Genomic DNA, 46,781 nt, shown 5'->3' with positions numbered 1-46,781 from the left:
CGGCCGAGGCTGAGGCGCGCTACTATACCCAACTGGAGCCGGCCGCCCTGGCGGCATGACCCAAACAAAACAGCCTCCGGCGAACCCGGGGCGGTTCAGCTGAAACTGCGAGCATGTGTACAGCGCGCCTCCTCCCCGCGCAGCAGCTAGCCACTCGCTTGCCCTCCCTCAGCCGCGCACCGCCAGGTCCGAATTGGATGGCTATGGTGCAGCGCGATGTCCCGTGTCGGAGACCGCGGTTCCCGGGGTGAGGGGGGTCGCCGCGGGCGTGGTGCGCGGCAGTGGCTGGAAGCGTCCCTGGCGCTCGGCGGGGACGGGGCCGCGGGCACGCATGCGCCACAAGCCGAATGCGAAGCCGGCCGCGCCGACGCACACCGCGAAGGCGAACAGCCCCGCAGCGTCGAGGAACGACATCGCCGCCGATCCCGCGAGCGGCCCCGCGGTGGCTCCCAACGAATACGCGAGCACAAGCCCGCCGCTGGCCGCGATGCGCTCCTCGCGCGCCAGGTGATCGTTCGTATGTGCCACGCAGAGCGGGTACAGCGCGAAGGCGAAACCGCCGAACAGGGCGACGGCCGCCAGCATCGTCGCCTCGCCCTGGCGCGCCGCGAGCGGCACGGCCAGGCCGGTCGCCGTCAGGGCGCCCAGCGTGCCAACGATCACGCGCCGGCGGTCGAAGGCGTCAGAGAGGCGCCCGAGCGGCCATTGCAGCGATACGCCGCCCAGGATCAGCACGCTCATGAACAGCGCAGCGCCGCCGGCATCGAGGCCCGCCGCCTGGCGCGCGAAAACCGGCCCGAGCGCGTAGACGGAGCCGAGAACCAGTCCGCTCGCCACCGTGCCGACCACGCCCAGCGGCGAGATCGTGTAGAGCGCGCGGCCCCAGAGCGCCACCACGTCCGGCACCGGCGGCGGCGTCATGCGCGTGAGCGCCACCGGCAGCACGGCCAGCGACAGCAGGACCGACACGAGGATGAAGACCCGGCTGCCGCCGCCCCCCTCGTCGAGGCCGAGGAGGAACTGGCCCGCCGCCTGGCCGAGATAGAGGCACATCATGTAGGCAGCGAGGATCTTGCCTCGCGTCGCCAGGTCCGCGCGGTCGTTCAGCCAACTCTCCACGCAGATGAAGACGCCGGCCATGCAGAAGCCCTCGGCAAGACGCAGCGTGGCCCAGGGCAGCGGGTGCGCGACGAGGGGGTAGAGCAGCGCCGAGGCCGACAGCACCGATGCGAAGGCGGCGAAGGCCCGGATGTGCCCGACCCGCAGGACCACCCGATAGGCGAGGAGCGAGCCAAGCGTAAGACCCGCGAAATTGGCCGCCATGACCACGCCGATCGCGAGCTGCGAGACCCCGGCCGACTCCAGGCGCAGGCTGATGAGCGTGGTCAGGGGGCCGCTCCCCGCCATCGCAAGGAACATGCCCGCCATGAGCGCGGCGACCGGCCGCAGAATGCTGCCCGCCACGCCCGCATCGGCTCCGCTTCCGCCGCTCAATCCGCGGTCCGCTCGGCGGCGTGAAGGAAGTTGAGGTGCCGCTCGTACTGGGCCAGCACGTCGGCGATGAGCTCCTCGCGGGTGAAGCCCATCACGTCATAGTCCTGACCGCCCTCGCGCAGGAACACCTCTGCCCGATAGTAGCGGTCCCGAGACTCATCGGCCCGCGGCCTGTGCTCGGAATAAGCGAAGCTCGGGAGGGTGAAGCCGCGCGTGCGGATCCCGTAGCGGAACTCCTCCCGCGTGCCGGGCATCGCGACGAGGCGGATGCGATCCTCGTCGCGCAGCAGCGTGGCGTCCACGCCGCGGGAGCCGAGCTCACGGCATACGGCGTCCAGGGCGGGTTCCGCGACATCGGCCAGGAAGGCCAGGATCTCGGCCCGGCAAGGGTGATGCAGGATGGTGTGGAGCTGCCTCTGCCAGGATCCGCCCGCGCCGCCCGCGACGGCCGGCGTCGCCTGCAGGAGGGTCGCACGCAGCGCCTCGAGGCGGAGCGCCTTCAGCAGTCCGTAGCACATCGCCAGCATGACGATCGTGAAGGGCAGAGCGCTGGCGATGGTGGCGGTCTGCAGGCTCTTCAGCCCACCGGCAAAGAGAAGGACCGCCGCCACCGCACCGGTGAGCAGGGCCCAGAAGACGCGGCGCCAGGCCGGCGTCTCCTCCGCGCCTCCCGAGGTGATCGTATCGACCACGAGCGCCGCGGAATCCGCGGAGGTCACGAAGAAGGTCACGACCAGCAGCGTGGCGAGAGCCGAGGTGACGAAGGCGAGCGGAAACTGCTCGAGAAAGGCGAACAGCGCGAGCGGCACGCTGTTCGCCACCGTGTCGGAGACGGCGGTGGTGAGGCCGGAGAGCTGCAGCCATGTCGCCGTGTTCCCGAAGATCGTCATCCACACCAGCGTGAAACCGGTCGGCACGAAGAGCACGCTGAGGACGAACTCGCGGATCGTGCGACCGCGCGAGATGCGCGCGATGAACATCCCGACAAAGGGCGACCAGGAGATCCACCAGGCCCAGTAGAACAGCGTCCAGCCTGCGATCCAGTCGTTCGGCTCGTAGGCGTAGAGCAGGAAGGTGCGGTAGATGAAGTCGTCTATGTATCCGCCCGTGTTCTGCACCAGCGCCTTCAGCAGGAACACCGTCGGCCCCGCCACGGCCACGAAGAGCAGCAGCCCGGCCGCGAGGATCATGTTGAGCACGCTGAGCCGCCGGATGCCGGCGTCAAGGCCGAGCACGACCGAGACCGTCGCCATCCCGGTGATCACCGCAATCAGGACCACCTGCGCGCCGAGCCCTTCCGGCACGCCGGCGAGGTAGGCGAGGCCGGCGTTGATCTGCAGCACGCCGAGGCCGAGAGAGGTGGCGACGCCGAACACCGTGCCGAGCACCGCGAAGACGTCGATGGCCTGCCCGATCGGCCCGTGGATCCGCGCGCCGATCAGTGGATAGAAGGCAGATCGGACGGTCAGCGGCAGGCCATGGCGGAAGCCGAAATAGGCCAGCGCCAGCCCGACCACGGCGTAGATCGCCCAGGCATGGACACCCCAATGGAAGAAGGTGATGCGCATGGCGGCGCGCGCTGCCTCCACCGTGCCGCCCTCGCCGACGGGCGGCGTGGTGAAGTGCATGACGGGCTCGGCCACCCCGAAGAACACCAGCCCGATGCCCATTCCCGCGCTGAAGAGCATCGCGAACCAGGATCCGTAGCTGAAGTCGGGCTCGGAGTGGTTCGGACCGAGCTTCACCGATCCGTGGCGGCTGAGCGCCAGATAGAGCACGAAGAAGAGGAAGACGGCGACCGAGAGCAGGTAGAACCAGCCAAGCCGATCCATGATCAAGGCCTGCAAGCTGGTGAAGACTTCGCCGACCGTCTCCGGCGCTACCACACCGCAGACGACGATGGCGGCGATCAGGAGGGCCGAGGCCAGGAAGACCGGTCCCAGCTTTTTCGCCGTGACCGCCACTCGCGCGGCCTGCGTCGTTTCGAGCATGCGCCTCACCTCATTGCGGGCCGGATCCGCCGCGCCCCGTCAGTCGAAGGCGGGCACGCCCTGAGCGCCCGGTCAGGAACGCTCAGCAAGGGCTCCGGTTAGAGGCAGTGGTGGTCGCCAGGGCTCGGGCCCGCATCATCAGCCCGGAACGTGTCGCGGTATGGAGGAAACCGTGCCAGAGAGGATCACTGGCTTCGCGCGAGAGGCCGAGGCGGCACTCGAGGCGCTGCGGACGCACTATTTCTGGATCCACCTTGGCGCCCAGTCCATCTGCTCGTTGCTCTTCGTCACCGGCAGCGCCCTCATGCTGTTCGAGGCGACCAAGCCCACCGCGCCCTGGGTCTTCCTCGCGGGGAGCGTGACGTTTGCGACACTCCCGGCGATCCGCCTGCTACACGAAAAAGGCCATCGCGCCATTCGCGGGCGGCGCGAGACTGCATCCGAGGAGTGAGCACCCCCGGACGCCCCAACGCGCTGGAGCCACCCTGAAGCCGGCGAGGCGTGGGGCTGCGAAGTGACAGTTCTCCCGGGCCATGAGGGAACCGGCATGGCACGGCGGAGGGACTGCTACCGTCTCCGCCCTCTGCTGCGGCACGCCAGACGGCGAACTCGGCAGGCGTCGCTGCGCCTGGAAGGCAGACGACCTCAAATCGCCGAAGCACGCGGCGGCACAGCTCATCCGCGCACAGGTCTCATGACCTGCGCCGCGGCCCGGAGGCCCCCTCAGCGCAGTGCGCCCGGCGCGTCAATGCGGTCCTCGAGCGACGCGGCCATCTCAGCGATCGCATCATCCAGCGACATCGCCTGGCCTTCCGACCAGGCAGCCTCGAAGGCCGCATCGCCGAGCGAGGCGCGTGCCGCCGCCATCTCGGCATCGCGCCGCGCCCGTATCGCCGGCCAGAACGCAAGCCGGCTCGCCGTCTGCACCGTCTCCGCGGCCGCCGAGAGCCGTACCGAAGCCTCCACCGCCCCGGCCTGCCGTGCCAGGGAAGCAAGGTCCTGCAGGCATTCGGCGACGCGGTCCTGCGCACCGAGGTCGCGGAAGAGCAGCAGGCCTTCCTTCAGGCGCATGGTCGCCGCCGGATGGTCGCCTCGCGCCAGCGCGGCCCCGCCGAGGCCCGACAGCGCGAGCGCAACGCCCCACCTGTCCGCCACCTGGCTGCTCATCTTCAGCGCCCGCGCGCAGAGGCTCTCGGCACGCGCGTGGCCGCCGGCGCGAAGGACCACCTTGGCGAGGTAGCCGAGGACACGCGCGCTGCCCCAGACATCGCCGACGCGCCGCTGCACCTCCAGCGTCTCGTGATAGAGCTTCGCAGCCCGCGCGTCGTTGCCCCGGAAATCCTCGGCGATGGCAAGGTGGAACAGCGACCGCGCGATCCCCCGCTCCTCCCCGCGGCGACGCCGGAGCGCCACGCTCTCCTCGAGCATCTCCACGCCGGCATCGAGCTGCCCGAGCCACTGCTTCACAAGGCCGAGATGGCTCAACGCCCAGCCGATCCCCTCCGCATCGTCCAGCTCGCGCCAAATGGCGGTCGCCTCCTCCAGCAGCGTCTCCGCCCGCTCGAAGTCGCCGAGCATGCGGGCGAAGGAGCCTTGGGCGGTCAGCAGCGTCGCGCGCAGCCCGGCCGGTGCGGAATCGACCAGCGCGGCGCAGGCGTGCTGCATCCAACGGCTTCCCTCTCGCAGATAGGCGCGCCGGAACCAGAACACCCACAGCGCGCAGGCGAGCCGCGGCCCGAGCTGCCGGTCCGCGCAGGCATCCGAGAAGCTCCAGGCCAAGGCCGCGCGGAAATTCGGATGCTCCTCGTCAAGCCGCGCGAGCCACCCCGCCTGCTGCGCCCCGCCCAGCTCCAGCGCGCCCCGGTCGGCGAGAACCAGGCAATGTCGCGCATGCGCCTCGGACGCGGCGGCGAGCTCGCCATGCGCTGTCAGGCATCCCAGCCCGTATTCGCGGATCGTCTCCAGCATGGAGAAGCGCGCCTCCGCATCCGCCCGCTCTACTCGATGCAGCAGGCTGTTGCCGATCAGCGTCGCCATCCGATCGAGCAGCGCAAAACGCTGCGCCCGCGCCGCGGCGTCCGACGCGGCGGCAGCATGCCCGTCCTCCATCCGCCCGACGATTTCAGCGGCGGCGTTCAGGTCGAAGCCGCCGACGAAGACGGCAAGGCGGCGGAACAGCAGCTGGTCCTCCGACGAGAGCAGGCCGATGCTCCAGCCGATCGCTGCGCGGAGCGTCCGGTGCCTGCCGGGGGCATCGCGCGCCCCGCCGGTCAGCAGGTCAAGCGACCCGTGCTGCGCAGCATCGCCGAGCAGCGCCACCATCTCCGCCGGCGCGAGAAGCGCCGCTCGCGCCGCCGCAAGCTCGATGGCGAGGGGCAGGCCGTCGAGCCTGGCGCAGAGTGTCACCACGGCCGCCGCGTTCCGCGGCGTGATGGCGAAGCGCACCGCCGCAGCGGAGGCGCGCTCGGCGAACAGCGCGATCGCGGGATACTGCAGGAGGTTGTCGTTGGCCGGCAGCGGGCCGGCCGCGGGCAGCGCCAGGGGCGGGACCGCGTATTCGCGCTCGCCATAGACATGCAGGGCAGCGCGACTGGTGGCGAGTATCTTCAGCTGCGGGCAGGCGCCGAGCATCGTAGCCACCGCGGGGGCCGCGCCCAGCAGATGCTCGAAATTGTCGAGCACCAGCAGCATCTCCTTGTCGCGCAGGTGCTGGAGCAGGATCTCCTCCGGCGTGGTCGGACCCGCCTCCTGCAGCCCCAGGCTTCGCACGACGACAGAGATCACCAGCTCCGGATCGGCGAGCGGCGCAAGCTCGACGAAGCACACCCCGTGGCGGAACAGCCCGGCAGCGCGCGACGCCGCCGCGATGGCCAGCCGTGTCTTGCCCGTGCCGGCAACGCCCGTCAGCGTGACGAGCCCCGTCTCCGGCCGCCGCAGCAATTCGACCAGCTCGGCGATCTCCGCCTGCCGCCCGAGCAACGAGGTGCGCGGCACCGGCAGGTTCGAGGGGCGCGGGTTCGGCACCCGCAGTGGCGGGAACTCGGCCGCAAGATCGGGCGCCATCAGTTGGAACACTTGCTCCGCCTGAGCGAAATCCCGCAGCCGATGCTCGCCCAGCGCGCGCAGCCCGATCTCCGGCGGCAGGTGATTGGCGGTGAGCCTCTGCGTCGCCTCGGATACCAGGATCTGCCCGCCATGCCCGGCTTCGCAGAGCCGTGCCGCGCGGTGCACGTCGAGGCCGACATAAGCCGGGCCGCTGCCGGACGCGGCGCGCCTGACCAAGCCGGTATTGATGGCGATCCGGATGCGCAACTCGCTGTCTGCCGGCCAGGCTGCGGCGGCCACCAGGCGCTGGCATTGCACCGCTGCCGCCACGGCATCCATCGGGCTGCGCGGGAAGGCGACGAAGAAGCCGTCGCCCTGGCTGTCCACTTCCTCGCCCGCATGCGCGCGAAATGCCGCCCGCAGCATCGCCGAGAGCGTCGAGAGCATGTCGCCATAGGCGGCATCCCCGAGCGCCTGCAGGAGTCGCGTGGACCCCTGGACGTCCGTGAAGAGCAGCGTGACCGGTCGGGATTCGTCGGTGCCCATTCGCGCTCACACCGCTGCGGAAGCACTTAGATTGCGCGTGACACCTATCACGGACTGCGCCAGAATTCAGCTCTGGAATACCGTTGCGCAGGCGCTCCGGTCTCCACTTGGCGCTTGCACCGCGGCCCAGCAAGTCAAGGAGGCCGACCATGGGTGGCTGCGGCGCACTCGACGAGCCCTGCGAAACCCCCGAGCCCGACGACCCGGGCCCCGACGAGCAGGCGAACTGCCGCGTGGTCCGACGCTTCGTCGATGGCGTCTGGAACTACTCCTGGAGCGCCGAGGACGACAAGCGCTTCCTCGCCGAGCGCGCAGCCGGGAACCGGGCGCACGTTCCACAGCCGATCGGCGCGGTGCTCATGAATCTCCGCTCGGACACCACCGTGCGACACCGCCGCAGCAGTTCGGGGAAGCGCGTGCGCTCCTCCGGTCCCGACGACTACGCCATCTGCATCGGCAGCGTGCACGAGGTCGCCCCAGACCTGCGCATCGAGATCCTGGACCTCGTCCCGGAGGGAGAACGCGTTGTCGCGCATCTGGTGGTGACGGGAACCGACCGGCGGCTCGACGGGCGCGACGACCAGCCCGGTGCCTTCGGCGCGGCACGGCCGACGGGCCGGCGTTTCCGCTACGATGCGGCGATGCTCTACCTCGTGCGCGAGGGCAGGATCCAGGCGGACTGGCTGCTGCGGCGCGCGAAGGTGTCCTTCGAACCGGCGCCATCGGCGGCCTGAGCAGCCGCGCAGGGAGGGGAGGGGGCGCCGATGGCAGGTTCCCCTAAAGGCGGAAGGCGAGGCTCTGTTCGGCAGTCCCGCGGCGCTGCCCCGCTGGCGGCGCGTCCCGCGCGCGGCAAGCTCGACCCGCGCCTTGCCCTGCTGGCTTCGCTGCCGTTGCGCGACCTGCGGAAGCTCGCCTCGGCCGAGCGGCAGGCGGTCGCCGTCGCGGCGGCGCGCCTTGCAACACTGCCTCCGCCAGCCGAGGACGGGGAGGATGACCAGGCCGCGGCGGAGCGGCGCCGCGCGCTCTCTGCCCTTCCCCTCGCGCCGCTGACCGCCGGCGTCATCCTGCCGGACGGCCGTCCGCGGCGCCGCCGGCCGCGCGGCCTGGACGGGAACCCCGACGAGCCGGTCTTCTCGGTCTTCATCCTCGGCGACGCCAGCGCCCGGGATCTCGCGCGGATGGGCGTGGCGACGCGCTCCGAGGCGACGCGGGTCCGCACCGCGATCGTGCCGCGCTCGTGCCTGCGCACGCTCGAGAAGTCGCCGGCGATCCGCTTCATCGAGCTTGCGCGCCCCTGGTCGCACGACCTCGCCGGCGCCATCCCTTTCGCACAGATCGACACGCTGCACTCCGGCGTTCCGGGCATCGATGGCAGCAACGTGATCGTCGGCGTGATCGACAGCTGCATCGACATCCATCACCGCGCCTTTCGCGACGCCGCCGGCACCACGCGGCTGCTCTGGCTGTGGGACCAGAACCTCACGCCGGCGGCGGGCGAGTCCGGCCCGCCCTCGGGCCTGACGATGCCGGGCTTCCCGCCGGGCAGCCTGAGCTACGGCGTCGAATACAACGGCGCCGCGATCGACGCAGAACTGGCCGCGTTCGCGGTGCCCGGGACGCCGGCCTATGGCACGGTCCGCCACGCGCCGCCGGCCCCGGTGCCGGGCAGCACCCCGATCTTCAACCACCATGGCAGCCTCGTCACCGGCTGCGCGGCGGGGAACGGCGGCGACGGCGGCAGCCCCGGCGCAGCGCCGGGCAGCCGCATCATCTTCGTCAGCCCGAAGCCCTACGAGAGTGGCATCCTGGCGAATGCCGATTCCGCCGCCATCCTCGACGGCTGCGCCTACATCTTCGCGCGTGCCGAGCAGGCCGGCCTGCCCTGCGTGGTCAACATCAGCATGGGCGACAACCAGGGCCCGCATGACGGCACGACGCTCGGCGAGCAGATGCTCGACGAGCTGCTCGCCACGCCGGGCCGCGCGCTGGTCGTCTCCGCCGGCAACTACACCGGACGGGCGGCGCATGCCACGGGCAGCGTGACGCAGGGCGCCACCGCCGCGCTGAAGCTGCGTTACGCCGCCAGCTCGCCGCACAGCGACGCCGCCGAGATCTGGTACGACGGTCATGACCGCTTCACTGTCACGCTGACCACTCCGGCTCCGGCGGGCACGGTGATCGGTCCGGTCGCGTCCGGCTTCGCCGCCGGCCCGGTGCAGCTCGGCGGCGGCGTCGAGGTGAGCCTCGACTCGCGTCTCAACGACCCGCGCAATGGCGACAACTGCATCAGCATCATCATCGTGGTGCCGCCCGGCGGCAGCGTTCCCGCCGGCGATTGGACAATCGCGCTCACCGGCACGAGCGTCGTCAACGGCGCCTTCCACGCCTGGGTGGACCGCAACAACATCGGCAACGCGGCCTGGCAGCCGCCCTTCGCGGCGGAGGGCGCGATGACCCTCGGCGTGCCGGCCACCGCGCGCCTGCCGATTACCGTCGGCAACCACGACCGCAGCGCCTCGCCGCAGATTGCGAACACAAGCGGGCGCGGCCCGACGCGCGACGGACGGATCAAGCCGGAGATCGCGGCGACCGGCCAGTTCGTCAGCGCGCCGGCCGCCGTGCACCGCAACTCCCCCGCGCAGCAGCCCGCGCATCGCAGCGCCAGCGGCACGAGCTTCTCGGCACCGATCGTCGCCGGCGCCTGCGCGCTGCTGTTCCAGTGCCGCGGCGCCGCCGCCACCATCGGCGACCTGAAGCAGATCCTCCTCGAGACCGCCGCCGCGCCCGCCCTCCCGCTGCCGGACAACGGCTTCGGGTTCGGCTTCCTGCAGATGGCCGCCGCCTGCGCGGCGCCGCAGCCGGACGTGGATGTCTGGCTGCGCGACGATCCCGCCGACACCGGCCTCGAGCCCTTCACCGGCCCGGTGTTCTGGGCCTGCCCCGACATCGAGGTCCTCGATGCCAACGGTCAGCCGGTCGCCAACCCGGTGCATGTGCCGGGCGCGCGCTTCAGCACGATCATCCGCGTCACCGCACGCAACCGCGGCAGCCAGGCGGCGCGGAACGTCAGCGTGTTCCTCTACTGGGCCGACCCGGCGACGAGCATCCCCTTCCCCGATGCGTGGCGCTCCACCGGCATCTACGCCGGTGCCGGCTTCACCCGGCAGTCGAACCACGTCGTCATTCCGCAGCTCGCCCCCGGCGCGGCGCAGCCCGTGGAGTTCGGCTGGGCGCCGCCGGCGCCCGGGAGCGGCCTCGCCGGCGACAGCCATTTCTGCCTGCTGGCGCGCCTGGAGCAGGATGCCGATCCGTCCAACCTTGCGGCCGGCGGCTTCGCCGTCGTCACCGCCAGCAACAACATCGGCCTGCGCAACGTGCTGGTGCTGCCATGAGGATCGCCGGGCGTGAGCCGGGAATGAGCTTCCACCTGCGCGGCGGCGAGGAGCCCAACGCCTTGATCGTGGAGCCGGAGAGGCTTGGCGCCACCATGGTGCTCCGCCTGCCGGTGGAGGCGCTGCCCTGGCGCGACGCCGAACTCGCCGGCGCGCGGCGCGGCCGCGCGGCGGAGATGCCGGCGCATCCCCTCGCCGCGCTGCGCCTCTCCCTGGCCGCCTCGCAGCTCGCCGACCGCACGGGCATCCGCGGCGCCGAACGGCTGTGGCTCGCGGACGGCATGGCGACGCTGGCCATCGCCGATGGCGGCCGGCTGGTGGTCCCGAGGCTCCGCATCGGCAGGGCCGCGACGCTGCCCGCCTCGGTGCAGCTGAGGGGCGCGCGCGCGGCGCAGGCGCGCGGCAGCATCCATGTCGTCCAGCTCTCGGCGGGCCGCAGGGTCGGCGGCCTCACGCTGGTGGTCTCGCGCGGGCGCGACGACGGTCCCACGCCGACCGAGGCAAACGGCGCACAGCGGCGCAAGCTGCATCCCGCGCTGCAACGTTTCCTCCTGCCCCCAACCGCGGAGAAGGGGCGGGAGCTTTCGCTGCTCCTGCTGCTGCGCGGCCCGGCGGAGGATCTCGAGCAGCTCGGCCTGCGGCTCGGCGGGCGGCACACCGGCGTCGTGGCGGTGCGCGTGGCTGCCGGCCTGCTTCCGGCAATCGCGGCGAGCCCGTCGGTCCTGTTCGTCGAGCCCTCGCGGCCGCTTGGCCCCGACCAGCCGGATGCGCCGGATGCATCCGGACTGTGAGGCCGGTCACAGAAGCGGCCTGCCCGCCGGACCTAGGCTCCTGTTACGGCCGGGGCATTGGGCCCCGAGCCGAACGGGAGGACCCCGAAGCCATGCGTGCCATCCTCAACACGATCGCTGCCGCCGCACTCGTCGGGCCGCTCTTCGTCCAGCCGGCCGCCGCCGGCGACCCGAACGAGTACCCGCGCCTCGTGGGCAGCGGCGAGAACCTCTCGGTGGACTACGGGCCGAAGCCGCGCGGAAACATCGTCGGCGGCGGCCATGTCGTGGCAACCGGATCCGGCGAGAACGTCGACCTGCACTATGCCGACTCCACCTATGTGCAGCGACCGCCGATCGGCATGGTCCCCACGCTGCAAGGCACCGGCGAGAACCTGGAGATCGTCTGGGTGCCCGCCCCGGAGGCCTGGGTGGTTCAGTCCGCGGGGAATGCAGCCGCTGCGGGCCGTTGATGCGATGCTGGCCGAAGTGCCCGGTCGCCGCTGCGCGGCGCACCGGGCACCTCGGTGCCGACGAATGCCGCATGCCGCCTCGGCGGGAGCTGCGGCAGGGGAGGTGACATGAGCGGCGCACTTCAGGCGCCAGCCGATCCGCAGCAGAGGGTCGAGGCGCTCCGGCGGCAACCCCTCCTGGCCGGCCTTCCGGAGCCGGCCCTGTGCCGGGTGGCCGAGCAGGCACGTTGGCGGGCCCTGGCGCCGGGCGAGCTGGTGGTGGACACCGGTGATGCCTCGGCCGAGGTGTATTTCGTGACCGCGGGTGCGGTGCGCGTCGTGCTGCGCAGCGCCGGCGGTCAGGAGTTGATCCTCAACGATCTGGGCGCCGGTGCCTTGTTCGGCGAACTTGCTGCTATCGATGGCATCTCCCGCTCAGCCAGCGTCACCGCGCTGTCGCGCGCGCAGCTGTGCAGTGTGCGGGGACCGGTCTTCCTCGATCTCGTCCTGCACAATCCGACGGCCGGGCTCCATCTGCTGCGCCTTCTCGCTGCCCGCGTGCGCGCGAAGGACCAGCTCAGGCTCGAGGCCGCCGCCTTCTCCGCCCGGCAGCGCATCGTGGCGGAGCTGCTGCGGCTCTCCGCCGCGCGTCCGGGCGGGGAGGCGCGCATCAGTCCCCCGCCACCACAGCATGAGCTCGCCGCCCGCCTCAGCCTGCGGCGGGAGACCGTCTCGCGCGAGGTCGCAAAGCTGGCGAGGGAGGGCCTCCTCACCGTGCAGCGCGGCGCGCTCGTACTGCACCGGCCGGAGGCGCTGCGTGCCGAGCTCGAGCAGGCGACCCGCGGCGGCGCCTGATCACGCCACGCAGAGATCCCGGACTCCAGCCGGCGCAACCCGGCGGGCCACCCCCATCCCCCGCTGCGCGGCTGCCCCCCTGCGCGACGGCCGCCCGGCGGCCTCGCTCGCGCCGAACATGTTGCGCACCACCAGTAGCACCTTCTGAACCGCCCCGGCTTTGCCGGAGGCCTGTTGGCTTGAATGACGAACACGACGGCCTCCATGGTGCGCCACGGCCTGCGGCGTCGGATCACCTCGGTCTTGAAGAAGCCGATGACGGTCTCGGCGAGCGCGTTGTCGTAGGAATCGCCGACGCTGCCGGCGGAGGGCTCGATCGCGGCTTTCAGGAGCCGTTCCGCGTGTCGAATGGACACGTACTACGGCCCCTTGTCGCTGTAGTGGGCCAGGCCGCCCTTCGCCGGACGGCGGTCATGCAGCGCCTGCTCGAGAGCATCGAGGGCGAACCCGGCATGCGCCGTCCGCGACACCCGCCAGCCGACGATACGGCGGGCGAAGACGTCGATGATGAAGGCGGCGTAGACGACCAGATGTGGGGCGACGCTGGCCGTGACGTATTCACCTGCGCGGCGACAGGCTGGGGCGTGGACTGGATCTATAACTTCGAGGATCGCACTGACCGGATCGAGTTCACCGTGCGACCTGGAGGCTCCGGAATCCAGGGCATGAACGCCCTCCTGGTCTCCACGGCCTGGCGCCGCCGGAACCGAGACCGTCATCCGACTTGCGGCCGGCGGTCCGGACGAAGTCGGCCGACCTGAGCCGGCCACTCCGGTGGTGCTGTTGGCGGGCGACATCGTCGGACGCCGAGTGGAAGGACGCAGGGCTAGAGCCGCGACGCGCGTCGCACGACGTCCAATGGGCTTTCGGCGAACCGGCGGCGAAACGCAGCGACGAAGCGGGATGCGTTGGTGAAGCCGTAGCGGCGCGCGACCACACCGATCGGGGCACCGCTCGCGCCGCTGCTCAGCTCGGCATGAACCTGCTCCAGCCGGAACGCATGCAGCGCTGCCAGCGGGGTCCGGCCGCGGAAGCGCTGGAACACGGAGCCCAGGGTCCGGACGCTGCATCCCGCTGCGGCGGCAACATCGGATAGACGGATCGGGGACGCGCAGTGCACGCGCATGAACTCCTCCGCGCGCTGGACATAGGCCGGCACGGCGGGGCTTGGTCCGAGCTCCAGTTGATCGGCGTAGTTGTGGGGCGCACCGCGCAGGATCAGTGCCATCAGCAGGTCGGTCATCGAGGCGAGTGCGACGGCGTTGCCGGCGATGCCGTCCGGTCGCTCGAATTCACGTATCACGAAGTCGAGCTGGAACTTCAGGCTGGCCGCCAGCCCGCAGCTCCAATCCAGGGAAGGTCGGAACTCGAGCGGCTTGTGGAGGCGCTTGTCGAGCATGTGCTCGAGCGCCTCCTGGACCGCCGTGACCTTGAGGAAGACGTTGGTGCGCACGCTGTCATCGCTGGTCACCAGGCGCGTATCGCGGCCGAGACGGTAGGCGAGGCCGCGGGACGAGGTCGCAGTTGTCGGATTGCCGCGCTGGATCAATGTCATGTCGCCCCGCAGCGGCGTGGTGAAGCCGAAGACGTCGCTTTCGTCGCCTTCCATCGACACTTCCGTCGCGAAGCGGCTCTCGCCGTGACTCGCCAGGATGGGACCGGCGCTGCGGATCGCGACGCTGAAGATCGGGCTGTCGAAGCGCATGCGCCAGAGCGCGCGGTCCCGCAGATGGTACCGGTAATTGCGGCTCGATCCCGGAAGGCGATCGCTCACGCGCGACCGGCTATCGAGCTCCGCCGGGTCGCTTGCATGGACGACGTTGAACATCATGAGCCGGGCAGCATCGGGTGGAAGCGCAGGGACTGACATGGCAGCACCCCTCCTTGGGCGCGGCGACACAATGGCGGCAGGCGGCACAGTAGACGAATTCCGCAGGGCTGGGACAGATCCGGCAGGAAAGCTTCTTTGGTCGGTCCCTCATGTCTCCTCGGTGCGTCCAGGCGTGCGAGGTTGGACCGACATCAGAGGACGTTACCTGTGCGAGCAATCGCCCGAGACACCGTATCGCGCCCGAACGCGAACCCATCCCCCGACCGCACGGTTACGCTGCTGACCGCCGAGGCCGCCTCGCCCGGCTGCGGCACCGGCTGGGCCTGAGATGAGCCGCGCCCGTGGCGCACGTCTGGCCCGCCGCCTCGCGAAACCGGTGACCACGCTCGTCCAGCCCCTGGTGTCGCCGGTGCCGCGCGCGGTGCCGTTCCGCGGTTGGCTGGTCGTCGCCGGTGCCTTCCTGGTGCTGATGGTCGGCTACGGCGCGATCTACTCCTATGCTGCCTTTGCCGACGAGATCGGCGAGACCTTCGGGGCGGAGCGCGCCTCGGTCTCCGTCGTCTACGCGCTCAGCGGTGGGACCTGCTTCTTCGTCAGCGCGTTGAGCGGGCCGCTCGCGGACCGCATCGGTGCGCGGGTGCTGGCGGCGATGGGGATGCTGCTGGTCGGGCTCGGGCTGATGGTCGCGGCCTCGGCGCAGAGCCTGATCGAGGTCTATGTCGGATACGGCCTGCTCGTCGGCCTCGGCGTCGGCTTCGCCTATGTCCCCGCCCTGGCGGCAGTGCAGCGCAGCTTCGACGTGCATCGCGGCTTGGCTTCCGGTACCGCCGTCAGCGGTATCGGCATCGGCACTGCGTTGGTGCCGCCGGCGGCCGAGATGCTGGCGGCCGTCGGCGACTGGCGCGTCGCCTTCGTGGTCTGCGGCGCAGCGTGCGCCGTGGTGGGGCTGGCAGGCGCGCTCCTGCTGCCGCCCGCGTCGGGCTTCCAACGGGAAGGCGCGTCGCCGGAGGGCGCGCGGCCGGCGCCGCCGCGGCTCGTCCTCGGGCGCACCTTCGCCCTGGCCTATGCGGGCACGCTGCTCGTCTCGCTGCCCGCGGTGCTGCCGCACGCGGTGCTGGTCGGCACGGCGCGCGACATCGGGCTCGGCCGGCATGACGCGCTGGCGCTGCTCGGCCTGATCGGGCTCGGCACCATCGCGGGGCGCTTCCTGCTCGCGGCGCTGGCGGATGTGCTGGGCAGGCGGAGGGTGTTCCTCGCTTGCTGCTCGGGGATGGCGGCGTCGATGCTGCTCTGGGCCTTCGCGACGACGGAGCCGGAACTGCAGGCCTTCGCGCTGGCCTTCGGCGCGCTGCAGGGGGGATTCGTCGCACTGCTGCCGGCCTTCACGGCTGACAGCTTCGGCGTGCGCTCGGTCGGTGGGGTGCTCGGCGTGCTCTACACCAGCCGCGGCATCGCGCTGCTCGCCGCGCCGCCGCTGCTGACCTTCGGCATCGCAGCCATGGCGGGACATATGAGCGCGGTGCTCGGGGTGGCGGTGGCGGGCGCGGTGGGTAGCGCACTGCTCGCCGGGGTCGGGCGCGTCTCGCGGGCTCCGCAGTCATCGGCCCGGGCGTCGGGCGCGCTGGATGCGTGTCACACGAACCATGAAGCGGCCGCCGGCGGACTGTCCGGGAAGGTCGATGGCCCGGGAAGACGGCGGCAAACGCTGCCGGCCGATCATAGGAGGACTTCGATGATGCCGTCCCATATTGCCGCGGCGTTACTCGCCACGAGCCTTCTGGTGCCTCCCGCTCTCGCCGACGAGTACACGACCTACCAGAATCTTGAGGTCACCTCAGGCGTCTTGCAGCCGTGCCGCGCCGGCATGCTGCTCAGCCTGCCGTCATCCTGGCGGGCGGGCGACGGCGCCGTGGTCCTGATGACGGTCGGACAGACACACGACGCCGTGCGCGACGTACTGATCTCGGCACTGCTGTCCGAGCACGCGGCGGTGCTCGAGCTCGTGCCGGTGCGCTGCGACACCACGCCAGCCGCGCAGGACGGCATCATCGCCGGTGCGATCGGCGCCCTCGATGCCATGACGCGTACGATGGGCGGGGGCATGGTGGTGGCCATCGGCTACGGACCGGGCGGCAAGGCGATGCTGGACGTGGTCCGCGAGCCGGCGGCAGACCTGCTCGGTGCGAACGGGCCGCGCTACGCCGCGGCGGTCGCGATCGCCGACGGAGAGCCCGCCTTCGCCCTCGGGGAGCCGCTTCCGGTGCAGGAGGATGCGCCCTCGCGCCTCGCGGCGCTGTGCCGGGCCCTTGCCGCGGTGGTGGGCGGCATGGGCGCGACGGCGGAACGCGCAGCGCCGGCCTCCGCGTCCGAAGCCTGCATAGCGACCATGGCCGGCGAGACTTCGCCCGCCGCGACACCGGTCCGCGCGACAGTTCGCCGGTGAGCCTTCGCGTTGGATCAGCGTATCAGGCGTTCCGCCGCACGTTCCAGAAATACGGTGCCGTGCCAGGCATCACGCCCCCAAGCGTGCGACGGAAGGCGGTGCGCATGAAGAAGCGCCCGAGCGGGATGGTTGCCACCTCGCTGTTTGCCACGCGCCCAATCTCGGTCGCGATCACCTGCCGCGCCTCGGTGTCCGGCGCGTCGAGCCATTCGTCCGTCAGCCTTTCCACTTCGGTGCTGGCATACCAGCCGAACCAGCCCTGGGCGCCCTGGCCGCGTGTCAGCAGATTCGCGGCCGGGTTGAGGAAGTTCCCGGCCTGCCCGAAGGAGTGGAACACGCTCCAGCCGCCGCGCTCCGGCGGCTGCCGGCTCGCGCGGCGCTGCACGACGGTGCCCCAGTCGCTGCTGGCGAGTTCCGCGTTCAGGCCCAGGCGGCGCAGCACGTCGGCGGTGATCTCGCTCATCGAGCGGATGATCGCGAAATCGGTCGGATTGATCACCACGGCACGCGCGCCGGCCAGCCCCGCCTCGGCTATCAAGGCTCGAGCGCGGTCGAGGTCCCGCGGTCCTTGCAGGTGCTCAGCGCCGGCAGCGGTCGCGTACTCGGTGCCGCAGGGGAAGAGCGAGAAGCACGTCTCCCACAACGACCGGTCCGGGCCGTTGATCGCCTGCATGTAATCCTCCTGGCTCACTGCGGCAGCCACCGCCTGCCGTGCGCGCAGGTCGCTGAAGGGCGCATGGAGATGATTGAAGCGAAGGAATGCCGTGAGGCCGATGGGATCCGCGATCAACGTCTCGATGCCACGGTGACGGGCCAGCGTGGGCACCAGGTCCGGAAGCGGCTGTTCCCACCAGTCCACCTCGCCCGCCTGCAAGGCTGCACTCGCGGTCGCGGGATCGGGGATGACGTGCCATTCGATTCGCTGGAAATGCGCCACCTTGCCGCCCGTGCCCCATTCGGGCTGCTCAGGGCGCGGCAGGTACCGGTCGAACTTCGCGTAGGCGGCGCGGCTGCCAGAGACGAATTCGTCGCGCAGGAAGCGGTACGGGCCGCTGCCCACCACCTCGGTGATCTGCGTGCTCGGATCGGTGCGGGCAATGCGTTCCGGCATGATGAAGGGGACCTGGGCGAAGCTCTTGCCCAGCGCATCGAGCATGGCGGGAAAGCGGCGCGTGAGGCGAATCTCAATGACCCGGTCGTCCGCCACGCCCCAGCGTTCCACGCGCGCGTCGAGGATCTGGCCGAAGTTGTCGCGCCGTGCCCAGCGCGAAAGGCTGGCCGCGCAGTCCTGTGCGCGGACGGGTTCGCCGTCGTGGAAGCGGAGGCCTTCCCGCAGCCGGATGCGCCAGGTCAGTCCGTCATCGGAGACGGTGTGGCCTTCCGCCATCTGCGGCCGCGGACGGAAGCGGCTGTCCACCGAGTAGAGCGTATCGTAGACGGCGAGTGCGTGGTTGTGGGTCACCGTCGCGGTCGTCCAGATCGGGTCGAGCGAGGTGAGGTTGGCCTGCGGCACGAAGCGCAGCACCCGCGGGTCCGCGCCGCGCTGGGCTTGGATCGGCGCCGGCGCACCCAGAAGGGGGAGGGTGGCGGCAGCCCTCAACAGCGTGCGGCGATGCATGGCGTGCGAGGTTCCGTTTGCTGTGTGATGACGCTCGCCGGGGAACGGGCATGGTTTGTGGACGCTTCAGGAGTGGCGCCGGGCGGAGGCGAAGCGGATGGCCTGCCCCAACTCCGCCATTCGCGCGAGCGAAGTCCGTAAGCCAGGAGAGTGGCCGGGCTGTGCCGGCCCCGGCGCGTTGTGCCACCCCACCATCGCGGTGCCGCGCGAACACGCGCAGCGGCGGCGCCTGCCGGCACATTGCAGGCAGCCAAGCGCAGCATCATGCGCGCCGGGCGACGCCATCAAGGACTGCTGCCGGCGTCGAACCCCGTGCCGCCATTGGTTTCTCCCGCGCTCTCCTTCCCGCAATGCAATATAATAAAAAAGGCACTCAGTCGCAAATCTGCCCGACGGGCGCACCGGACGGAACTCAAGTGGGTCAGCAGCCCCTCTGCCCTGCCGGTCGGCAGCCCAGCAAGCGCTTCGCAGCACGATGACGCTGGTTTCGACGGACGCGGCCGCAGGTCCGCCTCGCCGCCATGGCCTACAACCTCCGGCGCACGGCTACGCTGCTGCGAACCGCGGGCGCCTGATGCGGGACGAGGCTGTCCGGGCCGCTGCCCAGCGGCACGACAGGACAGCGAAATCAGCGTGCATCGTCGTGCGCTCGGCCCGAGGCCGCCGCATCGCCGCGACACCCGCATACTCAGCAGACCCGCGCACAGCTCTCATGACGCCGCCGGCCGGTGCATCCTGCCCAGGAGGACCTGGAACGCTGGCGCCAGGCCGTGCGGGCCGCCGGGCTTCGGAGCGACTGACGATGAGCGGCGCGATGGCGCCGCTCACCCCTCCTTCACGGCCGGATAGACCGGGCCGTAGTAGCGCCGCAACTCGGCGATCTGGTCGGATGGCGGCTGGGCATAGGCGCCGCGTCGGCTCGCGAAGCGCCCACCCATCAACCGGCTGAGCTTCACCGCCATCTGGCCCGCCTGCACGAGTGCCAAGGGGCCGCACAGGATCGGCGTCTGCTTCGCCGTCTCGTGCACGCCGGAATCCTGCAGCAGCACCATCATCACGCCGACTGCGGGGATCACCACCTCCGCGCCGCGCGCGACACAGGCCTCGGCCGCCACATGGAACTGGCCGAGGATGCGATCCCGAACCGGCCCGGGCGAGAAGGCGGTGTCGAGATCGACTAGGCGGTCCACCTGCATCCGCTCCACCGTCACCACGCGCGATGTCAGGCCGTAGAGCGCGACATTCTCCAGCACGCGCCCGTGGTGCTTGTCGTTGGAGACGACGAGGCCCACCGTCAGCCCCATCTGGCAGGCCGTGAACAGCGCCGTCTCGCACAGGCCGAGCACGGGGACGCGTGCCATCTCCCGCGCCACGCGCAGCCCGGGATCGGCGATGTTGCCGAGCAGCACGGCGTCGAAGCCCTCCGCCTCGGCGCGTGCCACGTTGTCCAGCACCTCGATCGTCTCGATGAATTCGAGGCGCCGGTACTGGTCGCCGACGCCCCCCCGCTGCTCGATCCCGTGCACCTCGTAGGAGGTGCCGGGATCGCAGGCCGTGTCCAGGACGCGGCGCAGCGCCGCCTGGTAGGCCGGCCAGGCATCGGGCCGCGTCAGCGACTGGTACCAGAGGCGCATGGCGTCAGTTCACCGTGATGTTGGCGCCGCGGATCACCTCGCCCCAGGCGCGATCATCCGCGGCCAGGCGCTGCGCGAAGCTCTCGACGGTGCCGCCGATCGGCTTGGCGCGCATCCGCGTCAACGCCTCCCGCATGGCCGGCTCGTTCAGCGCCTGGTTGAGCACGGTGTTGATGCGCTGCACCACCTCGCCCGGCATGCCGGGCGGGCCCATCAGGCCCCACCAGACCGTCACGTTGAGATCCTGCACGCCCATCTCGGCGAACGTCTTGACGTCTGGCAGTGCCGGGTGACGCACGCTGTCGGCGACGCCGAGCGCCTTCAACTGCCCGCCCTCGATCAGCGGCAGCGCCTGCGCCAGGTTGGTGAACATCATCGAGACGCGACCCGCCGCGATGTCCGTCATCGCCGCCGCGCCGCCGCGATAGGGTACGTGGACAAGGTCGAGCCCGGCGCGCAGCTTCAGCAACTCGCCTGCCAGATGCTCGGTGGTTCCGGAGCCGCCGGAGCCGAAGGTGTAGTGGCCGGGCCGGGCGCGCGCTTTCGCGACGAAATCTGCGCCGTCCACCGCCTCGAAGCCCGGCGCGGAGACCATCGCGGAGGGGATCTCGCCCACCAGGAAGACCGGCGCGAGCTGCGACGGATCGTAGTTCAGGTTCTTGTAGAGGTGGCGGTTGGTCACGGCCGAGGGCGAGCCCATCAGCAGCGTCGTGCCATCGGGCGTGGCGCGCACGACATGCTCCATCGCGATGTTCGCGCCACCGCCGGTGCGATTCTCCACGACCACGGTCTGGCCGAGCCGGCCCTGCAGTTCCTGCGCGACCAGGCGACCGACGATATCCACCGCACCGCCGGCGCCGAAGGGCACGACGATGCGGATGTTGCGTCCGCCCGCGATCTGCTGCGCGGATGCGATGCGCGGCGCCGCAACGCCGGCGAGCAGGCCGGCGATCAGCGGACGGCGCGCGATTCTCCTGGTCATGTTGGTTTCCTCCCTCGTTGTGCCGCTTTCCTGCGGCATTCAGGCCGAGAAGTCCACCTCCTCGGAGGTGGTGAAGCTTGCGAAGCGCTGCAATGCGCGGATGCCCGCCGCATGGTCCTCGGCGTTCGCCGAGGCGCAGCAATCCTCCAGCACCACGCAGACATAGTCGCGGTCATGCGCATCCCGCACCGTGCCCTGCACCACCGCCACGGTCGAGACGCCGGAGCAGAAGATGCGCTCGATTCGGTGCGCGCGCAGGATGGCTTCCAGGTTGGTCGCCCAGAAGGGGCTGACGCGATGCTTGACGATGTCGAAGTCGCCGGCCTGCGGCGCGAGGTCCTTGTGCACCTCGGTGCCCCAGCTGCCCAGCTTGAAAAGGCCGTGCTGCTTCGCGCCGCTGAAGATGACCGAGGTGTCCGGCGCCTCCCGGTAGTCGGGCGAGAAGCCGACGCGGACATAGCCGATCGGCACGCCCGCCGCGCGCGCCTTGGCGATGGCGTTGGCGGTGCGCGGAATGATGCCGCGGGAGCGAACCTGCTCGCCGAGGGGCCCCTTGCCGTTGGGCCCGTCCTCCGCGATCAGGTCGTTCTCCATGTCCAGAACGAGATAGATGGAGCGCATGTGATCTTCCCTATTCGACAGTGATGCGCGCAGTGCGGATCAGCTCGCCGGTTTCCTGTGTCTTGGCTTCGAGAAAGCGCCGGAACTCCGCCGGCGGGCCGCCGACCGGCTCGACCCCGAGCTGCGCCAGCCGCTGCCCGAGCTCCGGCGAGCGCACCGCATCGTTGATGGCGGCGTTGACGGTGTTGATCGCCGCGGCCGGTGAACCGGCGCGCATCAGCAGGCCGAACCAGGAGAAGGATTCGTAGTTGCCCACGCCCTCCTCGGCCACGGTCGGCACGTTCGGCAGCAGCGTGGAACGGCGCGCCGTGCCGATCGCCAGCACGCGCGCATCGCCGGAGCCGATGTAGGACTGTACGGAGGGATAATTCTCAACCATGCAATCCACGCGCCCGCCGAGCAGGTCCGTCGCCGCCGGCGCCGTGCCGCGATAGGGCACATGGGTCAGATCGATGCCGGCGCGCCACTTCAGCAGCTCTGCGCTGAGATGCGCGAAGGAACCGACGCCGGCCGAAGCATAGCTGAGCTTGCCGGGCGAGGCCTTCGCCTGTGAGATCAGCTCGCGCATGGAGCGGATCGGGCTGTCCTTGCGCACGATCACGACGGCCGGGCTGCCCCCGAGGAAAGCCACCGGCTCGAAGTCGCGCAGCGGCTGATAGGAGACGCGGCGCAGCTGCGGGTTGATGGTGATCGGGCCCGGCGTGCCCGCCAGCAGCGTGTAGCCATCCGCCGGTGCCTCCAGCACGCGCTGCGCGCCGATGGTGCCGCCGGCGCCGGTGACGTTCTCCGCCACCACGGTCTGGCCAAGGCGGTCGGTCAGCAGCTGGGCGCAAATGCGCGCCAGGATGTCCGTGCTGCCGCCGGCGGAGAAGGGGATCACGATGCGAAGCTGGCGCGTGTGGAAGCCGCCCTGAGCGGCGGCCGGTACGGCCAGGACCGTCGCTGCCGCGGCGGCGATGAGCTGACGCCTTTTCATGCTTTCGTTCCTCCGTTCTTGTTCAAATCGGCGATGCCGTAGAATCGCAGCAGCTCCTTCACGCGTGCGCGGGGCGGCTGCGCCTGGAAGTACCCGCGGCGGCAGGGCGCCACGCCGGTCACCTGGCGGAGACCGACCATCATCTCCGCGGTCTTGATGATGGCGGCGAGCGAATCCACCACCGGCACGCCGTCCACCTGGTTCACGCCGTTGCGCGCCAGAAGCAGGCAGAGCGGCGCCTCGCCGGGGATGATCACGTCCGCGCCGCGCGCGATCAGCGCCCGGGCCGAGGCGCGGAAGCGCTCCAGCAGCGGGGCCGAGTCGCCGGCATAGGCGGCCAGCACATCATGGAAGCCGAAGCCGACGGGATGCGCGCCGATGAAGCGGGCGGAGAGGCCCATCCGATCCACGTTGCGCTCCACCGTGCCGATGATCTCGTTGATGAACAGCAGCACGCCGATGCGTTGGCCGAGCATGGAGGCGGCGAGCATCGCGCTCTCGCCGTAGCCGACCACCGGGATGTCCACCAGGCTGCGGCACTCCATCAGCGAGGGTTCCGGCAGGGTGGCGACGGCGAAGGCGTCGTAGCCCTGCTCCTCCGCCTCGATCGCGCCGAGCACGAATTGCTGGCTGTGGAGCGTCTGCAGGTACGAGTACTGGATATCGTTGCCGGGATACTCGGTCTGATAGGTCGCCTGGTGCATGCCGTGCATGACCACCTCGGTACCCGGCGCGGCGACGCGCGCGAAGTGCGCGGCGAGCCCCTCGGCATAGGCGGGCAGGTTCTCGAGCACGGTGAAGCTGTGATGCCAGATGCGCATGGTTGCTCCGTTCAGTCGGCCCACATGCCGCCATTCACGTCCAGCACCTCGGCGGTGATGAAGGCGGCGTCAGGGCCGGCAAGGAAGGCGATGGCGGCGGCGACTTCCTCGGCACGGCCCATGCGGCCAACCGGGATCAGCGCCTGCAGGTTCGCCGGGAAGCTCGTGGTCATCGCGGAGGCGATCGGGCCGGGCGCGACGGCGTTGACGGTAATGCCGTCGGCCGCGAGTTCTCGCGCCAGGAAGAAGGTCAGCGTATGCACGCCAGCCTTGGAGACGCCATAGGCAATGTTGCCGGCCTTCTCCTGCTCGGCGGGGTCGAGCCAAGCGCGCGCATTGCCGCCATTCTTGCCGACGATCGAGCCGATGTTGACGATGCGGCCGTAGCGGTTGGCGCGCATCGCCGGGATCGCCGCCTGGCAGCAGAGGAAGGTGCCCTTCAGGTTGACGTCGAGAACGCGGTCCCACTCGGCTTCCGGCAGCGTCGCCGCGGCACCGGTGGAAACGACGCCTGCGACGTTCACCAGGATGTCGAGCCCGCCGAACGCCTCCACCGTCCGCGCCACCATCGCGCTGACGTCGTCCGCCCGCGTGACATCAACGGCCATCGCCAGCGCGCCGTCCACCACGCCCTCCGGCGGCATGCGATCTGCGAGCGCGAGCTTCGCGCCCCGCCCCGCGAGTGCCCGCGCAGTCGCGCTGCCGATGCCGCCGGCGGCACCGGTCACCAGCGCCACGCGGCCTTCCAGGGGCAGCGCGCTGCTCATGCGTTCGGCCTCCGCCGCGCCGCATCCACACCGGCGATCCGGCCGAATACCATGCCCTTCAGCACGCTGGTCGCGCCGGTGTAGTTGCCCCAGTAGGTGCCGAGGATCTCCCCCGCGGCGTAGAGGCCGGGGATCGGCGCACCGTCGCTGTCCAGCACGCGCGCCTGCGCATCCACCTTCAGCCCGCCGAAGGTGAAGACGTTGGAGGCGACGATCGGATAGGCATGGAAGGGCGGCTCCACCAGCGGCGTCGCCCAGTTCGACTTGGGCGGATCGAGCGCTTCCGTCGACAGGCCGTCCAGTTCGAGTGGCCGCCACTCGCCCGGGCAGCAGGCGGCATTTAATCGCTCGACCGTCGCCGCCAGCCGCGCCGGCGGAAGGCCGATGGCGTTGGCCAGCGCCAGGATGGTTTCGCCGACGATCGGCGGCTGGTCGGTGCGCAGGCCGAGACGGTAGTTCGGGATGCGCATGTGCCGCGCATCCAGCACGACCCAGGCGATGCCGTCCTGCTGTGCGTGGATGCGGCGCGTGACCCGTTCATAATACGCATCCACCGTGCCGGGCGCCTCGTCGGTGAAGCGCTCGCCGTCGCGGTTCACCAGGATGCCGTAGGGGAAGATGAAGACGGAGGCTTCCGCGATGGAGGAGCGCGGGTCCACCGGCTCCGCATGGAAGCTGCCGAAATCGCCGGACGCCGCGGCGCCGATGTCGAGCGCCATGCGGATGCCCTCGCCGCGGTTGAACAGCCCGCCCTTGCAGACCGTGCGGAGATAGACCGAGCGCGGCCCCAGATAGCGCGTCAGCATCTCCGCATTGCCCTCGAAGCCCCCGCAGGCGAGCACGACCTGGCCGGCGATGCGTTGCTGGCGCCCACCTTCGCGCACCACCAGGCCGGTGACGCGGCCCGCTTCGTCCTGAACCAGGCGTAGCGCGGTGGCCTCGTAGCGGAAGGCGACGCCGAGCGATTCGGCGCGCGCGGCGAGCGCCTCCACCAGCGCGGCGCCACCGCCGACCGGCAATAGCCGCGGCTGCGACTTCGTCAGGAACTGGGTGGGCAGGAAGTCGAATCGGAGGCCCATGCCCTTCAGCCAGGCGATGGTCGGACCTGCCTCGGCGGCGAAGGTGCCGATGAAGTCGGGCTCAAGCATCGAGAGGGCGCGCGCATGGGCGGCACGCTCGGACGGGGCGCGCGTTACTTCCTGCGCCAGGTCGGGATCGGCATGCGGTGCGCCGCCATTCTCTGCGAGATGCGTCTCGAAGTCGTCGCTGACCTCGGTTTCGCTCTTCATCCGGAGATAGGCTTCGGTGTAGCGGCTCTGCCCGCCGCGCTCCTCGCGCGGCGCGCGCTCCAGCACCACCACCCGCGCGCCCCCTTCGGCGGCGGAGACGGCGGCGGAAAGGCCCGCCACGCCGCAGCCGGCCACCACCAAGTCGAAGCTCTCCATCGCTCAGCCGTCCCGCAGCGTGTAGCGCTTCTCCAGCGCCTTGTAGTGGTCGTGGCGCACCATGCGCTGGCGGTCCTCGAACATCATGATGCGGTCCTCCACGCCGGCGATGGAGCCGTTGCGATGGATATGGCCGAGCACCTGCTGCATCGCCAGCAGCGAGGCTTGCAGCGCCGCATTGGCGTAGACCACACCGGCGTAGCCCATCGCGCCGAGCTCGGCCGCGGGCAGCAGCGGCGTCTTGCCGCCGATCACCATGTTGCAGATGTGCACGCCGGGCGCACCTTTCGGGATGGCGGCGAGTTCCTCGAGCGAGCGCGGCGCCTCCACGAACAGCATGTCGGCGCCGGCCTCCCGATAGGCGTTGGCGCGATCCAGCGCGGCCTGCATGCCTTCCACCGCGCGCGCGTCTGTGCGCGCCAGGATCTGGAAATCCTGGTCCTGCCGCGCATCCACGGCAGCCTTGATCTTCTGCACCATCTCGTCGCGGGGGATCACGTCCTTGCCTTCGAAGTGGCCACACTTCTTCGGGAAGGTCTGGTCCTCCAGCTGCATCGCATTGGCGCCGGCACGTTCGAGCAGGCGCACGGTGCGGCCGACATTCACGGCGTTGCCGAAGCCGGTGTCGCCGTCGGCGATCATCGGCAGGTTGACGGCATCGCGCATGGCCGCGACATGCTCGGCAAGTTCGGTCACGCTGACCAGGCCGACATCGGGCACGCCAAGGAAGGTGTTGGCGATGCCGGCGCCGGTGACGAGGAAGGCGCGGAAGCCCGCCTCCTCAATCACCCTTGCGGCGAGCGCGTTGGCGGCGCCCGGAATCAGCAGCCCGGCGCCCGGCCGCATCTCGGCCTTCAGCGCGAGGTTCAGCGCGTTCGGCATGCGTGGCTTCCTTCCCCTTGATCGTCTTCTTCGTCCGCGCCGTGCTGGCGGCAGATACGCCCTGTCCGGCCCCGGACATGGCGCGCAGGATGCTCTCGCGCGCAGCGGCAAGGTGGGCACGCATCAGCGATTCCGCCGCCGCACCGTCCCGCTTCTCCAGCGCCGCCAGCACCTCCGCATGCTCGTCCAGGCTGCGCGTCGCGCGGCCTGGCACCTGTGAGGCGCGATAGCGGTGCACGCGCAGCAGATAGAACAGGTCGCCATGCAGCAGCTCCATCAGCCGGCGGCTGCGGCTGGCGCGGGCGAGGCAGTAGTGGAAGTCCAGATCGCGTGGTTCCTGGTAGTAGTCGAGCATCGCGCCGGCACTCTCCTTCCGGCGCTGGTAGTCCAGGATGGCGTGCAGCTGCGCCAGCTCGCCGGCGGTGATGCGCGCCGCGGCGAGCCGGGCGGCGGTTCCCTCCAGCGCCTCGCGGATCAGCAGCAGCTCTTCCAGCTCGTCCGAAGAGATGGAGGCGATCCGCGCGCCCTGCTGCGGCACGCGCAGCACCAGGCCGCGCCCCTCCAGCCGGCTGATCGCCTCGCGCAGCGGGCCGCGGCTGACGCCGAAGCGGCGCGCCAGCGGTTGCTCGCGCAGGCGCTCGCCGGCGGAGAGCTCGCCGCGCAGGATCGCTTCCTGCAGGCGCTCCACCAGCAGCTCGACCAGCGACGGCCGGTGCAGTGCGGTTTCGAGCAATCCGTGCACGCGGAAAATGTAGACACTTTGCGTCGGCGCGTGCAAGCCGCCCGGAGCATTTACTGTCTTGCGGCATCGGTGCCGACACGCTTAGGCTGTCAACACTTTGGCGCTGGACGGCGCCCGATGGAGGAAGCGCGGGCACAATGGACAGGACGCCGCGAGGGCGCCTTTCGGCGCAGCGTGAGTTGCGCGTCGGCAATCGCAGCTACGTTATCCACGATCTCTCGGCGTTGGCGGGCACGCCCGGCGCCGCGGTGGAACGGCTGCCGGTCTCGCTGAAGATCCTTCTCGAGAACCTGTTGCGGCATGAGGACGACGCGACCGTCACGCCGGCTGACATCGCCGCGCTTGCCGCTTGGCCGAACACGCGCCGCTTCGACGACGAGGTCGCCTATCACCCTGTCCGGGTGGTGATGCCGGACAGTTCCGGCGTGCCGCTGCTGGCCGACCTGGCGGCGATGCGTGATGCGATGCTGCGCGCCGGCGCCGATCCGCAGCGCGTCAACCCGCAGATCCCGGTGGACCTGGTGGTGGACCATTCGGTGACCACCGATTTCGCCGGCAGCGCCGACGCCTTTGCCAGGAACCTGGCGCTGGAATACAGCCGCAACCATGAACGCTATGCGCTGATCCGCTGGGCGCAGCAGGCCTATGCCAATTTCCGCGTGCTGCCGCCCGGCACGGGCATCGTGCATCAGGTGAACCTCGAATTCCTCTCCCGCCCGATCTGGAGCGCCGGGATCGGCGGCGTCCTGCACGCCTTCCCCGACACGCTGGTCGGCATGGACAGCCACACCCCGATGATCAACGCGCTCGGCGTGCTGGGCTGGGGCGTCGGCGGCATCGAGGCAGGTGCCGCCATGCTCGGCGAGCCGCTGTTCATGCCGGTGCCGGAGGTGATCGGTTGCCGACTCACGGGTAGGCTCCGGCCGGGCGTCACGGCGACCGACCTGGTGCTGGCGATCACGCAGCGCCTGCGCGCCAAGGGCGTGATCGGCAAGATGATCGAGTATCACGGGCCGGGCGCGGCCGCGCTCTCCCTGCCGGATCGTGCGACGATCTCCAACATGGCGCCCGAGTACGGTGCGACCATGGGCTTCTTCGGCATCGACGCGGAGACCATCCGCTTCCTCGCCCAGTCCGGCCGCGCGCCGGAGGATGTCGCCCTGGCCGAGGCCTATGCGAAGGCGCAGGGCATGTGGGGGATGGACCGCGCCGGCGTGGTCTTCGCCGACGAGCTGGAGATCGACCTGGATGCGGTGGCGCCGGCCATGGCGGGGCCACGCCGGCCGCAGGATCGGCGACGCCTCTCCGACGTGCCGGCCAGCCTGCGCGAGGCCTTCCCCGCCGCGGCGGAGACGCCGGCGCCGCAGGGCGGCGGCAACCGGCCGCTGCAGCATGGCGACATCGTGCTGGCGGCGATTACCTCCTGCACCAACACGTCGAATCCGGCGGGCATGCTCGGCGCCGGGCTGCTGGCACGGAACGCGGTGCGCAAGGGGCTGCGGGCGCGGCCCTGGGTGAAGACCTCGCTTTCGCCGGGCTCGCGTGTCGCCGCGGAGTACCTGCGCGATGCGGGCGTGCAGGACGCGCTGGATGAGCTCGGCTTCCAGATCACCGGCTATGGCTGCATGACCTGCGGCGGCGGCTCCGGCCCGCTGCTGCCGGCGGCGGCCGAGGCGATCGAGCGCGACGACCTGGTGGCGGCGGCGGTTCTCTCTTCCAACCGGAACTTCGAAGGCCGCATCCATCCGCAGGTGCGCGCAGCCTATATCGGCTCCCCGGCGCTGGTTGTGGCGAGCGCGATCGCCGGCAGCGTGCTGCGCGACCTCGATGCCGACCCGCTCGGCGAGGACCGGGATGGCAACCCGGTTCACCTGCGCGACATCTGGCCCGATCCGCAGGAACTGGCAGAGACGCTGACGCGCGTGGTGACGGCGGATGCCTTCCGCCGCGGCTATGGCCACAGCCTCAACGGCGATCCCGAATGGCATGCGCTGCCCGGCGGCAGCGGGCCGACCTTCGCCTGGGACCCGGCCAGCACCTATCTGCGGCGCCCCCCCTTCTTCGACGAGATGGCGGCACCGCGCGACCCGGGCGACGTGCTCGCCGCGCGTGCCCTGCTGCTGCTCGGCGACAGCATCACCACGGACCACATCTCGCCGGCCGGGCAGATCCAGAAGGCGGGGCTCGTCGCGGAGTACCTGCGCAGCCAGGGCGTGGCGGAGCGCGACTTCCATTCCTTCGTCGCGCGCCGCGTCAACCACGACGTCATGCTGCGCGGCCATTTCGCCAATCCGCGCATCCGCAACGAGATGCTGCCGGGCACGGAGGGCGGCTTCACGCGCCATGCGCCCTCCGGCGATCGGATGACCGTCTACGAAGCGGCGCAGCGCTACCGCGAGGAGGGCACGCCGCTGGTGGTGATCGCCGGCAAGGAATACGGCACCGGCTCCTCCCGCGACTGGGCGGCGAAGGGCACGCGGCTGCTCGGCATCAGCGCGATCATCGCCGAGAGCTTCGAGCGCATCCACCGCTCGAACCTGGTGGGCATGGGCGTGCTGCCGCTGCAGTTCCCGCCGGGCACCGACCGGAGGACGCTCGGCCTGGACGGCAGCGAGCGCTTCGACCTGCTCGGCATCTCGGCCGGGCTCGCGCCGCGCATGACGGTGACGCTGCGCATCACCCGCGGCGACGGCAGCACGCAGGAGGTGCCGCTGCTCTGCCGCGTGGACACGCTGCGCGAGGTGGAGTGGATCCGCCATGGCGGCGTGCTGCTCTACGCGCTGGCGCGCATGGCCGCGCACTGAACCACGACCAAACGGGAGGAGAGGACGATGTCGAACATCACCCGCCGCGGAATCGTCGCTGCCACGCTCGCCGCGCCGGCACTGCTGGCCGCGCGCACGGGCGCGGCGCAGGGCGCCTGGCCGACGCGGCCCGTCACCATCGTCGTGAACTCCGACGTCGGCGGCAGCATGGACCGGACGATGCGCGGGCTGGCGCAGTTCATGCCGAAGCATCTCGGCCAGCCGATGGCGGTGGTGAACCGCCCGGGCGCGGGCACTGCGCTCGGTGCGCTCTACGTGCTGAACCAGCCGGATGACGGCCACACGCTGCTGGGCGCGCCGATGGCGCCCTATCTCTCCACCGCGATCATCGTCGGGCGAGCGAACTTCAAGCTCGAGGATTTCGCCTACGTGAACTCCCACTGGACCGACTGGGACCTGATCGCGGTGCACAAGGACAAGCCGTATCAGGACCTGCCCTCCCTGCTGACGGCGATCCGGGAGAACCCGAAGCGTGTGCGCGCGAGCGTTGTGCAGGGGTCCTCGGGCCACATCACCACGCTGATGATGCTCGACCGCGCCGGCATCCCGAAGGAGAACCTGAACCTCGTCACCTATGCCGGCGGCGGGGCGTCGCGCACGGCGATCGCCGGCGGCCAGGTGGACTTCATCGTCATCGGCGGCGAAGGCAGCGAGAGCATCCGCGACTTCGTCCGCCCGATCGCGGTGGTGCGCGAGGAGCCTGCAGCAAGCTGGCGCGCGCCGGTGCTCAACGAGGCACTGAAGCCGATGAACCTCACCCTCCCCGTGGTGAACGGCACGATGCGCGGCCTGGTGACGCGGGCAAGCTTCCGCCAGAAGCACCCGGACCGGTGGGAGAAGCTGGCCGCCGCCTACAAGGCGACGCTGGAGGACCCCGAGTTCCGCACCTTCGCCCGCAACAACAAGATGGACCATGAATGGATCGGGCCGGAGCGCACCACGCGTTCGGTGATGCAGACACATGAGATCATCAAGGAATACGCGGACGTGATGCGCGGATGACAGCGCGCCATCCCGTCGCCTGGGGGCATGTCGCGCTGATCGGCATGCTCGCGGCGGGTATCGTCCTCTATCTCTGGGACACGGTGGCGGCCTCGCAGAGCGTCGCCAACCTCATCCTGGTGCCGGCGGTCTCGGTGCTGACGCTGACGCTTCTGGCGGTGGTGCTGGTGCGGGCGCTCGCCGGGCGCGATCCGCCGATCGAGCGCCCGCTGAAGGCGGACGATGATGCGCCGGCCTGGCACACGGCGGCGTACCTCGTCCTGCTGACGCTGTTCGTCGTGCTGGCGGAGGTGGCGGGCTTCGACCTCGCCACCTTCCTCTTCATCGCCGCGGCGCTGGCGCTGAAGGGCGAGCGGCATCCGGCGGTCCTGGTCGCCTATCCGCTGGCCTTCGCGGTGTTCTGCACCTGGGCCTTCAAGGCGATGATCCCCTATCCCATGCCGGCGCTGCTGCCCTATCCATGATCGACACCGCCGCCGCTGCCTCCGCCCTCGGCATCCTGTTCGGCTCCTGGGAGCCGTGGCTGGTGGTGATCCCGGGCCTCATCATCGGGCTGGTGTTCGGCGCCGTTCCGGGGCTGCAGGGCTCGATGGCGATGGCGATCTGCCTGCCGCTGACGCTCTACATGGATTTCCTGCCGGCGATGCTGTTCCTGACGGCGATCTTCACCGGCGCGGGCTTCGGCTGCGCGGTGCCGGCGGTGCTGATCAACATCCCAGGCACATCCGCCGCGGTGGCCACCTGCTTCGACGGCTACCCGATGGCGCGCAAGGGCCTGCATTCCGAGGCGCTGGGCTATGCGCTCGGCGCCTCCGTCGCCGGCACGGCCTTCGGCTACGTGCTGCTGCTGCTGCTGGTGGACAGCATCTCCAACCTGGTGCTGCGGATCGGCCCGACGGAGATGGTGGTGGTCATCCTGTGGGGCCTGACGCTGATTGCGGTGCTGCGTGGGCGCAACGTGCTGCGCGGGCTGATCGCGGGCTTCGCCGGCGTGCTGCTGGGCACGATCGGGCTCAGCACCGCCGGCGTGCTGCGCGGCACGGCCGGCATCACGGAGCTGCTGGACGGGGTGCCGGTGGTGCCGGCGATCCTCGGCATGTTCGCGGTGTCCGAGCTGCTGGACATGGCGCGGCGCCGCTACATCGTGGAGGCGAAGGAGGCACCGAAGCTCAGCTTCCGCCGCATCCTGGACGGCTTCCTCGGCGGCTTCAGCTATCCGGCGGTGGTGCTGCGCGGCTCGTTGATCGGGTCGCTGATCGGGGCGCTGCCGGGGGTGGGCTCCTCGGTTTCCAACCTGGTCTCCTATGCCGATGCGCGGCGCAGCGACCGCGATCCGGAGAGTTTCGGGCGCGGCAATCCGAAGGGCGTCGTCGCTTCGGAGGCGGCGAACAGCTCCTCCGAGGGTGGCTCCATGGTCACCCTGCTGGCGCTCGGCATCCCGGGCGGCGGCGGCACGGCGATCCTGCTGGCCGCCTTCTCCATGCACAACGTCACCGGCGGGCCGCGCTTCATCGCCGAGAACACGGATATCGTCTACGCGATCATCCTGGGCAATTTCGCGCAGGCGATCCTGCTGGCGCTGGTCGGGCTGGGGATCATCCACCTGCTGAGCGCGGTGGTGCTGGTGCCGGTTCGGGTGCTGGTGCCGAGCGTGCTGGCGCTGTCGGTGTTCGGTGCCTACGGCCTCTCGGGGGACATCAGCGGGCCGGTTACGGTGCTGGTGTTCGGCGTCTTCGGCTGGGTGCTGAAGCGCTACGACTATTCGGTGCCGGCGGCCGTGGTGGGACTGCTGCTCGGCAAGCTGCTGGAGGCGGAGCTGGTGCATTCTTGGCAGATCAGCGGCGGTCAGGCGGAGTATCTGCTGGAGCGGCCGATCACGATCGGGCTGTTGGCGCTGCTGATCGCCTCGGTGGCGCTGCCACCGCTGATGCAGCGCCGTCGCCGGCGCACCACGCCGGAGGGCTGAGGCGCCGGCGACGCGCTTGCCGCTCGGCCTGTTCGTCTTCGGCGCCAACCTGGCCACGCCGCTCTGGGGTGACGACTGATTTCGGGTAGGCGCGGCGACATTCGCCGAGGCGGTGGCGCGCACCGCCCGGCTCCGCACGGTAGTGGCATGACGGGCTGGGGCGTTCCGGATCTCACAGCGCACGATTCACCATGGCGCTACGGCTAGCCCGGGGGGACGCTCACGCTCCCTGGGCGCTTCCACACCCCTTGCCGCCTTCGCCTGGCGCGCGCAGGGTTGAGCGGTGATCGCGCTCGCAAAGATGGCGCGGCGAGAGGAAAGGCCGTCCATGCCACACGCTCGCAACCCCACGGCGGCGACCCGCCGTTCGCTCCTGGCCGCCGCCGCAGCCACTCTCCCACTCGCAGCGCGCGCCCAGTCCTATCCCAGCGGGCCGATCCGCATCATCGTCGGCTTCGGCGCCGGCGGGCTCGCCGACCTGACGATGCGCCTGGTCGGAGAGCAACTCTCGCGCCGGCTTGGCAAGCAGGTGGTGGTGGACAATCGGCCGGGCGCCGGCGGCAGCGTCGCCGCGCGCATCGGCGCCTCGGCCGAGCCGGACGGGCATACGCTGATGGTGCTCAGCACCGGCAACGCCATCAACAGATCGCTGTTCCGGTCACTGCCCTACGACCCGGTCGCGGATTTCACGCCGGTCTCGGCGGTGGTCTCCTTTGATCTGCTGATGCTGACCGCCGCCGGCTCGCCACTGCGCAGCCTGCAGGACGTGCTCGCCGCAGGACGGCCCGGCGGCAGCGGATTGGCCATCGCCACGATCAGCCCGGGAAGCACGCAGAACCTCTCTGCCGAATGGTTGCGGGTTGCCGCCGGTCTCGACGCCACCGTGGTGCCCTATCGCACCACGCCGGAGGTGCTCACCGCGGCGCAACGCGGCGACGCGCAGATTGCCTTCGAGTCCTACGCCGCCGCGCGCGGCGCGCTGGATGGGGGCCTGGTTCGCCCGATTGCCAGCACCGGCCTCCGCCGATCGGCGTTCCTGCCAGCGGTGCCGACGATCCGCGAGGCCGGCCTTCCCGACTACGCCGTCACCGGTTGGAATGCGCTGTTCGCGCCGGCGCGCACGCCGCGCCCGGTGATCGCATTGTTGAATCGCCACATTGCCGAGATCGTTGCCGAGCCGGCGGTGCGCACGCGGCTGCTCGACCTCGGCGTCGAGCCGGCGCCGAACACGCCGGAGGCAATGGGCGCATTGCTGCGCGACGACATCGCGCTCTGGGCGAACGTGATCGAGCGCGCGGGGATCCAGAAGCAGTAGGGGGATGCCGGCCGTGTCGGACACGCCGCTCGTCGATTGCCATGCCCACATCTGGACCGCCGACATGCCGGTGGTTGCCAATCCACGGCATCGGCTGGGCTACGACTTCACCGTGGAGCAATACCTGAAGGTGCTCGATGAGCATGGCGTACAGCTCGGCGTCATCGCTGCGGCCAGCCCATTTGGCGACTACAACGATTACACGATCGAGTCCCTTCGGCGTACGAAGCGGTTGCGGGGGACGGTGATCCTCGACCCCGCCGTCGGGCGCTACGAACTGGAAGGCATGGCGCGCGACGGCGTGGTCGGCGTCCGGCTGCCCTTCATCAACCGCACCGACCTGCCCGATCTCACGTCGTTCGACTATCGCCGCTTCCTCCGCCGGCTGCGCGACCTCGATTGGCACGTCCACCTGCATGTCGAGGGCCATAAGCTGCCGGCGCTGCTGCCGGCGCTCGAGGCGAGCGGCGTGAAGATCGTGATCGACCACATCGGCCGGCACAGCGCGGAGGAAGGCGTGGCCGGGCCGGGCTTCCAGGCGATGCTGGCGGCCATCGCGCGCGGGCGGACCTGGGTGAAGCTCTCGGCGGGCTATCGGCTTGGGCCGCATGCGACGGAGCATGCCCGCGCCCTGCTGCGCGAAGCCGGGCCGGAGCGCCTGGTCTGGGCCAGCGACTGCCCCTTCGCCGGCCATGAAGGCCAGTTCAGCTACCGCTCGACCATCGACTGGCTGATCGAGGCCATACCCGATGCCGAACCCCGCCGCAGGATCTTCGCCGAGACCCCGGTCGGGCTGTATTTCTCGTAGGGAGGACACGATGATGCCCAGCACGACACGTCGCCTGCTGCTCGGGGCAAGCGGTGCGCTCGCCCTGCCGCGTTTCGCCAGCGCGCAGTCCGACTACCCGAGCCGGCCGATCCGCCTCGTCGTTCCCTTCCCGCCCGGCGCCACGGTGGACGTAACGGCGCGCCTGATCGCGGCGAAGGCCGCCGAACTGCTGGGCGGCAATGCCTCCATCGTCGTGGAGAACCTGCCAGGCGCCGGCGGCAACATCGCCACCCAGCGCGTCGCGCGCGAGCGGGCGGATGGCTACACGCTGCTGTTCACCGCGCCGAACCACACGGTCAACCCGAGCCTGAACCCGAACAGTGGCTTCGATCCGGAGAAGGACTTCACGCCGATCTCGCTGGTCGCGCAGATCCCCGAGATCCTGGTCGCGCCGCGCTCCGCACCCTTCACGACATTCCAGGAGTTCGTGGACTACGCGCGCAGCCATCCGGGCCAGCTCAGCTACTCCTCCGCCGGCATCGGCACGCATCCGCATGTCGTGACGGAGCTGCTGCTGCACCGGCTCGGCCTGCAGGTGCTGCACGTGCCCTATCGCGGCGCGGCGCCGGCGCTGACCGACACCATCGCCGGCCGCGTGCAGCTGAAGCTCGACAGCTATGTTAGCTCGGCGCCGCACATGGCGACCGGTGCGCTGCGCGTGCTCGCGATCGCAAGCCCGCAGCGCTCGCCCCTGATGCCGGACGTTCCGACGGTCTCGGAGCTCGGCCTGCCCGGCTTCGAGGGCATCCTGTGGATGGGCGTGTTGGCGCCCGCGGGCACGCCGCCAGAGGCGGTGGCGAAGCTCTCACGGGCCTTCATGGGCGCGGTGCGGATGCCGGAGGTCGCGCAGGCGCTTTCCACCCGCGGCGTGGAGCCGGTCGGCAACACGCCCGAGGAGTTCCGCGCGATCATAGCGCGCGAGTTGCCGCAATGGCGCGAGGTGATCCGCGCCGCCAACATCCGCGCCGAGTGAGGCAGCCCACATGCCGCCACTCACGCCGCCGCCCGATCCTGATCCGCGCAAGCCGCGCCTGACCTGCCCGCCCGGCTCAGTGGACTGCCAGGTGCACCTGTTCGGGCCGGCAGCGCGGTTCCCGTTCGATCCGGGCAGCAAGTACATCTCGGAGGATGCGCTGCCGGAGACCAACATCGCGCTGCAGGACGTGCTCGGCCTGTCCTGCTCGGTGGTGGTCAGCGGCGGTGGCTACGGGATGGACACGAGCCACCTCGAAGACACGCTGCAGCGCTTCCCGGACCGGTTCCGAGGCGTCGCGCTGCTGCGGCCGGAGACGACGCAGACGGAGATGGCGCGGCTGCACGGGCTCGGCGTGCGCGGGCTTCGCTTCGTCAGCCCGCACCACGGCGCGCACCTGCCGCATCTATCGGAACGCAGCGCCGCGATGGCGGCGGATCTTGGCTGGGTGGTGCAGTTCTATCCCTCGCCGACAGATCTGGAGGAGTTCGCCTCCCGGCTCATGGCACTGCCCGGACCCGTGGTGCTCGACCATTTCGGAGCGGTGCCGGCGGCCGGCGGCGTGGACCAGCCTGCATTCCGCACGATGCTGCGCATGCTCGACAGCGGCCGGGTCTGGGTGCGGCTGTCTGGCCCGATGCGCTGCACGAAGGAGGATTTCCCCTATCCGTCCGTGGCGCCGATGGCGCGCGCGCTGATCGCACATGCGCCGGAGCGGTTGATCTGGGGCTCCGACTGGCCGCACGTGAACATGCAGGGCCGGCTGATGCCGAATGACGGGGACCTGCTGGACCTGCTGCTGGAGTGGGCATCGGAGGAAGCGGTGCGGAACCGGATCCTCTCCGACAACGCGCAGCGCCTCTACGACATCCCGGCCGCTGCGGCGCCGCGCCCGTCCACCTAGTGGCGCTCAGGTCGGTAGCGCTCAGGCCGTCCGCCACAGATGGGCCGGACTCCCCGCCGAATTGAGGATCATGCCGACACCTGCTCGGCCGGCAAACGGCTGGACGGGTTCACCGGCCCCAGTCCTGCTGGTCTCGCCAACGCCAGGGAATGCGCCAGGGTCGCCGCCGAGCCAAGCCGGTTGACCTCACGCAGCAGGCGCAGAAGCGGGTCAGCCACGCCGCCGGACTGACCGGTCTCGAAGCGCTGGTCGGCCCGTCGTGCAGCAGATCGGGCTGAACACGCCGCCGGCCTCGCCCGCCGGCGGCCAATGCTGGATGACCGGCGCCTGGGTTCTTCTACATGCCCATCGGGCTGGTGGTGTTCGATGCAATCGCGCTGGCGCAGGGGAGTTGGAACGGCAGCGCCCGGACGATCGTCGCAACGCGGCTGCTGCAGGCGAGCATCACCTCTCGCGCTACGCGGCGCGGCACCGAAGGCCCGGCTCACGGTGACCCCGCCTACGCGCGAAGGCGCCTTCCCGACCCCGCGGTAACTTGACGATCCCAGGCGAGAGCCCCTAGCGTTCGTGTCACGCACGTAGTGTGCGCCAGCCGCACACACAGAACAACTTGCCGCGCCAAGCCCCTTCGTGAAGGCCAGGGCAGCGGTCGGAGGAAACAGAGTGAGGCTGCCGCCGCGCTACCACGAGGCGATCGACCTCGACGCGCTGTGCCAGGAATTTCCGCCCGCGCCGGAATTCTTCGACACGGTGTGGCGGCTGTCGGCGGACGAGTTGCGCGCGCGCCAGGACGCCGCCTTTCGCCGCCAGATCGCACGCGCCTGGCAGGTGCCCTTCTACCGCCGCCGCTGGTCCGCCGCCGGGCTGGAGCCGGGCGACATCACCAGCCTCGATCACCTGCCGCGCATCCCGACCTTCTCCGTCCACGACATGCGCGAGAGCCTGGCGCGGGAGCCGCTCTGGCCCGACTACATGGGCGTGGACCCGGACACGGACGACCCGATCCCCCTGGTCTTCCAGACCTCGGGCGGCACCACCGGCCTGCCGCGGCCGATGATGTTCGCGCCGCGCGACCGGGAGGTGATGAACATCGCGAGCGGCCGCCGCCTTTGGATGCAGGGCGTGCGGCCCTTCGACCGCGTGCAGGTGATGCTCTCGCTCGGACTACCGAATGGCGGGCTGCTGATGCGCGAGGGCATCCAGAAATACACCGGCGCGGTGCCGATCATGACCGGCGCGGGATCGCAGACGCCGACACGGCGGCAGATCGAGCTGATGCGCGCCTGGTGCACCACGCATCTCATCGGCTTCCCCGCCTATCTGCGCCACGTCGCGTTGGTGGCGCGTGACGAGATGGGACTGGACCCGCGGGAGTTCGGCGTTCGTGGCCTGATCAGCCATCTCGGAGTGGAGGATCGCGGCGCGCTGGAGGCGCTGTGGGGCGCGCCGGCCTACGACACCTATGGCATGAACGAGTTCGGATCCGTCGCCTGCGACTGCGAGCAGCGCAGCGGCATGCATGTCTTCGAGGACTGCTTCGCCGTGGAGGTGCTGCGCACCGAGGAGGGCGGCACGTGCCGCGCCGCCGCGCCCGGCGAGCAGGGCGGCGTCATCGTCACCACGCTGTTCCGCCACATCGCGCCGATGATCCGCTTCGACACCAACGACATCTCCGCCTTCATGCCCGGACGCTGCGCCTGCGGCTCCACGCATCGCCGGCTGGACGGCATCCGCGGCCGCGCCGACGGCATGGTGAAGTTGCGCGGCGTGAACGTCTTCCCCGAGGCGGTGGGCGCGCTGGTCGCCGCCGATCCGCGCGCAAGCGGCGAGTTCCTGTGCGTCGTCGAGCCCGGCGAGCGCATGACGGTGCGCGCGGAGACGCGCGACGCCGGCGTGGACGACGCGGCCTTCGCGGCCGATCTCCGCAGGCGCTTCAAGGAAGCGCTGTCCGTCACGCTGGAGGTGGAGGCGGTGCCGCGCGGCAGCCTGGCGCCGCTGACGGGCCTCGACAGCACCTCGAAGATCCGCCGCCTGCTCGACCTGCGGAAGCCATCATGACCGGAAGCTTCATGCGCATCCTGGACTGCCATTCGCACTGGGGCACGAAGCGCGGCTACCTGTTCCGCACGCCGGAGGCGCTGGCGCGGCAGGAAGCGATCTGGCGCACCAAGGTGGAGTACTTCACCGAGGACGAGATGTGCGACGAGTTCGTGCGCCACGACACGCGCGCAATCCTCGACCTCTCCTATCCCAAGTTCTGGCCGATCGATCAGATGCGCGCGGAGCACGACTACGCCTTCGGCCTCGCGCGCCGGCGGCCGGATGCCATCGCCGGCCACTGGCTGCAGTTCGACCCGCGCCGCGCCTATGAATCGATCAAGGAATTCGAGCGCGCGCTGGGTGCCGGCGCCGGCTTCGTCGGGCTCTGCGTCAACGGCCAGGTCACCGGCGTGCCGCCGAGCGATCCGCGCTGGGACGTGTTCTACCAGGCCGCCGAGGCCGCCGGCACGCCGGTGATGATCCTGACCGGCCTCACCGGCATCGGCCAGGGCCTGCCGGGCGGCGACGGCATCCAGCTCGACAACGGCCATCCGCGGCACATCGACAACGTCGCCTCGCGCTACCCCGAGCTGAAGATCCTCGCCGCGCGCCCGGCCTGGCCCTGGCAGGACGAGATGCTGGCCGTGCTGCTGCACAAGCCGAATGTCTCCTACGAACTGCATGGCTGGGGCCCGCGCCGCTACAGCCCGGAACTGCGCAAGGCGATCGCCACCTGGCTGCAGGACCGCGTGATGTTCGGCTGCGACTTCCCGGTGCTGCGCCACGCCAAGCTCATCGAGGATTGGCAGCGCATGGGCTTCGAACAGGACATCCTCGCCAAAGTCCTGCACCGCAATGCCGAGCGCTATTTCGGCCTGGAGGGGGAAACGCGATGAACCGCTCGCTGCCGCGCCGCGCGGCGCTGCTCACGCCGCTGGCGGCGCTGTTGCCATCCGCGCCGGACGCGCAGGAGGCCTTCCCGACACGCCAGGTGCAGATCGTCGTCCCTTTTCCGCCCGGCGGCGCGACCGACCTGATGGCGCGGCTGCTGACCGAGCCGATGGCGCGCAGCCTCGGCCAGCCGGTCATCGTGGAGAACCGCGCCGGCGCCACCGGCGCCATTGGTGCCACCAGCGTGGCCCGCGCCACCGCCGACGGCCACACCATCCTGATGGGCACCGCCAGCGTGAACTCCGTGCTGCCCGCGGTGCGCCCCGATGTCGGCTACGACACGCTCAACGATTTCGCCCCGGTGCTGCTGGTGGCGAGCTTCCCGAACATGCTGGTGGTGCACCCCGACGTGCCCGCACAGAACCTGCAGGAGCTGATCGCCCTGCTGCGCGCACGGCCCGACCAGCTCAACTTCGCCAGCAGCGGCATCGGCTCCTCCATCCATCTGGCGGGCGAGCTGTTCAAGCTGATGACGAACACCCAAATGACGCACGTGCCCTATCGCGGCAGCGCACCGGCGGTCACCGACCTGCTCGCGGGCCGCGTCAACATGATGTTCGACAACATGACCACCGTATGGCCCCACGTACAGCGTGGGGCGCTCCGCGCGCTCGGCGTGACCAGCGCGCGGCGGTCGCCCCTGGCGCCCGAGGTGCCCGCAATCGCGGAGGTGCTGCCGGGCTACGAGGCGACCTCCTGGGTCGGTCTCATGGCGCCGGGCCGCACGCCGGAAGCCGCGTTGGCCAGGCTGGCGAGTGCTGCCGGCTCCGCGATGCAGCAGCCTGCGATCCGCCAGCGCATGACCGAGCTCGGCGCCGAGCCGGGCGGCGGCACGCCGGCCGATTTCGCGCGCTTCCTGCGCGCGGATGTCGAGAAGTGGAAGCGCGTCGTGCGCGACGCGGGCGTGAAGCCCGCCTGAACGATCGAACCGCGCGGCCGGCAGCCTGCCCGCCGCGAACCTGCCACAGGAGAACGACATGCAGGGCATGAATCTCGCGGATCGCAAGAACCGCATCCTCGACGAGAAAGACTACAACCCCGCCGAGGCGCTGGCGGCAAGGCTCGGCTGGCCGAAGCAGACCTTCCACATCAGCCATCTCAAGGACGAGGACTTCAAGACCGGCATCGGCCTGCGCTCCTACGCCGCCTCGCGCGACATGGGCTTCGCCGAGGCGACCGGCGGGCTGGCGCAGGTGCATGTCAACCGCCGCGCCAAGCCGTTCAACGCCAAGGACGTCTCCATCCCGCACTTCCACGACGTGTTGTTCCACATGGTCTATGTGCTGAAGGGCACTGCGAAGTGCGAGTTCGAGGGATACGGCGTCTGCGAGGTGCGGGAGGGCAGCTGCTGGATCCAGCCGCCCGGCATCAAGCACGTGATCCTCGACTACTCCGACGACTACGAGATCATGGAGGTGATCCTGCCGGCGCAGTACGACACCTTCAACATCGAGAAGATGCCCGAGACGAAGGGCTGAGGCGGCAGGCATGGCCACGCTGACCGGGCGCGTCGCGCTCATCACGGGCGCGAGTGCCGGCATCGGCCGCGCGACAGCGCTGGCGATGGCCCGCGCAGGCGCCGGGCTGGTGCTGACCGGCCGCAACCAGGCTGCGCTCGACGAGGTTGTCGTCGCTTGCCGCGAAAGGGGCGCCGAGGCGACCGCGCTGGCGGGCGACCTCAATGACGCCGCCTTCGTCGCACGCCTCGGGGAAGCCTCGGCGCAGGCCGAGATCCTGGTCAACAATGCCGGCATCCTGACCTACGCGCCGCTGCTCGAGACGCGGATGGAGGATGTGGAGGCGATGTTCCGCACCAACGTCGTCGCCGCCTTCGCCATCGCGCTGGAGATGGCGAAGCGCATGGCGGCGCGCGGCAGCGGCCACATCGTCTTCGTGACCTCCGGCGCGGCACGCAATGTCAACCAGTTCGCGACCGTCTATTCCGGGACGAAGCACGCGCTCGCCGCCTTCGCCAAGGGCTTTCGGCTGGAGCTGAAGGGCACCGGCATCAAGGTGAGCGAGGTCGCGCCCGGCATGGTGGACACCGGCATCCGCAATGCCAGCACGCATCCGGCGGTGCTGAAATCGCTCGCCGCGCGCCCCTATGCGCCGCTGACCTCCGAGGACGTCGCAGAAGGCATCCTCTTCGCGCTCACTGCGCCGGAGGGGGCCCGGGTGGACCTGCTCGAAATGCAGCCGCGCGGGAACTGAAGACATGGATCTCGGGCTTGCCGGCAGCATCGCGCTTGTAACCGGCGCCTCGCGCGGGATCGGCCGCGCCGTCGCGGAGACGCTCGCCCGAGAGGGCTGCCACCTGCACCTGGCCGCGCGCGATGCGGCGGCGCTGACCGCTGCGCGCGATGAACTCGTCGCGCGCCACGGCGTGCGCGTGTTCACGCATCAGGCCGACCTCGCGCAACGCGGCGCCCCGGCGGCGCTGGTCGCGGCCTGCGGCGACTGCGATATCCTGGTGAACAACGCCGGTGCCGTCCCGCGTGGCGACATTCTGGAAGTGGACGAGGAGACCTGGCGCGAGGGCTGGGAGCTCAAGGTCTTCGGCTACATCTCCATGACACGCGCCATGTATGCGCGGATGGCCGCGCGCGGCGCCGGGGTGATCATCAACGTCATCGGCATCGGCGGCGAGAAGCTGGAATACGGCTATGCCGCAGGCTCCACCGCCAACGCCGCGCTGATGGCGATGACGCGCACCGTCGGCAGCGGCAGCATCGAACGCGGCGTGCGCGTGCTCGGCGTCAATCCGGGCTGGGTCGAGACCGACCGCGCCCGCCGCTCGCTGCGGCGCAAGGCGGAGCTGGCCCTCGGTGATCCCGAACGCTGGCGCGAGTTGCTCGGCGACTGGCCGCGCGGCCGGCTGATCCAGCCGGAGGAGATCGCCGACGTGGTCACCTTCGCCGCCTCGGACCGCGCCTCGGCACTCTCCGGCACGGTGATCACGGCGGATGCGGGCTTCGTCTCGCGCGGATATCCGCTGGCGAAGTCGCAACGGGAGCAGACGGCATGATCAACCCCGCGAAGGCAAAGCTCGCGGCCGGAGAGCCCGTGCTGCTGATGTCGCTGCGCCAGCTGCGTACGCCGGATGCGGCGATGATCGTGCGGGAAGCAGGCTTCGACGGCTTCTACGTGGATCGCGAGCACGGCACCTTCAGCGATGCGGAGACCGCCGCCATCTGCTCCGCCGGGCTGCTCGCCGGTCTGTTCACCGCGGTGCGCGTGCGCTCCAACACGCCGGCCGACATCGCCATCGCGCTGGATGCCGGCGCGCTCGGCATCATTGTTCCGCATGTGGGCTCGCCGGAGGAGGCCATGGCAGCCGTGCGCGCGGTGAAATACCCGCCTGCGGGCGGCCGCTCACTCGCCGCGCTCGGCCCGATGACGGGTTACCGTTCGCTGCCGACGGAGGAGGCGATCCGCCTGGTGAACGAGGCGACGATGGTCTTCGCCATGCTGGAGACCGAGGAAGGCATCCTGCGCGCCGACGCCATCGCCGCCGTGCCCGGGGTGGACGTGCTGATGATCGGCCCCTCGGACCTCAGTACGGAGCTCGCCATCCCCGGCCAGGTGAAGCATGCGCGCATCACCGATGCCTACCACGCCGCCGCACGCGCCGCGCGCGCGCACGGCAAGCACATGGTTGCCGGCGGTGCCGGCGGCCCGCCCATCGCGGAGATGGCGGCTGCGGGTGCGCGCATCCTGATGGGCGGCAACGACGTCGCCTACCTCATGAATGCGGCGCGTGCCGCTGCCAGCAAAATGCGGAAGGATGCGTCCAGCAGCAGCTGAGATCGGCAGGGCGGCCGCCGGCCGGAAGGCGCAGGCCGCAACAAGGAAGGGAGGAAAGCATGAACCGATTCACGCGCCGCCAACTGGGCGGCCTGGCACTGGCCGCAGGCGCGCTCTCATCGCCGGCAGTTGCACAGAGCTATCCGACGCGCCCCGTCACCATCGTCGTCGCCTGGCCGCCGGGCAGCGGCATCGACGTGATGGTGCGCATCATGATGGACGCGCTTCGCGAGGAGCTCGGCCAGACCATCGTGGTGGACAATCGCGGCGGCGCGGCCGGCGTGATCGGCAACCAGGCGGTCGCGAACGCGGCGCCGGATGGCTACACGCTGCTGTTCACCTCCTCCGCGCTGAACATGGTCACCGCCATGGGCACGCGCACGACCTACGAGCCCACCGACTTCGTCCCGGTATGCAACGTGGCCTGGACGCCCTCCATCCTGGTCGCGCATCCCTCGCTCGGCGTGAAGACAGCCCCCGAGCTGATCGAATATGCGCGTGCGCGCCCCGGTCAGCTGTTCTACGCCACCGCCGGTGTCGGCGCGCCCTCGCACTTCATCACCGAGCTTTTCCGGGTGCGCACTGGCATCGAGGCCACCGCCGTGCCCTTCCGCGGTTCGCCCCAGGCGATGGCCGAGCAGATCGCCGGCCGCGTGCAGTTCAGCGTGCAGAACTCCTCCACGGGCCTGCCGCAGATCCGCGAGGGTAAGGTGGTTGCGCTCGGCGTGACCGGCCGCTCGCGCCTGCCGCAGCTGCCGGATGTGCCGACGCTGGAGGAGCAGGGCCTCACCGGCTTTGCGGTGGCCAGCTACTTCAACGGCCTGCTGGCGCCGAAGGGCACGCCGCTGCCGATCGCGGAGCGCGTGGCGGCCGCAGTGAACAGGGTGCTGGCCCGCCCGGTGATCCGCGAGCGCTTCCTTCCTACCGGAAATGCGATCGACGGAAGCAGCACGCCGGCAAGCTTCCGCGAGCTGATCGCGGAGGACATGCGCACCTGGGCCGAGGTGGCGCGCGCTGCGAACATCAAGGCCGAGTGACTCGCATGCTGCACGGGCGAACCGCCCTCGTCACCGGCTCGCTCGACGGGATCGGCTTCGCCATCGCGGGCGCCCTGGCTGCCCAGGGCGCCCGCGTCATGCTCAATGGCTTCGGCGAGGCGGGGCTCATCGCCGAACGCCTCGCCACGCTGCGGGAGCATGGCGTTGCGGCGGAGTATCACGGCGCCGACCTGACGAAGCCGGCGGATATCGTGGATCTCGTGGCTGCGACGGAACGCAGCCTCGGCCCGGTGGACATCCTGGTGAACAACGCCGTGGCACGCCACTGGGACAGCATCGAGGACTACCCGCCGGAGAAGTGGGAGCAGGCGCTGGCGGTGAACCTGACCGCGCCCTTCCACCTGATGCGGCTGACCATGGCGGGCATGAAGCAGCGGCGCTACGGCCGCATCATCAATCTCGCCTCCACCTACGGGCTGCGTGGCATGGCGCGGCGCGCCGACTACTGCGCCACCAAGCACGGCCTGGTCGGCCTCACGCGCGTCGCGGCGCTGGAGGGGCTGGACTTCAACGTCACCGCCAACGCGCTCTGCCCCGGCGCGGTGGACACGCCGAACACCAGGCGCACCCTCGCCACGCGCCGCGCGCAATCGGGTGCGAGCGAGGAGGAGACGATGCGCGCCTTCATGGTGGGCAAGCAGCCCTCCGGCCGGCTCGTCGCGCCGGAGCGGGTCGCGGCGCTGGCCGTCTTCCTGTGCGGCGAGGCGGCGGCGGACATCACGGGCACGCCGATCGCCGTGGATGGCGGCTGGCTGGCGAGCTGAAGGAGAACTTGCACGTGTCGGTCGAAGGGAAGGTGGCGCTGGTCACCGGTGGCGCCTCGGGCATAGGCCGCGCCGCCGCGCTCCGCCTGGGGCGCGAGGGCGCGCGCGTGGTGGTGTTCGACATGAACGGCGATGGCGCGCGGGACGTTGCGGACGGCATCGTCACGGCTGGCGGCCGGGCGCGGCATGTCGCAGGCGACATCGGCGATCCGGTGCAGGTCGCGCGGCTGGTGGAGGGCACGCTCGCGACCGAGGGCGCGGTGGACATCCTGCTGCACGCCGCGGGCATCTTCCCGAAGAACCCCTATCTCGAGATGACCGACGAGCAGTGGCGCCATGTGCTGCGGGTGAACCTGGACGGCACCTTCTTCGTCACGCGCGATGTGGGCCGCGCGATGGTGGCGCGCGGGTCGGGCACGATGATCCTGATGACCTCGGATCGCGGCGTCCACGGCGCTGCCGACTTCGCGCACTATGCCGCATCGAAGGGCGGCATGATCGCGTTGGTGAAGAGCATGGCACTGGCCTTCGGGAAGCACGGCGTCACGGTGAACGGCATCAATCCCGGCATGACCGACACCCCGCTCGCGCGCGGAGGGAACGCAAACTGGGATGAGAAGCTGAAGCTCGACGTGCTCGGCAGTTGCAGCAAGCCGGAGGACGTGGCGGACATCGTTGTGTTCCTGGCCAGCACGGCGAGCCGCTTCATGACAGGCCAGATCATCTCCACCCGGCTGCGCTACGGCGCCTAGTCTCCACGCCATTCGCCGGCCAGCATGCTCCACCTCATGTTCCACCGCCTCGTCCACCCGAGCCGCAGGCGCCTGCTCGCACCCCTCGTGCTGGACGGGCCGATGACCGGCCAAGTGTACGGTTCGTAGGCATGGTTTCGATAGCTTCGGTGGGCTGTGGACTTGATGGACAACGCTGCTCGTTGCCCACAAGCCTAGACCATTATTGGCCTGACTGTGCATAGCCGCAGTGTCGCAGGTAGTCGGTGCATTCTTCGGGGCTGAAGCGGTCAAGGAGGTTGCCGATGGCGT

Annotated in this window: 39 protein-coding genes and 1 pseudogene; 25 read left to right on the top strand and 15 right to left on the bottom strand. The window is 70.5% G+C overall.

The genetic code is table 11. From position 1 onward, the window contains the following. Window positions 1–201: 201 nt before the first annotated feature. Entirely contained in the window at window positions 202–1,464 is a 1,263-nt protein-coding gene (locus ACESM1_RS25005; protein ID WP_372623950.1) for an MFS transporter, read from the bottom strand. Window positions 1,465–1,490: 26 nt separating this feature from the next. After that, entirely contained in the window at window positions 1,491–3,485 is a 1,995-nt protein-coding gene (locus tag ACESM1_RS25000) for a BCCT family transporter (RefSeq protein WP_372623949.1), read from the bottom strand. Between the two features lie 160 nt (window positions 3,486–3,645). Here ACESM1_RS25000 and ACESM1_RS24995 point away from each other — a divergent pair, with 160 nt between their 5' ends. Further along, window positions 3,646–3,936 carry a YrhK family protein gene (locus ACESM1_RS24995; protein ID WP_372623948.1) on the top strand — a complete coding sequence of 97 codons (291 nt, stop codon included), beginning with the start codon at window positions 3,646–3,648 and terminating at the stop codon, window positions 3,934–3,936. A gap of 272 nt (window positions 3,937–4,208) precedes the next feature. Here the strand turns inward: ACESM1_RS24995 and ACESM1_RS24990 are convergent, their stop codons facing one another. Then, window positions 4,209–7,076 (bottom strand): ATP-binding protein, encoded by a 2,868-nt coding sequence (locus ACESM1_RS24990; protein ID WP_372623947.1) that lies wholly within the window; start codon window positions 7,074–7,076, stop codon window positions 4,209–4,211. Window positions 7,077–7,225: 149 nt separating this feature from the next. Between ACESM1_RS24990 and ACESM1_RS24985 the strand changes: the two genes are divergently transcribed. The 5 genes from ACESM1_RS24985 (at window position 7,226) to ACESM1_RS24965 (ending at window position 12,545) form a co-directional block, all read left to right on the top strand. Further along, window positions 7,226–7,810 (top strand): ester cyclase, encoded by a 585-nt coding sequence (locus ACESM1_RS24985; RefSeq protein WP_372623946.1) that lies wholly within the window; start codon window positions 7,226–7,228, stop codon window positions 7,808–7,810. A gap of 30 nt (window positions 7,811–7,840) precedes the next feature. After that, window positions 7,841–10,468, top strand: a complete 2,628-nt coding sequence (locus ACESM1_RS24980) for a S8 family serine peptidase (RefSeq protein ID WP_372623945.1) — start codon at window positions 7,841–7,843, stop codon at window positions 10,466–10,468. A gap of 23 nt (window positions 10,469–10,491) precedes the next feature. Further along, window positions 10,492–11,259, top strand: coding sequence for a hypothetical protein (locus ACESM1_RS24975; RefSeq protein ID WP_372623944.1), 768 nt, complete (start codon window positions 10,492–10,494; stop codon window positions 11,257–11,259). A 92-nt stretch (window positions 11,260–11,351) separates the two neighbouring features. Continuing rightward, complete coding sequence (locus ACESM1_RS24970) at window positions 11,352–11,711, top strand: hypothetical protein (protein WP_372623943.1); 360 nt, start codon at window positions 11,352–11,354, stop codon at window positions 11,709–11,711. A gap of 108 nt (window positions 11,712–11,819) precedes the next feature. Next, the gene (locus tag ACESM1_RS24965; protein WP_372623942.1) at window positions 11,820–12,545 is read left to right on the top strand and encodes a Crp/Fnr family transcriptional regulator; all 726 of its coding nucleotides are present in this window, start codon (window positions 11,820–11,822) and stop codon (window positions 12,543–12,545) included. A gap of 188 nt (window positions 12,546–12,733) precedes the next feature. Here ACESM1_RS24965 and ACESM1_RS24960 read toward each other — a convergent pair. Both ACESM1_RS24960 and ACESM1_RS24955 read right to left on the bottom strand, forming a co-directional pair. Then, a pseudogene (locus ACESM1_RS24960) lies at window positions 12,734–13,069 on the bottom strand (DDE-type integrase/transposase/recombinase); the annotation flags it as partial. A 302-nt stretch (window positions 13,070–13,371) separates the two neighbouring features. Beyond that, window positions 13,372–14,376 (bottom strand): AraC family transcriptional regulator, encoded by a 1,005-nt coding sequence (locus ACESM1_RS24955; RefSeq protein ID WP_372623941.1) that lies wholly within the window; start codon window positions 14,374–14,376, stop codon window positions 13,372–13,374. Between the two features lie 328 nt (window positions 14,377–14,704). Between ACESM1_RS24955 and ACESM1_RS24950 the strand changes: the two genes are divergently transcribed. Beyond that, a complete protein-coding gene (locus tag ACESM1_RS24950; RefSeq protein ID WP_372623940.1) occupies window positions 14,705–16,819 on the top strand; it encodes an MFS transporter in 2,115 nt (704 codons plus the stop codon). Between the two features lie 22 nt (window positions 16,820–16,841). On the opposite strand, the gene ACESM1_RS24945 is transcribed toward ACESM1_RS24950, so the two are convergent. The 10 genes from ACESM1_RS24945 to ACESM1_RS24900 all read right to left on the bottom strand — a co-directional run bounded on the left by ACESM1_RS24945 (window position 16,842) and on the right by ACESM1_RS24900 (window position 27,298). Continuing rightward, entirely contained in the window at window positions 16,842–18,437 is a 1,596-nt protein-coding gene (locus tag ACESM1_RS24945) for an ABC transporter substrate-binding protein (RefSeq protein ID WP_372623939.1), read from the bottom strand. A gap of 824 nt (window positions 18,438–19,261) precedes the next feature. Further along, on the bottom strand, window positions 19,262–20,071 hold the full coding sequence (locus tag ACESM1_RS24940; RefSeq protein WP_372623938.1) for an aspartate/glutamate racemase family protein: 810 nt from the start codon (window positions 20,069–20,071) through the stop codon (window positions 19,262–19,264). A gap of 4 nt (window positions 20,072–20,075) precedes the next feature. Beyond that, window positions 20,076–21,053, bottom strand: coding sequence for a Bug family tripartite tricarboxylate transporter substrate binding protein (locus tag ACESM1_RS24935; protein WP_372623937.1), 978 nt, complete (start codon window positions 21,051–21,053; stop codon window positions 20,076–20,078). Window positions 21,054–21,092: 39 nt separating this feature from the next. Then, window positions 21,093–21,674, bottom strand: coding sequence for a cysteine hydrolase (locus ACESM1_RS24930; RefSeq protein ID WP_372623936.1), 582 nt, complete (start codon window positions 21,672–21,674; stop codon window positions 21,093–21,095). A 10-nt stretch (window positions 21,675–21,684) separates the two neighbouring features. Further along, complete coding sequence (locus ACESM1_RS24925; RefSeq protein WP_372623935.1) at window positions 21,685–22,650, bottom strand: Bug family tripartite tricarboxylate transporter substrate binding protein; 966 nt, start codon at window positions 22,648–22,650, stop codon at window positions 21,685–21,687. Continuing rightward, complete coding sequence (locus tag ACESM1_RS24920; RefSeq protein ID WP_372623934.1) at window positions 22,647–23,471, bottom strand: aspartate/glutamate racemase family protein; 825 nt, start codon at window positions 23,469–23,471, stop codon at window positions 22,647–22,649. Before ACESM1_RS24920 ends, ACESM1_RS24925 begins: the two co-directional genes overlap by 4 nt. Window positions 23,472–23,482: 11 nt before the next feature. Continuing rightward, window positions 23,483–24,238 carry an SDR family NAD(P)-dependent oxidoreductase gene (locus ACESM1_RS24915; protein ID WP_372623933.1) on the bottom strand — a complete coding sequence of 252 codons (756 nt, stop codon included), beginning with the start codon at window positions 24,236–24,238 and terminating at the stop codon, window positions 23,483–23,485. Then, complete coding sequence (locus tag ACESM1_RS24910; RefSeq protein ID WP_372623932.1) at window positions 24,235–25,683, bottom strand: FAD-dependent oxidoreductase; 1,449 nt, start codon at window positions 25,681–25,683, stop codon at window positions 24,235–24,237. The genes ACESM1_RS24915 and ACESM1_RS24910 overlap by 4 nt, the downstream gene beginning before the upstream one ends. Window positions 25,684–25,686: 3 nt before the next feature. Then, window positions 25,687–26,565: an oxaloacetate decarboxylase gene (locus ACESM1_RS24905; RefSeq protein ID WP_372623931.1), complete on the bottom strand. Its 879-nt coding sequence runs from the start codon at window positions 26,563–26,565 to the stop codon at window positions 25,687–25,689. Next, the gene (locus ACESM1_RS24900; RefSeq protein ID WP_372623930.1) at window positions 26,465–27,298 is read right to left on the bottom strand and encodes a GntR family transcriptional regulator; all 834 of its coding nucleotides are present in this window, start codon (window positions 27,296–27,298) and stop codon (window positions 26,465–26,467) included. Before ACESM1_RS24900 ends, ACESM1_RS24905 begins: the two co-directional genes overlap by 101 nt. 146 nt (window positions 27,299–27,444) lie before the next feature. Between ACESM1_RS24900 and acnA the strand changes: the two genes are divergently transcribed. The 18 genes from acnA (at window position 27,445) to ACESM1_RS24810 (ending at window position 46,490) form a co-directional block, all read left to right on the top strand. Continuing rightward, window positions 27,445–30,111: an aconitate hydratase AcnA gene (acnA, locus tag ACESM1_RS24895; RefSeq protein ID WP_372623929.1), complete on the top strand. Its 2,667-nt coding sequence runs from the start codon at window positions 27,445–27,447 to the stop codon at window positions 30,109–30,111. A 27-nt stretch (window positions 30,112–30,138) separates the two neighbouring features. Further along, window positions 30,139–31,134: a Bug family tripartite tricarboxylate transporter substrate binding protein gene (locus ACESM1_RS24890; protein WP_372623928.1), complete on the top strand. Its 996-nt coding sequence runs from the start codon at window positions 30,139–30,141 to the stop codon at window positions 31,132–31,134. Further along, window positions 31,131–31,598 (top strand): tripartite tricarboxylate transporter TctB family protein, encoded by a 468-nt coding sequence (locus ACESM1_RS24885; RefSeq protein WP_372623927.1) that lies wholly within the window; start codon window positions 31,131–31,133, stop codon window positions 31,596–31,598. Before ACESM1_RS24890 ends, ACESM1_RS24885 begins: the two co-directional genes overlap by 4 nt. Then, on the top strand, window positions 31,595–33,100 hold the full coding sequence (locus tag ACESM1_RS24880) for a tripartite tricarboxylate transporter permease (protein WP_372623926.1): 1,506 nt from the start codon (window positions 31,595–31,597) through the stop codon (window positions 33,098–33,100). Before ACESM1_RS24885 ends, ACESM1_RS24880 begins: the two co-directional genes overlap by 4 nt. A gap of 328 nt (window positions 33,101–33,428) precedes the next feature. After that, window positions 33,429–34,415: a Bug family tripartite tricarboxylate transporter substrate binding protein gene (locus tag ACESM1_RS24875; protein ID WP_372623925.1), complete on the top strand. Its 987-nt coding sequence runs from the start codon at window positions 33,429–33,431 to the stop codon at window positions 34,413–34,415. 13 nt (window positions 34,416–34,428) lie between these two features. Continuing rightward, window positions 34,429–35,223, top strand: a complete 795-nt coding sequence (locus tag ACESM1_RS24870) for an amidohydrolase family protein (protein WP_372623924.1) — start codon at window positions 34,429–34,431, stop codon at window positions 35,221–35,223. A gap of 10 nt (window positions 35,224–35,233) precedes the next feature. After that, window positions 35,234–36,217 (top strand): Bug family tripartite tricarboxylate transporter substrate binding protein, encoded by a 984-nt coding sequence (locus ACESM1_RS24865; protein WP_372623923.1) that lies wholly within the window; start codon window positions 35,234–35,236, stop codon window positions 36,215–36,217. A 10-nt stretch (window positions 36,218–36,227) separates the two neighbouring features. Next, complete coding sequence (locus tag ACESM1_RS24860) at window positions 36,228–37,121, top strand: amidohydrolase family protein (RefSeq protein WP_372623922.1); 894 nt, start codon at window positions 36,228–36,230, stop codon at window positions 37,119–37,121. A 663-nt stretch (window positions 37,122–37,784) separates the two neighbouring features. Then, complete coding sequence (locus ACESM1_RS24855) at window positions 37,785–39,179, top strand: phenylacetate--CoA ligase family protein (protein ID WP_372623921.1); 1,395 nt, start codon at window positions 37,785–37,787, stop codon at window positions 39,177–39,179. Next, window positions 39,176–40,057, top strand: coding sequence for an amidohydrolase family protein (locus ACESM1_RS24850; protein WP_372623920.1), 882 nt, complete (start codon window positions 39,176–39,178; stop codon window positions 40,055–40,057). Before ACESM1_RS24855 ends, ACESM1_RS24850 begins: the two co-directional genes overlap by 4 nt. Then, window positions 40,054–41,031: a Bug family tripartite tricarboxylate transporter substrate binding protein gene (locus ACESM1_RS24845; protein ID WP_372623919.1), complete on the top strand. Its 978-nt coding sequence runs from the start codon at window positions 40,054–40,056 to the stop codon at window positions 41,029–41,031. Before ACESM1_RS24850 ends, ACESM1_RS24845 begins: the two co-directional genes overlap by 4 nt. A gap of 67 nt (window positions 41,032–41,098) precedes the next feature. Beyond that, window positions 41,099–41,590 carry a cupin domain-containing protein gene (locus tag ACESM1_RS24840; protein WP_372623918.1) on the top strand — a complete coding sequence of 164 codons (492 nt, stop codon included), beginning with the start codon at window positions 41,099–41,101 and terminating at the stop codon, window positions 41,588–41,590. A gap of 10 nt (window positions 41,591–41,600) precedes the next feature. Further along, on the top strand, window positions 41,601–42,323 hold the full coding sequence (locus ACESM1_RS24835) for an SDR family oxidoreductase (RefSeq protein WP_372623917.1): 723 nt from the start codon (window positions 41,601–41,603) through the stop codon (window positions 42,321–42,323). A gap of 4 nt (window positions 42,324–42,327) precedes the next feature. Next, the gene (locus ACESM1_RS24830) at window positions 42,328–43,137 is read left to right on the top strand and encodes a short-chain dehydrogenase/reductase (RefSeq protein WP_372623916.1); all 810 of its coding nucleotides are present in this window, start codon (window positions 42,328–42,330) and stop codon (window positions 43,135–43,137) included. Then, on the top strand, window positions 43,134–43,916 hold the full coding sequence (locus ACESM1_RS24825) for an HpcH/HpaI aldolase family protein (protein ID WP_372623915.1): 783 nt from the start codon (window positions 43,134–43,136) through the stop codon (window positions 43,914–43,916). Before ACESM1_RS24830 ends, ACESM1_RS24825 begins: the two co-directional genes overlap by 4 nt. A gap of 59 nt (window positions 43,917–43,975) precedes the next feature. After that, complete coding sequence (locus ACESM1_RS24820; RefSeq protein WP_372623914.1) at window positions 43,976–44,953, top strand: Bug family tripartite tricarboxylate transporter substrate binding protein; 978 nt, start codon at window positions 43,976–43,978, stop codon at window positions 44,951–44,953. A gap of 5 nt (window positions 44,954–44,958) precedes the next feature. Beyond that, window positions 44,959–45,738, top strand: a complete 780-nt coding sequence (locus tag ACESM1_RS24815; protein WP_372623913.1) for a 3-hydroxybutyrate dehydrogenase — start codon at window positions 44,959–44,961, stop codon at window positions 45,736–45,738. A gap of 14 nt (window positions 45,739–45,752) precedes the next feature. After that, window positions 45,753–46,490 (top strand): SDR family NAD(P)-dependent oxidoreductase, encoded by a 738-nt coding sequence (locus ACESM1_RS24810; RefSeq protein ID WP_372623912.1) that lies wholly within the window; start codon window positions 45,753–45,755, stop codon window positions 46,488–46,490. The last annotated feature ends 291 nt before the right edge of the window (window positions 46,491–46,781 follow it).

The organism is Falsiroseomonas sp. (genome assembly GCF_041690465.1).
Lineage (GTDB): Bacteria > Pseudomonadota > Alphaproteobacteria > Acetobacterales > Acetobacteraceae > Falsiroseomonas.
The sequence above is the reverse complement of the archived record's forward strand: the minus strand, read 5'-3'. Positions and strand labels throughout refer to the sequence as shown.

What these genes read in the sequence shown, in the direction of transcription:
- ACESM1_RS25000 (WP_372623949.1), bottom strand. Translation starts at nt 3,485, where the DNA reads ATGCTCGAAACGACGCAGGCCGCGCGAGTGGCGGTCACGGCGAAAAAG.
- ACESM1_RS24995 (WP_372623948.1), top strand. Translation starts at nt 3,646, where the DNA reads ATGGAGGAAACCGTGCCAGAGAGGATCACTGGCTTCGCGCGAGAGGCC.
- ACESM1_RS24990 (WP_372623947.1), bottom strand. Translation starts at nt 7,076, where the DNA reads ATGGGCACCGACGAATCCCGACCGGTCACGCTGCTCTTCACGGACGTC.
- ACESM1_RS24985 (WP_372623946.1), top strand. Translation starts at nt 7,226, where the DNA reads ATGGGTGGCTGCGGCGCACTCGACGAGCCCTGCGAAACCCCCGAGCCC.
- ACESM1_RS24980 (WP_372623945.1), top strand. Translation starts at nt 7,841, where the DNA reads ATGGCAGGTTCCCCTAAAGGCGGAAGGCGAGGCTCTGTTCGGCAGTCC.
- ACESM1_RS24975 (WP_372623944.1), top strand. Translation starts at nt 10,492, where the DNA reads ATGAGCTTCCACCTGCGCGGCGGCGAGGAGCCCAACGCCTTGATCGTG.
- ACESM1_RS24970 (WP_372623943.1), top strand. Translation starts at nt 11,352, where the DNA reads ATGCGTGCCATCCTCAACACGATCGCTGCCGCCGCACTCGTCGGGCCG.
- ACESM1_RS24965 (WP_372623942.1), top strand. Translation starts at nt 11,820, where the DNA reads ATGAGCGGCGCACTTCAGGCGCCAGCCGATCCGCAGCAGAGGGTCGAG.
- ACESM1_RS24955 (WP_372623941.1), bottom strand. Translation starts at nt 14,376, where the DNA reads ATGATGTTCAACGTCGTCCATGCAAGCGACCCGGCGGAGCTCGATAGC.
- ACESM1_RS24950 (WP_372623940.1), top strand. Translation starts at nt 14,705, where the DNA reads ATGAGCCGCGCCCGTGGCGCACGTCTGGCCCGCCGCCTCGCGAAACCG.
- ACESM1_RS24945 (WP_372623939.1), bottom strand. Translation starts at nt 18,437, where the DNA reads ATGCATCGCCGCACGCTGTTGAGGGCTGCCGCCACCCTCCCCCTTCTG.
- ACESM1_RS24940 (WP_372623938.1), bottom strand. Translation starts at nt 20,071, where the DNA reads ATGCGCCTCTGGTACCAGTCGCTGACGCGGCCCGATGCCTGGCCGGCC.
- ACESM1_RS24935 (WP_372623937.1), bottom strand. Translation starts at nt 21,053, where the DNA reads ATGACCAGGAGAATCGCGCGCCGTCCGCTGATCGCCGGCCTGCTCGCC.
- ACESM1_RS24930 (WP_372623936.1), bottom strand. Translation starts at nt 21,674, where the DNA reads ATGCGCTCCATCTATCTCGTTCTGGACATGGAGAACGACCTGATCGCG.
- ACESM1_RS24925 (WP_372623935.1), bottom strand. Translation starts at nt 22,650, where the DNA reads ATGAAAAGGCGTCAGCTCATCGCCGCCGCGGCAGCGACGGTCCTGGCC.
- ACESM1_RS24920 (WP_372623934.1), bottom strand. Translation starts at nt 23,471, where the DNA reads ATGCGCATCTGGCATCACAGCTTCACCGTGCTCGAGAACCTGCCCGCC.
- ACESM1_RS24915 (WP_372623933.1), bottom strand. Translation starts at nt 24,238, where the DNA reads ATGAGCAGCGCGCTGCCCCTGGAAGGCCGCGTGGCGCTGGTGACCGGT.
- ACESM1_RS24910 (WP_372623932.1), bottom strand. Translation starts at nt 25,683, where the DNA reads ATGGAGAGCTTCGACTTGGTGGTGGCCGGCTGCGGCGTGGCGGGCCTT.
- ACESM1_RS24905 (WP_372623931.1), bottom strand. Translation starts at nt 26,565, where the DNA reads ATGCCGAACGCGCTGAACCTCGCGCTGAAGGCCGAGATGCGGCCGGGC.
- acnA (WP_372623929.1), top strand. Translation starts at nt 27,445, where the DNA reads ATGGACAGGACGCCGCGAGGGCGCCTTTCGGCGCAGCGTGAGTTGCGC.
- ACESM1_RS24890 (WP_372623928.1), top strand. Translation starts at nt 30,139, where the DNA reads ATGTCGAACATCACCCGCCGCGGAATCGTCGCTGCCACGCTCGCCGCG.
- ACESM1_RS24885 (WP_372623927.1), top strand. Translation starts at nt 31,131, where the DNA reads ATGACAGCGCGCCATCCCGTCGCCTGGGGGCATGTCGCGCTGATCGGC.
- ACESM1_RS24880 (WP_372623926.1), top strand. Translation starts at nt 31,595, where the DNA reads ATGATCGACACCGCCGCCGCTGCCTCCGCCCTCGGCATCCTGTTCGGC.
- ACESM1_RS24875 (WP_372623925.1), top strand. Translation starts at nt 33,429, where the DNA reads ATGCCACACGCTCGCAACCCCACGGCGGCGACCCGCCGTTCGCTCCTG.
- ACESM1_RS24865 (WP_372623923.1), top strand. Translation starts at nt 35,234, where the DNA reads ATGATGCCCAGCACGACACGTCGCCTGCTGCTCGGGGCAAGCGGTGCG.
- ACESM1_RS24860 (WP_372623922.1), top strand. Translation starts at nt 36,228, where the DNA reads ATGCCGCCACTCACGCCGCCGCCCGATCCTGATCCGCGCAAGCCGCGC.
- ACESM1_RS24850 (WP_372623920.1), top strand. Translation starts at nt 39,176, where the DNA reads ATGACCGGAAGCTTCATGCGCATCCTGGACTGCCATTCGCACTGGGGC.
- ACESM1_RS24845 (WP_372623919.1), top strand. Translation starts at nt 40,054, where the DNA reads ATGAACCGCTCGCTGCCGCGCCGCGCGGCGCTGCTCACGCCGCTGGCG.
- ACESM1_RS24840 (WP_372623918.1), top strand. Translation starts at nt 41,099, where the DNA reads ATGAATCTCGCGGATCGCAAGAACCGCATCCTCGACGAGAAAGACTAC.
- ACESM1_RS24835 (WP_372623917.1), top strand. Translation starts at nt 41,601, where the DNA reads ATGGCCACGCTGACCGGGCGCGTCGCGCTCATCACGGGCGCGAGTGCC.
- ACESM1_RS24830 (WP_372623916.1), top strand. Translation starts at nt 42,328, where the DNA reads ATGGATCTCGGGCTTGCCGGCAGCATCGCGCTTGTAACCGGCGCCTCG.
- ACESM1_RS24825 (WP_372623915.1), top strand. Translation starts at nt 43,134, where the DNA reads ATGATCAACCCCGCGAAGGCAAAGCTCGCGGCCGGAGAGCCCGTGCTG.
- ACESM1_RS24820 (WP_372623914.1), top strand. Translation starts at nt 43,976, where the DNA reads ATGAACCGATTCACGCGCCGCCAACTGGGCGGCCTGGCACTGGCCGCA.
- ACESM1_RS24815 (WP_372623913.1), top strand. Translation starts at nt 44,959, where the DNA reads ATGCTGCACGGGCGAACCGCCCTCGTCACCGGCTCGCTCGACGGGATC.